General features: G+C 50.5%; 61 protein-coding genes and 1 pseudogene (2 of these 62 cut by a window edge). 48 read left to right on the forward strand and 14 right to left on the reverse strand.

Going from position 1 to position 56449, the window contains the following annotated elements:
* The 8 genes from prfA to ACZ5R2_RS06615 form a co-directional block, all read left to right on the forward strand.
* Positions 1–601 carry the 3' portion of a peptide chain release factor 1 gene (gene prfA / locus ACZ5R2_RS06580; RefSeq protein WP_438461260.1) on the forward strand. The gene continues 488 nt to the left of window position 1, outside the view, so only the last 601 of its 1089 coding nucleotides appear in the window; the start codon falls outside the window, past its left edge; its stop codon occupies positions 599–601.
* Positions 602–605: 4 nt separating this feature from the next.
* A complete protein-coding gene (prmC, locus tag ACZ5R2_RS06585; RefSeq protein ID WP_464901516.1) occupies positions 606–1463 on the forward strand; it encodes a peptide chain release factor N(5)-glutamine methyltransferase in 858 nt (285 codons plus the stop codon).
* Between the two features lie 8 nt (positions 1464–1471).
* Positions 1472–1855 (forward strand): SirB2 family protein, encoded by a 384-nt coding sequence (locus ACZ5R2_RS06590; protein WP_438461262.1) that lies wholly within the window; start codon positions 1472–1474, stop codon positions 1853–1855.
* A gap of 29 nt (positions 1856–1884) precedes the next feature.
* Positions 1885–2694 carry a SirB1 family protein gene (locus tag ACZ5R2_RS06595; protein WP_464901517.1) on the forward strand — a complete coding sequence of 270 codons (810 nt, stop codon included), beginning with the start codon at positions 1885–1887 and terminating at the stop codon, positions 2692–2694.
* A 36-nt stretch (positions 2695–2730) separates the two neighbouring features.
* A complete protein-coding gene (gene kdsA / locus ACZ5R2_RS06600; RefSeq protein WP_464901518.1) occupies positions 2731–3582 on the forward strand; it encodes a 3-deoxy-8-phosphooctulonate synthase in 852 nt (283 codons plus the stop codon).
* 207 nt (positions 3583–3789) lie between these two features.
* Complete coding sequence (ushA, locus tag ACZ5R2_RS06605) at positions 3790–5451, forward strand: bifunctional UDP-sugar hydrolase/5'-nucleotidase UshA (protein WP_464901519.1); 1662 nt, start codon at positions 3790–3792, stop codon at positions 5449–5451.
* Positions 5452–5504: 53 nt separating this feature from the next.
* On the forward strand, positions 5505–5981 hold the full coding sequence (ybaK, locus tag ACZ5R2_RS06610) for a Cys-tRNA(Pro) deacylase (protein WP_464901520.1): 477 nt from the start codon (positions 5505–5507) through the stop codon (positions 5979–5981).
* A 116-nt stretch (positions 5982–6097) separates the two neighbouring features.
* Positions 6098–7156, forward strand: a complete 1059-nt coding sequence (locus ACZ5R2_RS06615; protein WP_464901521.1) for a DUF2066 domain-containing protein — start codon at positions 6098–6100, stop codon at positions 7154–7156.
* A gap of 49 nt (positions 7157–7205) precedes the next feature.
* Here ACZ5R2_RS06615 and ACZ5R2_RS06620 read toward each other — a convergent pair whose 3' ends face one another.
* Complete coding sequence (locus ACZ5R2_RS06620; RefSeq protein ID WP_464901522.1) at positions 7206–7634, reverse strand: DUF2069 domain-containing protein; 429 nt, start codon at positions 7632–7634, stop codon at positions 7206–7208.
* Positions 7635–7742: 108 nt separating this feature from the next.
* Positions 7743–8660, reverse strand: a complete 918-nt coding sequence (locus tag ACZ5R2_RS06625) for a LysR family transcriptional regulator (RefSeq protein ID WP_464901523.1) — start codon at positions 8658–8660, stop codon at positions 7743–7745.
* Positions 8661–8755: 95 nt separating this feature from the next.
* Between ACZ5R2_RS06625 and ACZ5R2_RS06630 the strand changes: the two genes are divergently transcribed.
* Together ACZ5R2_RS06630 and ACZ5R2_RS06635 are read left to right on the forward strand one after the other, a co-directional pair.
* Positions 8756–8926, forward strand: coding sequence for a hypothetical protein (locus tag ACZ5R2_RS06630; RefSeq protein WP_464901524.1), 171 nt, complete (start codon positions 8756–8758; stop codon positions 8924–8926).
* An 11-nt stretch (positions 8927–8937) separates the two neighbouring features.
* A complete protein-coding gene (locus ACZ5R2_RS06635) occupies positions 8938–9837 on the forward strand; it encodes a DMT family transporter (protein WP_464901525.1) in 900 nt (299 codons plus the stop codon).
* Between the two features lie 10 nt (positions 9838–9847).
* On the opposite strand, the gene wrbA is transcribed toward ACZ5R2_RS06635, so the two are convergent.
* Genes wrbA through bepA form a run of 3 tightly spaced genes read right to left on the reverse strand, consistent with a single transcriptional unit; the run spans position 9848 to position 12254 of the window.
* Positions 9848–10411: an NAD(P)H:quinone oxidoreductase gene (wrbA, locus tag ACZ5R2_RS06640; RefSeq protein ID WP_464901526.1), complete on the reverse strand. Its 564-nt coding sequence runs from the start codon at positions 10409–10411 to the stop codon at positions 9848–9850.
* Positions 10411–10755: an arsenate reductase (glutaredoxin) gene (gene arsC, locus ACZ5R2_RS06645; protein ID WP_464901527.1), complete on the reverse strand. Its 345-nt coding sequence runs from the start codon at positions 10753–10755 to the stop codon at positions 10411–10413. The genes wrbA and arsC overlap by 1 nt, the downstream gene beginning before the upstream one ends.
* Before the next feature lie 38 nt (positions 10756–10793).
* Positions 10794–12254, reverse strand: coding sequence for a beta-barrel assembly-enhancing protease (gene bepA / locus ACZ5R2_RS06650; protein WP_464902322.1), 1461 nt, complete (start codon positions 12252–12254; stop codon positions 10794–10796).
* Positions 12255–12437: 183 nt separating this feature from the next.
* On the opposite strand from bepA, the gene ACZ5R2_RS06655 reads away from it, so the two are divergent.
* The 9 genes from ACZ5R2_RS06655 to ACZ5R2_RS06695 all read left to right on the forward strand — a co-directional run bounded on the left by ACZ5R2_RS06655 (position 12438) and on the right by ACZ5R2_RS06695 (position 22236).
* Positions 12438–12662, forward strand: a complete 225-nt coding sequence (locus ACZ5R2_RS06655; protein ID WP_464902323.1) for a sulfurtransferase TusA family protein — start codon at positions 12438–12440, stop codon at positions 12660–12662.
* A gap of 3 nt (positions 12663–12665) precedes the next feature.
* Complete coding sequence (locus ACZ5R2_RS06660) at positions 12666–13739, forward strand: AI-2E family transporter (protein WP_464901528.1); 1074 nt, start codon at positions 12666–12668, stop codon at positions 13737–13739.
* Between the two features lie 225 nt (positions 13740–13964).
* On the forward strand, positions 13965–15839 hold the full coding sequence (locus ACZ5R2_RS06665) for a methyl-accepting chemotaxis protein (RefSeq protein ID WP_464901529.1): 1875 nt from the start codon (positions 13965–13967) through the stop codon (positions 15837–15839).
* 169 nt (positions 15840–16008) lie between these two features.
* Positions 16009–16452 carry a HupE/UreJ family protein gene (locus ACZ5R2_RS06670; protein WP_464901530.1) on the forward strand — a complete coding sequence of 148 codons (444 nt, stop codon included), beginning with the start codon at positions 16009–16011 and terminating at the stop codon, positions 16450–16452.
* A gap of 130 nt (positions 16453–16582) precedes the next feature.
* The gene (locus ACZ5R2_RS06675) at positions 16583–18112 is read left to right on the forward strand and encodes an ABC transporter substrate-binding protein (RefSeq protein ID WP_464901531.1); all 1530 of its coding nucleotides are present in this window, start codon (positions 16583–16585) and stop codon (positions 18110–18112) included.
* On the forward strand, positions 18102–19049 hold the full coding sequence (locus tag ACZ5R2_RS06680) for an ABC transporter permease (protein ID WP_464901532.1): 948 nt from the start codon (positions 18102–18104) through the stop codon (positions 19047–19049). Before ACZ5R2_RS06675 ends, ACZ5R2_RS06680 begins: the two co-directional genes overlap by 11 nt.
* A complete protein-coding gene (locus ACZ5R2_RS06685) occupies positions 19046–19834 on the forward strand; it encodes an ABC transporter permease (protein ID WP_464901533.1) in 789 nt (262 codons plus the stop codon). The genes ACZ5R2_RS06680 and ACZ5R2_RS06685 overlap by 4 nt, the downstream gene beginning before the upstream one ends.
* Positions 19827–21284: an ABC transporter ATP-binding protein gene (locus tag ACZ5R2_RS06690; protein ID WP_464901534.1), complete on the forward strand. Its 1458-nt coding sequence runs from the start codon at positions 19827–19829 to the stop codon at positions 21282–21284. Before ACZ5R2_RS06685 ends, ACZ5R2_RS06690 begins: the two co-directional genes overlap by 8 nt.
* Positions 21285–21321: 37 nt before the next feature.
* The gene (locus ACZ5R2_RS06695) at positions 21322–22236 is read left to right on the forward strand and encodes a LysR substrate-binding domain-containing protein (RefSeq protein ID WP_464901535.1); all 915 of its coding nucleotides are present in this window, start codon (positions 21322–21324) and stop codon (positions 22234–22236) included.
* 46 nt (positions 22237–22282) lie between these two features.
* Here ACZ5R2_RS06695 and ACZ5R2_RS06700 read toward each other — a convergent pair.
* Positions 22283–22555 (reverse strand): annotated as a pseudogene (locus ACZ5R2_RS06700) (redoxin domain-containing protein); the annotation flags it as partial.
* A gap of 190 nt (positions 22556–22745) precedes the next feature.
* Between ACZ5R2_RS06700 and ACZ5R2_RS06705 the strand changes: the two are divergent.
* Positions 22746–23729 (forward strand): ABC transporter substrate-binding protein, encoded by a 984-nt coding sequence (locus ACZ5R2_RS06705; RefSeq protein ID WP_464901536.1) that lies wholly within the window; start codon positions 22746–22748, stop codon positions 23727–23729.
* Positions 23730–23861: 132 nt separating this feature from the next.
* On the opposite strand, the gene bcp is transcribed toward ACZ5R2_RS06705, so the two are convergent.
* Positions 23862–24329: a thioredoxin-dependent thiol peroxidase gene (bcp, locus tag ACZ5R2_RS06710; RefSeq protein ID WP_464901537.1), complete on the reverse strand. Its 468-nt coding sequence runs from the start codon at positions 24327–24329 to the stop codon at positions 23862–23864.
* A gap of 12 nt (positions 24330–24341) precedes the next feature.
* The gene (locus ACZ5R2_RS06715) at positions 24342–24884 is read right to left on the reverse strand and encodes a glycine cleavage system transcriptional repressor (RefSeq protein WP_464901538.1); all 543 of its coding nucleotides are present in this window, start codon (positions 24882–24884) and stop codon (positions 24342–24344) included.
* Positions 24885–25122: 238 nt separating this feature from the next.
* Between ACZ5R2_RS06715 and dapA the strand changes: the two genes are divergently transcribed.
* A complete protein-coding gene (gene dapA, locus ACZ5R2_RS06720) occupies positions 25123–26001 on the forward strand; it encodes a 4-hydroxy-tetrahydrodipicolinate synthase (protein WP_464901539.1) in 879 nt (292 codons plus the stop codon).
* A 65-nt stretch (positions 26002–26066) separates the two neighbouring features.
* Positions 26067–27089, forward strand: a complete 1023-nt coding sequence (gene bamC / locus ACZ5R2_RS06725) for an outer membrane protein assembly factor BamC (RefSeq protein WP_464901540.1) — start codon at positions 26067–26069, stop codon at positions 27087–27089.
* A 132-nt stretch (positions 27090–27221) separates the two neighbouring features.
* Here bamC and ACZ5R2_RS06730 read toward each other — a convergent pair whose 3' ends face one another.
* The 4 genes from ACZ5R2_RS06730 to ACZ5R2_RS06745 all read right to left on the reverse strand — a co-directional run bounded on the left by ACZ5R2_RS06730 (position 27222) and on the right by ACZ5R2_RS06745 (position 29640).
* Entirely contained in the window at positions 27222–27401 is a 180-nt protein-coding gene (locus tag ACZ5R2_RS06730; protein ID WP_464901541.1) for a DUF2897 family protein, read from the reverse strand.
* Positions 27385–28011 (reverse strand): M15 family metallopeptidase, encoded by a 627-nt coding sequence (locus tag ACZ5R2_RS06735; RefSeq protein ID WP_464919429.1) that lies wholly within the window; start codon positions 28009–28011, stop codon positions 27385–27387. The genes ACZ5R2_RS06730 and ACZ5R2_RS06735 overlap by 17 nt, the downstream gene beginning before the upstream one ends.
* Before the next feature lie 75 nt (positions 28012–28086).
* The gene (gene dapE, locus ACZ5R2_RS06740) at positions 28087–29223 is read right to left on the reverse strand and encodes a succinyl-diaminopimelate desuccinylase (RefSeq protein ID WP_464901543.1); all 1137 of its coding nucleotides are present in this window, start codon (positions 29221–29223) and stop codon (positions 28087–28089) included.
* Between the two features lie 60 nt (positions 29224–29283).
* Positions 29284–29640, reverse strand: a complete 357-nt coding sequence (locus tag ACZ5R2_RS06745) for an ArsC family reductase (RefSeq protein WP_464901544.1) — start codon at positions 29638–29640, stop codon at positions 29284–29286.
* Between the two features lie 132 nt (positions 29641–29772).
* Here ACZ5R2_RS06745 and ACZ5R2_RS06750 point away from each other — a divergent pair, with 132 nt between their 5' ends.
* A complete protein-coding gene (locus ACZ5R2_RS06750) occupies positions 29773–30546 on the forward strand; it encodes an ion transporter (protein ID WP_464901545.1) in 774 nt (257 codons plus the stop codon).
* A 167-nt stretch (positions 30547–30713) separates the two neighbouring features.
* On the forward strand, positions 30714–30995 hold the full coding sequence (locus tag ACZ5R2_RS06755) for a winged helix-turn-helix domain-containing protein (RefSeq protein ID WP_464901546.1): 282 nt from the start codon (positions 30714–30716) through the stop codon (positions 30993–30995).
* An 86-nt stretch (positions 30996–31081) separates the two neighbouring features.
* Here ACZ5R2_RS06755 and ACZ5R2_RS06760 read toward each other — a convergent pair whose 3' ends face one another.
* Both ACZ5R2_RS06760 and ACZ5R2_RS06765 read right to left on the reverse strand, forming a co-directional pair.
* Entirely contained in the window at positions 31082–31429 is a 348-nt protein-coding gene (locus tag ACZ5R2_RS06760; RefSeq protein ID WP_464901547.1) for a DUF4156 domain-containing protein, read from the reverse strand.
* Positions 31426–31773, reverse strand: a complete 348-nt coding sequence (locus ACZ5R2_RS06765) for a DUF2956 domain-containing protein (RefSeq protein ID WP_464901548.1) — start codon at positions 31771–31773, stop codon at positions 31426–31428. Before ACZ5R2_RS06765 ends, ACZ5R2_RS06760 begins: the two co-directional genes overlap by 4 nt.
* A gap of 99 nt (positions 31774–31872) precedes the next feature.
* Here ACZ5R2_RS06765 and ACZ5R2_RS06770 point away from each other — a divergent pair, with 99 nt between their 5' ends.
* The 24 genes from ACZ5R2_RS06770 to fliP all read left to right on the forward strand — a co-directional run.
* Positions 31873–32334 (forward strand): DUF2919 domain-containing protein, encoded by a 462-nt coding sequence (locus tag ACZ5R2_RS06770; protein WP_464901549.1) that lies wholly within the window; start codon positions 31873–31875, stop codon positions 32332–32334.
* Positions 32335–32472: 138 nt separating this feature from the next.
* Complete coding sequence (locus ACZ5R2_RS06775) at positions 32473–33375, forward strand: Dyp-type peroxidase (protein WP_464901550.1); 903 nt, start codon at positions 32473–32475, stop codon at positions 33373–33375.
* A 456-nt stretch (positions 33376–33831) separates the two neighbouring features.
* Entirely contained in the window at positions 33832–34968 is a 1137-nt protein-coding gene (locus tag ACZ5R2_RS06780) for a flagellin (protein ID WP_464901551.1), read from the forward strand.
* 248 nt (positions 34969–35216) lie between these two features.
* Positions 35217–36356 (forward strand): flagellin, encoded by a 1140-nt coding sequence (locus tag ACZ5R2_RS06785; RefSeq protein ID WP_464901552.1) that lies wholly within the window; start codon positions 35217–35219, stop codon positions 36354–36356.
* Between the two features lie 274 nt (positions 36357–36630).
* Positions 36631–37764 (forward strand): flagellin, encoded by a 1134-nt coding sequence (locus ACZ5R2_RS06790; RefSeq protein ID WP_464901553.1) that lies wholly within the window; start codon positions 36631–36633, stop codon positions 37762–37764.
* Positions 37765–37851: 87 nt separating this feature from the next.
* A complete protein-coding gene (locus ACZ5R2_RS06795; RefSeq protein ID WP_464901554.1) occupies positions 37852–38280 on the forward strand; it encodes a flagellar protein FlaG in 429 nt (142 codons plus the stop codon).
* Positions 38281–38297: 17 nt separating this feature from the next.
* Complete coding sequence (gene fliD / locus ACZ5R2_RS06800) at positions 38298–40286, forward strand: flagellar filament capping protein FliD (RefSeq protein ID WP_464901555.1); 1989 nt, start codon at positions 38298–38300, stop codon at positions 40284–40286.
* A 22-nt stretch (positions 40287–40308) separates the two neighbouring features.
* Positions 40309–40611, forward strand: a complete 303-nt coding sequence (locus ACZ5R2_RS06805) for a flagellar protein FliT (protein WP_464901556.1) — start codon at positions 40309–40311, stop codon at positions 40609–40611.
* Between the two features lie 13 nt (positions 40612–40624).
* Complete coding sequence (gene fliS, locus ACZ5R2_RS06810) at positions 40625–41038, forward strand: flagellar export chaperone FliS (RefSeq protein ID WP_464901557.1); 414 nt, start codon at positions 40625–40627, stop codon at positions 41036–41038.
* Positions 41039–41414: 376 nt separating this feature from the next.
* A complete protein-coding gene (locus ACZ5R2_RS06815) occupies positions 41415–42869 on the forward strand; it encodes a sigma-54 dependent transcriptional regulator (RefSeq protein WP_464901558.1) in 1455 nt (484 codons plus the stop codon).
* 79 nt (positions 42870–42948) lie between these two features.
* A complete protein-coding gene (locus tag ACZ5R2_RS06820) occupies positions 42949–44010 on the forward strand; it encodes a sensor histidine kinase (RefSeq protein WP_464901559.1) in 1062 nt (353 codons plus the stop codon).
* On the forward strand, positions 44010–45407 hold the full coding sequence (locus tag ACZ5R2_RS06825) for a sigma-54-dependent transcriptional regulator (protein ID WP_464901560.1): 1398 nt from the start codon (positions 44010–44012) through the stop codon (positions 45405–45407). Before ACZ5R2_RS06820 ends, ACZ5R2_RS06825 begins: the two co-directional genes overlap by 1 nt.
* 84 nt (positions 45408–45491) lie before the next feature.
* Positions 45492–45806 carry a flagellar hook-basal body complex protein FliE gene (fliE, locus tag ACZ5R2_RS06830; RefSeq protein WP_464902324.1) on the forward strand — a complete coding sequence of 105 codons (315 nt, stop codon included), beginning with the start codon at positions 45492–45494 and terminating at the stop codon, positions 45804–45806.
* 17 nt (positions 45807–45823) lie between these two features.
* Entirely contained in the window at positions 45824–47581 is a 1758-nt protein-coding gene (gene fliF / locus ACZ5R2_RS06835; protein ID WP_464901561.1) for a flagellar basal-body MS-ring/collar protein FliF, read from the forward strand.
* Positions 47574–48632, forward strand: coding sequence for a flagellar motor switch protein FliG (fliG, locus tag ACZ5R2_RS06840; protein ID WP_464901562.1), 1059 nt, complete (start codon positions 47574–47576; stop codon positions 48630–48632). Before fliF ends, fliG begins: the two co-directional genes overlap by 8 nt.
* 12 nt (positions 48633–48644) lie before the next feature.
* Positions 48645–49463 carry a flagellar assembly protein FliH gene (gene fliH / locus ACZ5R2_RS06845; RefSeq protein ID WP_464902325.1) on the forward strand — a complete coding sequence of 273 codons (819 nt, stop codon included), beginning with the start codon at positions 48645–48647 and terminating at the stop codon, positions 49461–49463.
* Positions 49463–50782: a flagellar protein export ATPase FliI gene (fliI, locus tag ACZ5R2_RS06850; RefSeq protein WP_464901563.1), complete on the forward strand. Its 1320-nt coding sequence runs from the start codon at positions 49463–49465 to the stop codon at positions 50780–50782. Before fliH ends, fliI begins: the two co-directional genes overlap by 1 nt.
* Before the next feature lie 14 nt (positions 50783–50796).
* Positions 50797–51240, forward strand: a complete 444-nt coding sequence (fliJ, locus tag ACZ5R2_RS06855; RefSeq protein WP_464901564.1) for a flagellar export protein FliJ — start codon at positions 50797–50799, stop codon at positions 51238–51240.
* Between the two features lie 82 nt (positions 51241–51322).
* Positions 51323–53461 carry a flagellar hook-length control protein FliK gene (locus tag ACZ5R2_RS06860; RefSeq protein ID WP_464901565.1) on the forward strand — a complete coding sequence of 713 codons (2139 nt, stop codon included), beginning with the start codon at positions 51323–51325 and terminating at the stop codon, positions 53459–53461.
* A gap of 49 nt (positions 53462–53510) precedes the next feature.
* Complete coding sequence (locus ACZ5R2_RS06865; RefSeq protein ID WP_464901566.1) at positions 53511–54008, forward strand: flagellar basal body-associated FliL family protein; 498 nt, start codon at positions 53511–53513, stop codon at positions 54006–54008.
* Between the two features lie 7 nt (positions 54009–54015).
* On the forward strand, positions 54016–55062 hold the full coding sequence (gene fliM, locus ACZ5R2_RS06870) for a flagellar motor switch protein FliM (RefSeq protein ID WP_438460642.1): 1047 nt from the start codon (positions 54016–54018) through the stop codon (positions 55060–55062).
* Between the two features lie 11 nt (positions 55063–55073).
* Positions 55074–55484: a flagellar motor switch protein FliN gene (gene fliN, locus ACZ5R2_RS06875; protein WP_464901567.1), complete on the forward strand. Its 411-nt coding sequence runs from the start codon at positions 55074–55076 to the stop codon at positions 55482–55484.
* Positions 55484–55897, forward strand: a complete 414-nt coding sequence (gene fliO / locus ACZ5R2_RS06880; RefSeq protein WP_464901568.1) for a flagellar biosynthetic protein FliO — start codon at positions 55484–55486, stop codon at positions 55895–55897. The genes fliN and fliO overlap by 1 nt, the downstream gene beginning before the upstream one ends.
* Positions 55890–56449, forward strand: the 5' portion of a protein-coding gene (fliP, locus tag ACZ5R2_RS06885) for a flagellar type III secretion system pore protein FliP (RefSeq protein WP_464901569.1). 298 nt of this gene lie beyond the right edge of the window; only the first 560 of its 858 coding nucleotides appear in the window; it begins with the start codon at positions 55890–55892; the stop codon falls past the right edge of the window. The genes fliO and fliP overlap by 8 nt, the downstream gene beginning before the upstream one ends.

A 56449-nucleotide genomic window follows, 5' to 3' on the forward strand; every position in this document is an offset into this window, starting at 1 on the left:
GATGATCGCTAAAGTGAGCGGCGACGGTGTTTACGGCACCATGAAGTTCGAGTCGGGTGGTCACCGTGTTCAGCGTGTGCCAGAGACCGAATCGCAAGGTCGCGTGCATACCTCGGCATGTACGGTTGCGATCATGCCTGAGATCCCAGAGGCAGACCTGCCTGAGATCAAGGCTGCTGACCTGAAAATCGATACCTTCCGTGCATCAGGCGCGGGTGGTCAGCACGTTAACACCACGGACTCAGCGATTCGTATTACCCACTTGCCAACCGGCACAGTAGTAGAGTGTCAGGACGAGCGTTCACAGCACAAAAACAAAGCTAAGGCGATGTCTGTGCTGGCAGCACGTATTGTTCAGGCTGAAGAAGCACGCCGTGCAGCTGAGGTCTCTGATACCCGTCGTAACCTACTTGGTTCGGGTGATCGTAGCGACCGTATCCGCACTTACAACTACCCACAAGGTCGCGTTTCAGACCACCGTATCAACCTAACAATCTACCGCCTCAATGAAGTGCTTGAGGGCGACCTGCAAACCCTGATTGACCCAGTGGTTCAAGAGCACCAAGCCGATCAGTTGGCTGCTTTGGCTGACAACAGCTAAGCGCATGTCATTGCAACGAATAGACCAAATCCAGCGAGCGGTGACCGCTCGCTTGACCGACAGCGGCAGTGAAACTGCATCGCTAGACGCTGCCTTGTTGTTGTGTCACGTGCTCGATAAACCGCGCAGCTACCTGTTGACTTGGCCTGAGAAGACACTCAGCGGCGAACAACAAGCTCAGCTAGAGACGCTGACTGTGCGTCGAGAGCAGGGTGAGCCGATGGCATACATCCTTGGGTATCGCGAATTTTGGTCGTTAGAGCTCAAAGTGGCCACCTCAACCCTGATCCCGCGTCCTGATACTGAGCGCTTGGTCGAACTGGCCTTAGATAAGGTGCAGGGTATCGAGGGTGATGTGCTTGATCTTGGTACGGGTACGGGCGCGATTGCTTTGGCGTTAGCCTCTGAGCTGCTTCAGCGCCGAGTGATCGGTATCGATTTTCAATCAAGCGCTTATCAGCTGGCTTGCGAAAACCGTGATCGCCTTGGCCTGAGCAATGCAGAGTTTTTGCACGGCAGTTGGTATCAGCCACTTGAGAGCGGTGCAAAGTTTGCCGTGATCACCTCAAACCCACCCTACATCGATGCCGAGGATCCGCACCTAGAGCAGGGTGATGTGCGTTTTGAGCCGAAAACAGCGTTGGTGGCAGATAACCATGGTCTGGCGGATATTCGCTACATCACCGAGCACGCACGGGCGTACTTGCTCCAAGGTGGCTGGCTGCTGCTTGAGCATGGCTATGATCAGGGTGAGGCTGTACGCGCTATTTTGCATGAGTTTGGTTTTAACTCGGTGGTGACTGAAAAAGACTTTGGTAATAACGACCGAGTGACCCTTGGTCAGTGGACGACTATTTCATAGGTGAGATTATGTACGAAGGCATAAAACAACTTCATCTGTTGACCATCGCACTCAGCGCAGCGCTTTTGACTGTGCGTTATGCAATGATGATGGCTAACTCTGGCTTAACTCAAGCCAAATTTTTTCGCGTCTTTCCCCATGTGAACGATAGCTTACTCTTGCTCACCGGTTTGATTTTGATGTTTATGACCGGCTTTACGCCACTGGCTCCGGGCGGTTTATGGTTGAGCGAGAAATTCACCTGCGTGATTGCTTATATTGCGCTGGGCTTTTTTTCACTCAAAATGGCGCGCAATAACCTGCTGAGAACATTCGCTTTCTTTGGCGCGCTGGGCTGGCTTGCGATGGCGGGTAAAGTCGCGGTGAGTAAAGTACCCATGCTTTTGGGTTGAGCCTGACTTAACGTAGTTTTAGGAACAAAATGCAACAACTGTTTGACGAAGATTTTGACGCGATTGAACTGGTCGAGGGAGCTTTGATCCTTAACCAAGCGATCAATCCAGACACCCAGTTACATTGGGCTCATGAGGAACTCAACCGGCTGCTTAGAGAAGCAGAGTTGACGCTGGTCAATGAGCGTCACGAGCAGAGTCGTTTCGAGTCTCTACTGCGTCTGTTTTACTCCGAATGGGGGTTTAAGGGTGACCACGACAGCTACTTCCACTCGAGCAATGGTTTTGTTGATCAGGTACTCGAGCGTCGACGTGGCATTCCGGTCAGCCTTGGCGCGATCCTGTTGTACTTCGGTCGCAAGCTAGGCTTTCGCATGCAAGGCATTGCGTTTCCTACTCAGTTTGTCGTGCGTATCGACTGGCAGAACGGGGAGTCGCAATACCTCAACCCATTCAATGGTGAGTATGTTACGACCCATACACTGCGTGCATGGTTAGTTGGACATGATGGCCCACTTGCGGCGATCAAGCCTGAGGATCTTGAGGTGACGGACCATGCGACGGTGATTGGCCGCTGGTTAGCACTGCTGAAAAGCGCCTTGCTACGGGAAGAAAACTACACACTGGCTCTGCGCTGCACTGACCTCGCGTTAACCTTTGTCCCCGATGATCCTTATGAAATCCGTGACCGTGGTTTTATTTATCAACAGCTAGAGTGTCACCAGATCGCTCTGACTGATTATCAATATTTTATCGACCAATGTCCTGAAGACCCAGCGGCTGAGTTACTCAAAACGCAAGTGAATATAATGGGTCGCAAGGAAGTTGTTCTACACTAATCGCGGTGCTAATGCCGCTTACAATAGAGAAATAACATGGAACAAAAAGTAGTTCATGTTGGTGATATTCCAGTAGCCAACGATAAGCCATTTACGCTGTTTGCCGGTATGAACGTACTTGAGTCGCGTGACCTTGCGATGCAGATCTGTGAACACTACGTGAAGGTAACAGAGAAGTTAGGTATCCCTTACGTTTTCAAAGCATCGTTCGACAAAGCCAACCGCAGCTCAGTGCATTCATACCGCGGGCCAGGGCTTGAAGAAGGGATGAAGATCTTCCAAGAGCTAAAGGATACCTTTGGCGTGAAGATCATCACTGACGTGCATACCGAAGCGCAAGCCCAGCCTGTGGCCGATGTGGTCGACGTGATCCAGCTACCAGCGTTTCTTGCCCGCCAGACTGATCTCGTTGAGGCAATGGCGAAAACCGGCGCGGTGATTAATGTGAAAAAACCGCAATTTATGAGCCCAGGTCAGGTGGGAAATATCGTTGAAAAATTTGCCGAGTGTGGCAACGAGAACGTGATCCTGTGTGAGCGTGGTGCTTGCCATGGCTACGATAACCTAGTCGTTGATATGCTTGGCTTTGGCGTGATGAAGAAGGCGTCAAACGGCAGCCCTATCATCTTTGACGTGACCCACTCACTGCAGATGCGCGATCCATCGGGCGCAGCCTCTGGTGGTCGTCGTGAGCAAACGGTAGAGCTGGCTAAAGCGGGCTTGGCAACTGGTATCGCGGGTCTGTTTATCGAGGCGCACCCAAATCCAGAACAGGCAATGTGTGACGGACCATCGGCACTACCACTGGATAAGCTTGAGCCTTTCCTTGCACAGATGAAAGCGCTTGATGACCTCATCAAAGGCTTTGAGCACATCGATATTCGATAACTGCATATAAATTAATTAAAAAAGCGAGCTTCGGCTCGCTTTTTGTGTTTTATATTTAAAGCACAAAGAGTTCTAGGGGCGGGTTCGGGAACGGGTGCTGCCCTACGAGGAGTGGGGCGTTTAGTGGGCGTGATAGGTTATGTATCCCCGGGATGAAATGTTCTCCGACTATTATTTAGTGAAATATGGAAAGCAAAGGGAAAATTGATGAGAAAACGATCGTTAGTAAAAATTGGTTTGCTGGGTATTTGCGCTCTGGTGTTTTTGGGCTGTGCAAGTGAACCGGCTCAGACATGGCAAGCGGATACTACCTATCGACTGACTATTTTACACACCAATGATCATCATGGGCGTTTTTGGCCAAATCGTTACGGTGAGTATGGGATGGCTGCGCGGAAAACCTTAATTGATCAGCTGCGTGCAGAGATTGAGCAGCAAGGAGGGAGTGTACTCTTGCTCTCTGGTGGGGATATCAATACCGGTGTGCCTGAGTCGGACTTGCAAGATGCAGAGCCTGACTTTAAAGGGATGAGCTTGATTGGCTATGATGCGATGGCGCTGGGTAATCACGAGTTTGATAACCCCCTGGAAGTATTGGAAAAGCAGATCGAGTGGGCCAATTTTCCCGTGCTGTCGGCGAATATTTATGACAAGCAAACTGGGAAGCGCAAGTATCAAGCCTACCAAATATTTGAAAAGCAGGGGCTGCGCATTGCCGTGATCGGGTTGACGACCGAAGACACCGCCAAGATAGCGAACCCAGAGTTTATCGGTGGGATTGAGTTTCGTGATCCCAAGGCTGAGGCTAAGGCATTGATTGCTGAGTTGCAGAAGACCGAGCAACCGGACCTGATTTTTGCCGTGACACACATGGGACACTACGCCGACGGTAATCGAGGCGTCAATGCGCCTGGCGATGTTGCCTTGGCACGCTTTCTCGAACCAGGCATGCTCGATATGATAGTGGGTGGTCACTCACAAGAGCCGGTGTGTATGGAAGGCCCTAATATGTATCAGCGCAGTTTTAAGCCTGGGGATGCCTGTCAGCCGGATGTGCAAAATGGCACTTACATTGTTCAAGCCCATGAGTGGGGCAAATACGTAGGGCGCGCGGACTTTGAGTTTGAAAATGGCCAGCTTGCGATGGTGAGTTATGATCTTATCCCGGTCAATCTCAAGCAAAAAGTTGAGCTAAATGGCGAGTTGCAGCGCGTCTTTGTGCGCAGTGAAATTGCACCTGACCCAGAATTGGAGGCTTTTCTGCTGCCTTATCAGCAAGTGGGTGAGGCGCAACTTGGTGAAACCATAGCAATCACTAATGGCAAGTTAGTTGGCGATCGCAATGTAGTGCGCTTTGAGCAAACCAATCTCGGATATTTGATTGCTCTGGCTCATATGCAGCGCGCGAAAGCCGATTTTGGTGTGATGAACTCGGGCGGCGTGCGTGATTCAATAGAAGCCGGTGAGGTGACCTACAAGGATGTGCTGACTGTGCAGCCGTTTGGCAATATGGTTAGCTATACCGATATGTCCGGCGAGGAAGTGCGGGCGTATCTTAATCAAGTCGCAACCAAACCGGTCGATTCTGGTGCCTATGCCCAGTTTGCTGGCATCAGCATGGTGGTGGCCAATGGCGAGGTGAGTCAGGTTGAAATTGGTGGAGAGCCACTTGATCCTGAACGAACCTATCGTTTTACCGTGCCGAGCTTTAACGCAGCGGGTGGGGATGGTTACCCAGTTCTTACTGACCACCCCGGTTACGTGAACACAGGATTTGTTGATGCCGAGGTGCTGAAAGAGTATCTTGAAACCAATAGCCCAATTGATGTCGAACGCCTTGCACCAGGCAAGCGCATCATTTACCACTAATTTAACTCACAGGGAGTGTGCCCATTTGCTCGGATGCAAATGGGCGGTTGACCATGACACCAGCAATCAAACTACTTGAAAAGCGCGCTACACTACACAAGGTATTGCAGTATGAACATGACCCTAGGGTCGAGAGCTATGGCCTAGAGGCGGCAGAGGTGCTTGGCCTGCCGGCAGAGCAAGTGTTTAAAACCTTACTGGTGGCATTGGATGGTCAGGTGAAAAACCTAGCGGTAGCGATCATTCCCGTTGATCGCAAACTGAGCCTTAAACTGGTGGCCAAAGCATTGGGTGCCAAAAAAGCCGTGATGGCCGATCCCATCGTCGCGCAGTCTGTTACTGGATACGTTGTCGGTGGGATAAGTCCACTGGGTCAAAAGAAGCGCTTGCCAACCGTCATCGAGCAATCAGCTCAGCCTCAGGCGCAGATCTGCGTCAGTGCAGGCAAGCGTGGTTTGGATATTCAACTGTGTCCTAAAGCGCTTGCTGGGCTAATTAGTGCTAAGTTTGCGCCAATTAGCGCCGAGTGAGCTTGCTGATGGGCAGAGACTTGCTTATCATCGTCCTCAGTCGCTCTGACATCATAGCCAGTTACAGGTCTTATGGCCGTAGCGAGGGCAATATCGACAGCAACATTAGGATCAGTATGCGTAAAATTGCATTGTTTATTATTAGCCTGCTCAGCTTGCCCGTTTTGGCTATGAGTCAGGTGAATCTTTATCAATCGTCGGTTGTCATTGACCCGGCGGCAGCCAATGGCGATCAGCAGGCACGCGCAAAGGGGCTTGAGCAGGTCATTGTGCGAGCCTCAGGTGATGCCGATGCTGCGAGTAACCCGGTGATCCGTAAAGCACTTGGGCAGACGTCGCGCTATGTGAGACAGATAAGCTATGCCTCTCGAGACGAGGACCAAGTCATTCGCCTCGTGTTCAGTGAGCCAGCGATACGCGAGCTGCTTGTTCAGGCAGAGCTCCCTTACTGGCCTGCAAGACGTCAGACCGTCTTGGTATGGTTGGCAGAAGACAGTCCAGAGCAGAGAGCGATCAGCTGGGAATACGCAGATACCGAGTTTATGCGTGAGCTGAAACAGCAAGCGCGATTACGTGGCGTACCATTGACTTTCCCTCTAGGGGATTTTGAAGACATGACCAGTATCGAGGTGTCGGATATTTGGGGTAACTTCACCGCAACGGTTGAGGCGTCGAGTCAGCGCTACCCGGTTGATGGGGTGCTGGTGGTGCGTCGTGATGCACGCAATACACGCTGGAACCACTATGCGCAGCAGCCAAGTGATGGCCTGCGTAACACGCAGCGTGATAGCGCCTCAAGCATTGAGGCGGCTGAGCAGATCATTGACCAGCTTGCGACCTACTATTCACAGCACAACGCATTGCAAAGCAATGTACAAAGCGCTGGTCAAACAGTTGTGACGTTTGAGAATGTCGTCAAGGCCTCACAGCTATTTAAACTGGAGCGTGGTCTAGAGGCCCTGAGCAGTGTGGCGAGTGCCAGTGTAGTACAAGTCCAAGCGGATAGGGTGACATTTGAGGTCGAGCTGCTTTCGTCACGCGGGGTATTCGAGCAATCAGTGCAAGAGGCGCTGGGAAATATCGTGGCTGAGGACAGCGCAGCTGAAGTGCCACAGCCTGCTGTGCAAGTGCCAGAGCCTGATTTGGAATCTGAACCGTTAACCTTTGCACTTTAATTTTGTGATACGAGGACTCAACCGAGTCCTCGTTGCTATGCCTTGAAATCTACTCCTTTACATCATACTTCTGCTTTTCAATTCGCTCCAATTCAGAGATCTTTTTTAGTCTTTGCCCAAGCTCTCTACCTCGCATTCGAGCATACAGGGTATTGGCAATAAAGGCGGCAGAGACAATCACGAGCTCGATAATCGCCAGCCAACGCTCACCCTCATCAAGATAAATGATTGTCAGGCTGTGAAGAAAGTACAGCATCAGGATAAAGTTGGTCCAGGCGTGAGTATAGGGTTTGCCAGCCAGCATCCCAGGTAAGGGCAGTAATAGTGGCGTCGCCCATAGCAAGGTTAAGGCGATTGGGCTTATCTGTGGGTGGGGAGATAGGGTCGATTGCCACACAACCACCCAGGTCAGTAATGCCAAGTGGGCGCAGAGGGCAAAATAACGAACCCGGCGTGTGGTTGTGGTGAGGTTATCCATGTCGATATCAGCCTTTCTACTTATGATAAAACAAGATGTTACTTGAATGTAACAGCATAACATACCCCAACATGCGCCGTCTTTAGCCGCTAGCAGTGATGAGACGGATTAAAAAGACTGCGGCAATCGCTGCTCAACGTAATCAATGAAGGCCTTTATCTGGGTTGGCACAAACTTAGATTGAGCGTACTGGGCGACGATATCACCCTGATAGTTACCACTCACGTGCCAATCAGGGAGTACAGCAACCACCTGCCCGCGCTTGATATAGGGCTGGATTGTGAACTCAGGGAAGACTGATATACCGATTCCTCGAAGCACAGACTCAAGACGGATCTCAGAGTGATTGCAGACAAAGGACCCAGTGACATTGACGATGTGCTTTTGCCTGCCGTTGCTCATTTCCCACAGGCAGTCACGCGGGTTCTCTCCCAAGCGGATACAGTTGTGCACCTCCAACTGCTCTGGATGGACAGGGGCGCCATTTTCGTTGAGGTAAGACTGCGCAGCCACCATCAGCAGTTGACAATGCCCAAGCGTGCGTGAAATTAGGCCTTCGGTTGGGGAGTGAGTGATTTGGATCAAAATATCCACTTCGTCACCAATTGGGTCGATGTAGTGGTCGGCCACCTTGAGTTGCAGTTTCACTCTGGGATACTCGTTGATGAAGTCCATCACGATAGGCATCAGAGCTTGCCTTGAGAGCGCCTTTGGCGCTGCCACCCGCAAGGTACCTGAGACCTCGGAGCGATCGGATTGGGCAGCGCGGACTGCAAGTTTTGCTGCATCAAGCATATCTTTACACAGGACGAATACCTCTTGTCCGATTGGGGTGAGGCGCATTTTACGCGTAGTGCGTTCAAGTAACTTTTCCGTCAGGGCCGCTTCCAAGCGCAACACTGTGCGAGATACTGATGAAGGAGCAACTCCAAGGTGATGAGCTGCTTTGGAAAAGCTCTCTAGCTCAACCACTTTGACAAACACGGCCATCTCCGGCAGTAAGGGAATAAGCTTATTTGTGTCCATAGCGCAATTATCCTGTGCAATTTTGCAATATTGTTACTCTGAGGTTATGTATCAATACTTATGTGGTCAAGAATGTATCAATTGAAGGGGTGGCAATGAAGCTCATTTCTCGCCAAGACTTTGACCGTCACAATGCTCAGCAGCTAAGAGAGCAACATTATCAGTGGATCGATAGCGATTCGACGCTCAATCGGCTGAATGTCTCTGCGTGTGTCAACACGCCAATAGGTATGCGTGATGTGTTGGTTATCGCATTTACCAAGTAGGGAGGCTAACCATGTCCACTCTAGTTGATACCTTAAACCGAGGAGCACGCTTTCCTTTTACCGAGCTACTGCTACTCGCTGTGGCGATTGTCTGGGGATCAAGTTACGGCTTAACCAAATCAGCCTTGGTGTTTACATCAGTACTCGGCTTTATTGCCGTGCGCTTTAGCTTAACGAGCTTACTACTGATGCCATTCGTGGTGCGAGACTTTCAACATGGTCACAATCGAGATTGGCTGGTCGCACTGCCTACTGGAGGAGTACTTGCGGCGATCTTTTTCTGTGAGGTTTATGGTGTTTTTCACACCGGCGCGTCGAATGCCGCTTTTTTGATCAGCCTATCGGTGATCTTTACGACTGTGGCAGAGCGTTTGATTAACCGAAAGGCCGTGGGGCAGGGGATAGTGCTACTGGCTTTTTTAAGCGTGATTGGCGTATTTTTGCTCACTTATCAAAGTGAGCGCAGCTGGTCGTTGAATCGGGGGGATTATTTCATTCTCGGTGCCGCGCTGCTTCGAGCCTTAATGGTGACATGTACCAAGCAATTGACCGAGGGGAAACAGGTTACTACGGTAACCTTGACGGCATTGCAATCGACAACCGTAGCTGCCAGCGCATTGTTGGTTATGGCGTTGAGTGGTGATTCACTCACACTGCCTAACAGTGGGGCTTATTGGCTGATCACCGCGTACCTAGTGGTGTTTTGCACCTTGTTTGCTTTTGCAGTACAAAACTACGCCGTGCGTCGCACCTCGCCGACCCGAGTTTCCTTGTTAATGGGCAGTGAACCCTTGTGGGGCGCACTATTTGCTATCTTTTGGCTTGAGGAGAGTCTGACTTGGGTACAGGGCGTCGGCGCCGCCTTGATCCTTGTCTGTGTGGTGGCGGCGTCACTGCGCCAAGAACGATGAGAGATGAAAGCTAGACGTCTTTGAGCCTGCAGGCTGCCTTAGCAAGACGGACGCCCAAACTTTGCGCCAGTTCGCTCTCATGTGAGCTGAGCGAGTGTTCGTCGCCAACCGCGGTGGCACCGTAAGGGGTTCCCCCTGATTGAGTGGTATGCAGCGCAGGCTCACTATAGGGAATGCCCATAACCAGCATGCCATGATGAAATAGGGGCAGCATCATGCTTTGTAAGTTGGTTTCTTGGCCGCCATGTAGGCTGCTTGATGAGGTAAACACGCAGGCCGGCTTATCGATGAGCGCACCACTAACCCACAACTGGGTAGTTTGATCCCAAAAGTGCTTGAGAGGGGCGGCCATATTGCCAAACCAGACTGGGCTGCCGAGGGCGAGGCCATCACAATCGGCTAAGTCGGCCAAGTCCGCGACAGGATCTTGCGCCGCTTGAGTACTCTCCAACTCACTGACGGTCATGAGCAATGCCTCACAGCCCTTAACGGACTCAACACCGCGTGCGATATGACGCGCGAGCAGGCGCGTCTTACCGTGTCGGCTGTAATAAAGGACCAGAATCCTAGCCATTAAACAATCTCAAGTACTTGCTCAGGTGGACGACCCAATCGAGCTTGGTCATTATTAACCACAATCGGACGCTCAATCAGTTTTGGGTGCTCGGCCATCGCGGCAAACAGCTGATCGTCGTCGGCGAGTTTCAGCTCAAGTTGCTTGTAGATGTCCTCTTTGACGCGCATCATCGCGCGCACATCATCAAGGCCAAGTTTAGTAAAAAGTTGGCGCAGTTCCGCTTGCTCTGGCGGGGTCTCAAGGTATTTGATCACCTGTGGGTCTATACCTTGCTCTTGCAAAAGAGTCAGGGTTTGTCGGCTCTTTGAGCAGCGTGGGTTATGATAAATGATGACTGACATAGTGATTCCTTTGGTTATTGTTGTTGGTTCTAGCGCGGCTATCTCAGATTGAGAAAGCGGTCGCGCTGCTCCATTAGTTGGTCAATTCTGGCGTCATAGCGCGCCTGTTTTAAACTACCTAGCTCGGCAATCTGACCGGCTTGGGCGTAGAGTTGGATAGCACGATTCCAGTTGGCTTTGAGCGCTAGAATTTCTGCGCGCGCCGCCAGCTCTTCATCGCGATTGCCCAGCGCGTCACTGACTTCTGATAGCAGATGCCAGCCGTTGACATCTTCTGGGTTGTCGTGGGTATAGCGTTGCAAAATTCGTGCAGCGTCAGTGTATTGCTGGTCCTTGAGCAGCACGTTGGCGTAGTTGATCGTCAGTACGTCGTTGCGAGGGGTTTGCTTAAGTGCTCGTTGTAACTTATCAATCGCTACTTTTGGCTCACCTTTCTCAATATAGAGATCAGCAGCCGCATCCAGATAAAACAGGTTGTTCGGGTCGCCAGCGAGCAACTTAGTCAAAATTGGTTCGGCTTGGTCAAGCTTCTTGCTATCAAGATACACTAAGGCACGGCCGTATTCGAACGCATCAGCGAGCTTGGCGTCGCTTCGACGTTGGGCACGTTCCATCCAGTCGAGAGCAGCATCACTATTAATCCCGGCGTAGCGCGCCACTATCCGACTGCGAGCAAGGTGGTAATCGAGCGAGGGCATGATACGCAATGGCGGGTATTGTTGCGCACGCTCGCGTGAATCTGTGACACGATCTTCTGGGAGTGGGTGAGTGAGTAGCATGGGTGGTGGCTTACTCGCATAGCGGTACTCATCAGCAAGGCGACTGAAAAATCTCGGCATCGCGTTAGCCTCAAAGCCCGCCTTCGCCATGGTAGCGAGACCGAATCGGTCCGCTTCTTTCTCGTTGCTGCGCGTGTAATTGATCTGGCTTTGCATACTGCCAGCAGCGGTAGCAGTGATCGCCGCGATACCGGCCTCAGGCGCGGCGATAGCAAGGAGTAAGGAGCCTGCAAGGGCAGCGATAGTCGCAGGGCTACGGCGAGCTTGGTCTTCCATCGAGCGAGCGAGGTGCCGTTGGGTGACGTGCGCAATCTCATGCGCGACGACAGAGGCCAGCTCACTCTCCGTTTTGGCATGCAGAAACAAGCCAGTATGCAGGGCGACATACCCGCCGAAAAAAGCGAACGCGTTGATATTGCGATCACTAATCATAAAGAAGGTAAACGGGGTTTTGACGTCGTTGGCGTTGGCGACTAAGCGATGACCAAGGCTGTCAATGTATTGATTTAGCACAGGGTCGTTGACGATCGGGTAGCTATTTCGCAACATGCGCATATAGGCCTCACCATACACCGACTCCTGTGCAATACTCAGAGTGCCTCCAGCCGCTGTGCCTATGTTCGGCAATTCGATGGTGTCAGCGTTCACGCTGGTTGGAAAAGTCAATGCAGCACTCAAGGTGAGCGCGAGCAACGAGCGTGGACGGAAAAACGTGTTGATAGCGGTTACTCCATAACATCGGGACTGTACCCTTTGGATCTTCTACTACATTGACAACACAAATGCCAACGAGTTTCAACCGAGGGAGTGTATCATTTCTATACATTTCTTTGTACGCCAATCGCTTTTGACGTTGATAAAAAGCAGATACAATGTTCAGACAATAATCTTTGTAACTTGCTGATGCCTGACAACTACCTAGACCTAACAGAACAACGTTGCCCGCAAGCTTTGCTACTCTTCAAGCGCTTCTGGCTCAAAATGCCGAAAGGCTCCGTGGCGAATGTATGCTTACAAGATCGGGCTTCTTATCGCGACATAGAACGCTATATGATTGCTCAGTCAATTTCTTATACTCTCCATCAGTCAGGTGATGAGATTAATATCAGTCTAAAAAAGGATAAGTAATTAATGTTTGAAATGGTGCGGCGCTGGTATCGAAGACGCTTTTCTGACCCAGATGCAGTGAGCTTGGTGGCAATACTGATCTTTGGGTTTATTACTATCTACTTTTTTGGTGGGCTGATCGCCCCCTTGCTGGTGGCCATTGTGTTTGCTTACCTGCTTGAGTGGCCAGTCGGTCAACTGACTCGAATCGGCATGCCCCGAACACTGAGCGTCATTCTCGTCGTGACGTCATTCTGTGGCTTGATGCTATTGGCTGTCTTTGGTCTCGTCCCAACGGTATGGCAGCAGGTGGCCAACCTAGTCAACGATCTTCCAAAGATGTACACCGACCTGCAGGTGTTTGTTGGCGATCTCCCCAAACGTTACCCGGAATTAGCCAATCTGCAGATTGTTGAAACCATCATCGATAATGGTAAAAACCAGGTGTTGGCTTTTGGTGAAACGGTGGTTAAGGGCTCACTGGCTTCGCTGGTTAGCCTTGCAACACTAGCGGTTTACCTGGTGCTAGTACCGCTTCTAGTGTTCTTTTTGCTCAAAGATAAGCAAGAGATGTTGGTGATGCTGACTGGTATCTTACCCAATAACCGTCGATTGGCGACGAAGGTATGGGTGGAGATGAACGAACAAATCTCAAACTACATTCGCGGTAAGGTGCTGGAGATCTTAATTGTTGGCGGTATCAGCTATATCACTTTTGCCCTGATGGATCTGCGTTACTCGATTCTTCTTGCGGTGGCGGTTGGCTGTTCGGTACTGATCCCATACATTGGCGCGGCGGTGGTGACGGTGCCAGTGGCGATCGTTGGTCTGTTCCAGTGGGGGTTGAGCAGTGAGTTTTATTGGCTGCTGCTTGCCTATGGAGTGATCCAAGCCCTGGATGGGAATGTGTTGGTGCCGGTTCTATTCTCTGAGGCCGTTAACCTCCACCCAGTTGCGATCATTATCGCTGTACTGGTATTTGGCGGTATGTGGGGGTTCTGGGGTGTGTTTTTTGCTATTCCACTGGCAACCTTGGTTAAGGCGGTATGGAATGCCATACCTGTCAATGATGAGCGACTTGAACCCACCAAGTCATAACGGGTGCAAAATACGCGTATCGAAAAAGCAGCTCCAGTGAGAGCTGCTTTTTTATTACTAACAACCTTATTGCTAACAACATGGCGAATAAACTAAAATTTTGCCTCTTTTTTTAATCTCGGCGGGCGACATGGCGCCGTCAAAGAGTCAACGGATCACACAGAGTACTGGCACCATTTAAGTCAATTTGTCACTTAATTGAGATGGTGTTACTAGAGGAAGTCAATGAAATTTAGCCATAAAATAGTTATTGCATCATCGCTTTTGATGCTAATGACCGTCAGTGTTTTGTCTTTTCAGCAAGTAACCACCGTGCGTAGTGAAGTACAAGCATTAGTAGGGAGTAGCTTGAATGAGATGCTTAATGGCGCGCGCAATACGGTGGCGACAGCGATTGAGCACAAACGCTCGCTTGCTAAAACGACGACTGAGTCTATGGAGATCAATCCCAACGACACGAGCTTCATACGTGACCTTATTGAGCGCAATGAGGTAAAGAGTGGGTTTATGGCTGCGGGGCTTGGTTATCAGAGCGATGGTCTGTTTATCGAAAACGATGATAACTGGACAGCAGATGCCAGCTTCGACCCGCGTCAGCGCCCTTGGTATATCGATGCGCAAAATTCTGGTAATGACCAGGTGGTGACTGAGCCTTATATTGATGATTCGACTGATACCGTGATTATCTCTATTGCTAATGCCGTATATGACCAGGGGCAGTTGGTTGGCGTGGGATTTTTTGACGTCGACTTAGGTATTTTGGCGGAGATTACCAACAGTACCAACTTGATGAATGCAGGGTACCTGTTTGTGGTGACAGAAACGGGTACGGTTATTGCCCACCCTGATAGTGCGATGAACGGTCAGTCGATAGACCGATTCCTGCCGGGTGTGGCTATCGCAGAACGCTTGGTTGAGCATGAGATTGACGGGCATCAGTATCTGGTCAATTTCGCCCAAATTGCCGGTGAGCCTTGGTATGTTGGTGCGATTATCGATGAGAAGGTGGCATTTGCTGCCGTGGATAATTTACGCAATAACGCGGTGGTGATGGGGCTGATAGCCGTTTTGATCAGTATTGCCGCTTTGGGGCTCTTGATTAAGGTGTTGATGCGCCCACTGGTTGAACTTAATCAGGCCCTTAAAAATGTCGCGTCGGGACAAGGTGATCTGACCAAACGCTTAGATACCAATACTGATGCAGAATTTGCCGAACTGGCCCAGAGCTTTAACGCCTTTAATGCGAGTTTACAGGCACAGATCATCGACTCTAAAGCCATTTCGGACCAAATCAAGCAAGGTTCCGAGCTGACAGTGGCTAACTCTGAGCAAGCATCAGTGGCGATGCAGGCACAACAGCTAGAATTGGAGCAGTTGGCCACGGCGATGAATGAGATGGCCGCAACGGCGAATGAAGTGGCGAACAATGCCCAGGGTGCAGCTAGCGCAGCCCAGCAGGCGGATACTGCCACAAGTGAAGGCTCGGTTGTCGTTGAACACACCACGGTGGCGATTGACACCCTATCGGCACGTATCGAGCAGGCTGTGGAGCAAGTGCGTGGGCTCGAGAGTGCGACGGGCAATATTGAGACGATCCTTAAGGTGATCAACGATATCGCCGACCAAACTAACCTGCTGGCCTTAAACGCGGCGATTGAAGCGGCACGTGCGGGTGAGTCTGGGCGAGGATTTGCCGTGGTAGCAGATGAGGTGCGAACCTTGGCACAAAGAACTCAGCAGTCAACTACAGAGATCCGCACCATGATTGAGCAATTGCAAGTGGGTACTCGCTCAGTGTCGATGACCATGTTGGAAAGCCGTGCACAAGCTAATGAAACGGTCGCAAGTGCACAAGGGACCAGCCAGGCTCTACAGCGTATTCGTCAGTCGATTGAGCTTATTTCAGACATGAATTTGCAAATTGCCTCAGCGGCAGAAGAGCAGAGCTTAGTGGCCGAGGAAATCAATAACAATACAATAAAAATTAAAGATCTATCAACTCAAGTTGTCGACGCGGCGACCGATGCCAATCAAGCCATGATTGAGCAAATGAATGGTGTTGAGCGTCAACAGCAGTCTTTAAACCAGTTTGTGGTGTAAGTCAATTTGATGTTTAGATAAAGGCATCGCCAGCGAATACTGGCGGTGCCTTTATTGTTTTCAACACTCGCAGAAAATGCATATTAGGGTTATTTAGGCCTATTCCAGCTGAAATAAAATCACAACATAGATGCTTTAACGTGTGCGACAAACATGCTGAGGTAATCTGATGAAGTTGTTATTGATTGTTTTGCTGCTATTTCCCGCCGTTGCGTTCGCCCACAGCGCTGAATCCACAGCGGGCTTTCTAAGCGGTGTCGTGCATCCAATGACGGGCTGGGATCACCTGTTAGCCATGATTGCAGTGGGTGTCTTAAGCAGTCGATATGGCGGAGCGACGATTTGGCAGGTTCCGGCGGCATTTATCGCTTCAATTTTGGTGGGATTGTATTTGGGTGAGAGTGGCCATAGCCTCAGCCATTACGAGCCAGCCATCGCTTTCTCATTAGTTCTCTTTGGTGCCTTGATCGTCTATCGCGCAACGCCGCCCTTACTGGTTATGTTAACCATTGTGCTGTTTTTTGGTGTTTTCCACGGCTACGCGCATGGGATGGAGATCAGTGGACTTATCAACCCAACCGGTTTTCGTAAAGGCTTTTTATGGGATCGGTGATCATTCACGTGATGGGTGTGATGCTCGGAATGGTGCCACAGCAATACCGTCGTTATCACTATGGTGTTATGGTTAGCGGTTACGGTTTTATTATTACCGGTTGTATAAGTTTGATTTACGGATAAGTAAGATGTTGAAACATGGAATATTTGCTGTCGCCTTTGGTCTGATAGTCTGGCTATTGCTGGACTATCAAGCGGTGGACAAAGACACTACCTTGACGATTGGGGGACCATTTGAGTTTACCAGCCAAGATTTGGCCAAAGATGGCTATATCTACACGCGTTTGCAAGTGGCGGAGTCACTCGTCGAGGTTCAGCCCAATGGCGAGTTAGCGCCAAAGTTGGCGCGCTCCTGGCATGTCAGTGAGGATGGCTTAACTTGGCAGTTTAAGCTGCGCGAGGATGTTGTGTTTCATGACGGTCAGCCACTTGACGCGGCGAGTGTACTCAACTCTTTTGAGCAGGCGCTAAAAAAACCAGGCGTGCTACAGCAACTTCCACTTAAGCGTATGACCAGCTCGGGCCAAAGCATCAATATCGAATTAGAACAACCATTTCGCCCACTTCTGTCAATATTGGCGCATTTTTCAGCCGCGATCTTGTCACCAAAATCGTTCGATCTTAAAGGGAATGTGGTTGATATCAAGGGGACTGGACCGTATCAGGTGGCGGTTTTAGCACCTCCGCATAAGCTCAACGTTGCTCGTTTTGAACACTACTATGGCGAGCGACCAAAGATAGAAGAGCTGCACTACCTTACTGGTCACCGTGCTGAAAGCCGTGCTCTGCAGGCACAAAGTGGGCAGGCGGATCTTATCTACACACTCGACCCAGCAAGCCTGGATATGCTGAAACGCTCGGAGGTGGTCGATGTTGTCAGTGAGTCGATTCCAAGAACCGTGGTGATCAAGCTCAACAATGAGCATCGTTTCCTCAACCACGAAAATGTGCGCCAAGCATTGAGTTTGGCACTCGATCGCGAAGGTATCGCATCGCATATCGTTCGCGTACCAGACTCACAGGCGTATCAACTTTTTCCACCAGCACTTAGCCATTGGCACATCGAGGGAGTTGAGAATCAAAGTCGTAATCTTAACCTTGCTAAATCCTTATTGGCGGAGCAAGGGTGGCAGCTTAATAGCGATGGCAACCTAGTACGTGATGGCGAGTCCTTTGCGCTGAATTTGGTTACTTACGCGGATCGACCTGAGTTAACCGTGATTGCGACTGCCATTCAAGCGCAATTGAGGGAGCTAGGTATTGATATCGATATTACAGTCGATAACTCGAGCGCTATCCCAAGAAGGCATCATGATGGGACATTGGAGCTGGCCTTGGTTGCACGCAACTTTGGCACTCTTTCTGACCCTCTGGCGCTGTTGCTCGATGATACCGCTAGCCACCATGGCAGCGACTGGGGACATATGAATTGGTCTTCTGCTGAGCTCAATCAGATCTTTAGTCAAATGATGTCAGCACCAGAGAGTGAATACTCACGATTAAGCCAGCAAGCTGCCACGATTCTTGCGACGGAGATGCCATTGATCCCCGTAACTTTCTATACCCAGCAAGTCGCAGTTAATAAGCGTATTCAAAACTTTGTCTTTGATCCGTTTGAAAATAATTATCGCGCCTCGGAGATGTATTTTGCTAAGTAAAATTCTGCTGCGTCGGGCAGGTCAGGCGGGCTTGGTCGCTTGGGCGGTGGGCACGCTCACTTTTGTGCTGATGCGGCTGTTGCCCGGCGATTTTGCCTATCGCATAGCGGCCGGACGCTATGGTTATGACTATGTCAATCAAGCTGCGGCTGAGGCGGTGAGCGCTGAGCTTGGTCTAGACCGTCCAGCCCTAGTTCAATATCTTGAGTGGTTACTCAATCTACTTCAGTTCAACCTTGGTGATTCGCTGGTCAGCGGTAATCCCGTAGCGCAAGAGTTGTATCACCAATTGGGCCACTCGTTGCAATTGGCGTTGTTTGCAACCTTTTTCTCATTGCTGATTGCCATCCCTCTGGGGGTATATGCGGGGCGTCATGCAGGCTCTAAAGGAGATAAGATCTCGCTGGTCTTTTCAATTATAGTCCGCGCGCAGCCGGTATTTGTTGTCGGTTTGATCTTGGTTCTGCTTTTTGCGCTTAAGTGGCGTTTATTGCCAGTCGCTGGATTTGGTAGCAGTGAATTTGTGATTTTGCCTGCGTTATCACTGGCTTTAGCCATGGCTGCGTTATCCAGTCGGATGATCCGAAATGCCACTTATGATGTGGTCAACGCGCCGTATTATCGTTTTGCACGATATAAGGGGCTGAGTGAGGCGCAGGCATTTACCCATCACGCCCAGCCAAACATCACCTTGCCCGTGCTCGCTTTCGTCGGTATTCAAGCGGTGGGGTTGATTGAGGGGATAGTGATGATTGAGTCGCTGTTTTCTTGGCCTGGTATTGGGCATGCACTTGCCCATGCAATCTTTGGTCGTGATGTGCCTATGATCCAGGGCGCGGCACTGATGATGGGGCTTATCTTTGTTGTCCTCAACACCCTGGTAGATTTAATTGCATATGCCTTAGACCCGAGACAAAGAGAGGGTGCTCTAGCATGAGAAAATTAGCTTTATCACAGCGAGTTGGGCTGATGATGCTCTTGAGTGTCTTGGCCTTCATCGTCCTTGAGGCGGTATTTTGGGGCAGTGATCCTGCTAAGCAAAACCTAGATAAGGTGTTTGCACTGCCTGACTTTGCCCACCCACTAGGCACTGATCAGTTTGGGCGCAGCAACCTGGCAAGGCTATCGAGTGCCCTGCAGACCTCCTTGTTGATGGCACTTTTTTGTGTGGCGACCTCTGCAACCTTGGGTGTTGTCCTCGGGGTGCTTGCGGGTTGGTGTCGTGGTTGGGTGGATGCGGGGCTCTCTTTCTTGGTCAATATTTTACTCGCGCTCCCCGGTCTTATTCTGGTACTTCTGTTTGGCGCCTTGGTGCCAGGATCTTTCTTCATCTTGTATGTAGCGATATCCATGGTCCTGTGGGTTGAGTATTTTCGGGTTATTCGTGCCCGAACCATGGCTTTGGTACAGTCGCCAGAAATCGAGGCCGCGAAGCTGTATGGTTTTGGTCCAAGATACATCTTCGTTAATCACCTATGGCCGAATTTTCGAAAAGACGTGTTCACGCTAGCCTGTTTTGGTGCGGGGAACTCCATCTTGGCCCTGGCTTCGATTGGATTTGTCTATGTAGGACTTAAGCCACCTCACGCCGAACTGGGCTTGATGATGGTGGAGCTGTTCCCTTATTACAGTGATGCTGCTTGGGTGCTGCTTCAGCCGATGTGTGCTGTGGTGGTATTGGTATTGAGTTTTCATCTAATCGCGAGGGCTGAGCGTGTCTGATTTGATTGTTGAGATTGAATCTTTAACCATTCAATCATCGAGCGCCAAAATTGTTGATGACCTCTCTTTGTCACTGTACTTGGGGCGTCCGGTGACGATTTTAGGTGAGACAGGCTCGGGGAAGAGTATCCTAGCCCAAGCGATTATGGGCGCGCTCCCAAAAGGGCTCACCTGTCAGGGCTCCGTTAAGGTTTTCGGTCGTGATGTCCAAGATCGCGATTATATTGAATCCCTGTGGGGCAAGAAGGTGACCATGTTGCCTCAAGAGCCTTGGCTCTCTCTGGACCCTGTTATGCCAATCGAAAAACAGATTGGTTTGGTTGAGACACTGGTGTGTCAACGTGATAAGGCGTCGGCTTATCAAAGGGTGAAAAAGCGACTCGGCCATCTGGGTATCGGCAAAGATGGACATAAAGTGCCGAGCCAGCTTTCCGGCGGCATGGCTCAGCGCGCGGCTTATCTGTGTGCGACGGCTGCTGGTGGCGAGATCTTGATCGCTGATGAGCCAACCAAGGGGCTGGATCAGTCACGTGCCAAGCAGATCACTGAGTTGTTGCAGCAACACAGTCAACATAAAGCCCTGCTGACGATTACCCATGATATCGATGTCGCACGAGCGCTCAAAGGCGAGGTCATTGTGATGCGCCACGGTGTTATCGTCGAACGAGGTGACAGTGAACAGGTACTAAATGCACCGCAGTCGATTTATGCAAAGCAGCTCATTACCGCACATCAGGCGGATTACTCGCCGTTTCGAACGCCACCTAGCTCACAGCCAGTTCTGCTTTCGGCGAATAAGCTAACCAAGCAGCGAGGCGGAAAGACACTCTTTCGCGACCTAAGCCTTTCGATTCGTGAAGGGGAAATTATTGGTATTAGCGGGGATAGTGGTGCAGGCAAGTCAACCCTAGCCGATATTTTACTCGGATTAACCGGCGCTGACTCCGGAGAAGTAGTTCGGGATGATACGCTCGCCGTTGGTAAGGCGCTCAAGTTGTACCAAGACCCTCCGGCAGCGTTCGCCCAAACGTTGACCTTGGGCAAGCACCTAAATGATTTGTGTAAGCTACACCAGCTCGATAGTAGGCAAATCCCGCCTTTACTTGAGCAACTTAACCTCAATGAGGCCTTATTAACCCGTAAGCCCGGTCAGGTATCTGGCGGTGAGCTGCAGCGTTTTGCCATGCTGCGTGCACTCGTTATGCAGCCAAAGTTGATCGTCGCCGATGAGCCCACCTCAAGGCTGGATCCATTAGTTGGCTATCAAACTATGACCTTATTTCTTGAGCAGGTCACGCGACTGGGCTGTGCAACTTTGTTGATCAGCCACGATATCGCGATGCTGAAACAGGTATGCGATCGAGTTATTCATATCGATGATTCTCAGGCTTGTGCAGCGCCAGACGCTACACAAGCTGCCTCTTTGGCTCTTGCTGCGTCAAGCAACTGAGTCGTAAGTTAAGGCAAACGGTGGGAAAGAGCAAAAAATGAGCAGAGTCGATAACGGCGGGCAAGGGACATTACCGCCTTTTAACGCGCTACGAGCATTTGAATCCGCCGCGCGTCATTTGAGTGTTTCGCGCGCGGCACAAGAGCTGAATGTCAGTCGCGGTGCCGTATCGCAGCAGATCAAGGTATTAGAAACCTTCCTCAACCAAGAGCTATTTGTGCGCAAAGGCGCGCAGTTGGTATTAACAGAGTCCGCTCTGCTTTATCTTCCCCTGCTCACAGAGACCTTCCACAACTTGCAAGTTGGCACTCAAAACCTGTTTGGCAGCGAGGTTGAGCATGTATTGACGGTGCGTATCTCGCAGAGCTTTTGTTGTGCCTGGTTGATGGCAAGACTGGCGGATTTTCGCCGTAAGCATCCTAATATCAAGCTCAAGTTCTTTTCTACTGTTAATCTTTATCCGGATGCAAATGAAACAGTCGATATAGAGATCATCAACGGCTATGGTAACTGGCAAGGCCGTGACTCTGAGCGTATCACGAAAAGTGAGGAGTGGGTGCTGGTGGCAAGCCCCTCTTTTATGCGCCAATATGACTTTAGCCAGTCGATAGAGGTGATCGCGACTTATCCCAAGCTTTCCACCATGGGATACAGTGAGGGGTGGCGAGAGTGGTTCAATTTGCACAACGTCGGTATGCCGTTTACTCAGCCTGAGATTGAGTTTGATAACACGCTAACCTCAATGGAGGCTGCCTGTCAGGGATTGGGAATGCTTCTGGCGAAAACCATTTTGGTCGAGGATACGCTCAAAGCAGGGGACCTTGTCATTGCCGAGCCAACCAGACTCATCAGTCAAAGCCACCATTATGTGATTGTTAACCATCTGCGCGAGCATCAGTATAAGGTGACCAAGTTTAAGCAGTGGTTAAAGTCTGCGTTTCAAAGCGAATAAAAAACACCAGTCAATGACTGGCGTACTACATCTTTAATATTGGTCGTTATTTTGAAAAGAGGTAATCCAGTACCACTTCATGGTGGGTTTTAGTCTTAAACTTATTAGACATCAGCTCAATCGTACCCTTCTCATCGACAAGGAAGCTCAAGCGGTGCAGATTGTCGTAGACCTTGCCCATAAACTTCTTTTCGGCCCATACGCCGAAGCTATCTGCAAACGCATGCTCCTCATCTGAAAGTAGGGTGAAGTTCAATTCACCACGCTCGGTAAACTTGGTCAGACGCTTGACGGGATCGATGCTGATCCCTAGCACCAAATTGATCCACCTTAACTGATAAGAACTTAAATGCTTTGAGCTCTAATTAGTTTATGAAATAACAAAATACCGCCAATGACTGACTTTTGGGCTATCCCAATCAACTAGTCATAACCAAAATGCTTTGAGTTCTAATTATTGCGGTGTATATTGATTTTCTCTAATTCCCTTTAACGCATAAGGATATGCCGTGAAATTTATCTACCTATTTGCATCGTTACTTGTTTGTTTTGGCGCTAAAGCAAGTGATTGTGGGCCTATTACTCTCGCCGATATGAGCTATGCCTCTGGAAGTATCTTCGCAAATATTGATCGCTTTATTTTGGAACATGCCTACGAGTGCAATGCGGAACTTGTTCCAGGCGATACAATGCCGACGACTGCCTCCATGGTTGAAAAAGGAAAGCCAGATATCGCTTCTGAGCTTTGGACTAACTCGATAGCAGACCTAATTGAGGCGAATGTGGAGAATGGGGTACTAGTGGTCGCTGGTGACTCGTTGTTTGATGGAGGTGAGGAAGGGCTTTGGGTACCTTCATATTTAGTCGAAGACTACCCTGAGATAGCCACGATGGAAGGCGTGATCAAGCATAGTTACTTGTTTACACACCCTGAGGATAATCAAAAAAGCGCTATCTATGGGTGCCCTTCGGGTTGGAAGTGTCAGATCATTGTGGGTAATTTGTATCATGCCTTCGATTTAGAAACGCAGGGCTTCGAGTTAGTTGACCCAGGCTCAAGTGCGGGTCTGGCAGGTTCTATCGTTAAGGCCTATGAACGCAAAGAAGCGTGGTTGGGTTATTATTGGGCGCCAACGGCAATACTAGGCAAGTACGATATGGTAAAGGTTGACTTTCAGAAAGAGTTTGATGAGCAGCATTGGAATACTTGCATTATTCAAGAAGACTGTGATCAGCCCAAAGTGTCCCCTTTTCCCGCTTCCCCAGTCAGAACTGTCGTAACGGCGAACTTTAACCAACGCTATCCACAGTTGATGGAATACTTTAATACTCGTGGTATCGGCAATGATGTTATGAATAAGCTATTGGCTTGGAAAGACGCTGAGCAGGCGGATACAGAAGAGACGATGTACCATTTTCTTGAGCAGTACTCCCACATCTGGAAGCAATGGCTTAGCAATGAACGCTCACAGAAAGTCGAAGCAGCACTTTAGCAATTAATATTGAAATAGTTAGACAGTAACAACTTTTTGGTATTGTCGTGAGCATCAGTTTAAGTATGCCTGCGTCTCAAAGTGATAAAAACGCCGGCCAGGGACCGGCGCTTTAAATCGCTATGTTAGTGGCTATTCCGAGCGGAGATAATCCAGTACCACCTCATGGTGGGTTTTAGTCTTAAACTTATTAAACACGTGCTCAATCGTACCATTCTCATCGACAAGGAAGCTCAAGCGGTGCAGACCGTCGTAGACCTTGCCCATAAACTTCTTTTCGCCCCATACACCGAAACTATCCGCAACCGCATGATCCTCATCCGAAAGTAGGGTGAAGTTCAATTCATCACGCTCGGTAAACTTGGTCAGGCGCTTGACCGGATCGATGCTGATCCCTAGCACCACAACGTTTAACTCGTCCAGCTGCGCTTTGATGTCACGCAGGCCTTGTGCTTGGACGGTACAGCCCGGTGTCATTGCCTTAGGGTAAAAGTAGACAAGGACTTTTTTGCCCTTAAAGTCACCAAGTGACACGGTATTGTCATTCTGGTCTTGCAGTGAAAAAGCTGGTGCGGCGGCGCCTGCTTGAAGCGTGTTCATAGGAGTTCCTTTTTATTGACTGCTTTTTATAAAATTCAGAGAGCCCTTTATACCAAACTGACTGCAGAAGTGATCAAACTGCTCCTGCAGCTCCATCAGATTGTAGGCTTCACCCACTGAGGCGGTAATGGCTATATGGAATTGATCAGCGTCTGCGTCCGATTCACGATGAGATATGGTACGGGCGCTCAGGGCATCAAGGCCAATGTTACGCTCAGCAAAGAACTGGGTAACATGCTCGGTGAGACCAATCCGATCCTCTGATTCGATCACCACGTCCAGCTTATAGTCGGTATTGGTTTCAGTATGCTCAGAGGTGCGCTTCATCAAGGTGATCAGGTCCAGATCTTGACCTAGTAGTGGAAGGGTAGTCTCAACTCGTGTAATCGACGGAGAGGGACCTGAGATCAGCATGATCAGGGTGAACTCATTGCCAAACGGGGCAATGCGGCTATCAATGATGTTGCATCCCGCTGCAGTCACATGGTGAATCAGTTGGTTACACACCCCAGGTCGGTCGGTGCCGACGGCGGTGATAACGAGGTGTTGGTTCATACTGTAATGCCATTTACTGGGTTCCTTTATGTATCGAATGGTAGCACATTCATTGTTTGGAACCATCCCGCAAGTTCAAGAGTGGTTAATTTACCGACATAAATTGCGATAAGCGGCAAACAATTAGCCGACAACAACAATCTATCGGCGAAATTGTGAAACTATTGACTCAACTTCGCTTGTGTTTACGCTTGAAGCTACAGTAACATGCCAAGATAAACTTATTAGGGAGATAGTCATGTTTTCAGGAAGTATCGTCGCGTTAATTACCCCTTTCAATCACGATGGTGAAGTGGATTACGTTGGCTTGAAAAAGTTGGTTGAGTACCACGTAGCGGCGGGCACGAAAGGCATCGTTGCAGTAGGGACAACAGGCGAGTCTGCAACACTGACTGTCGACGAACACGTCAAAGTAGTGATGAAAACGGTTGAATTTGCCGATGGACGTTTGCCGATTATTGCTGGGACTGGCGCAAATGCCACGCACGAGGCAGTGACCTTTAGCCGCCTACTGAATAATTCAGGTATTGCGGGCTGCTTGAGTGTTACCCCTTACTACAACAAGCCGACCCAAGAGGGGCTTTATCAGCATTACAAAGCGATTGCTGAAGCGACCGACGTGCCGCAAATTCTGTACAACGTACCGGGCCGCACGGCAGTGGACCTATTACCAGAGACCGTTGGTCGCTTGGCAGAGATAGAAAATATCGTTGCTCTTAAAGATGCCACTGGAGATTTGTCACGAATTGCAACTCACCGTGAACTTTGTGGCCAAGATTTTATCTTACTCAGTGGTGATGATGCCACAGGCTTGGATTTTGTCCGCCAAGGCGGTGATGGGGTCATCTCAGTCACCAACAATATTGCTGCTGCCGATATGGCAAAAATGTTTGATTTGGCAAAAGATGGTTTGTATGAAGAAGCCGAGGCGATTAATCAGCGCTTGATGGCACTACATCAGAAACTGTTTATTGAGTCGAGCCCGATTCCAGTCAAGTGGGCGGCACATCAGCTGGGCTTGATAGAGCGTGGCGATCTTCGTTTGCCTTTGACATCATTGACCGAATCCTCTAAGCCGACCGTGACCGAGGCGATGAAACAAGCCGGTCTTGTGTAACGAAGCAGTACAATCATAGTCTATTGATAGTTGCCGACGCGCGTCGGCACACTCTAGGAGCGAAAATGAAATTGTCTTCTCAGCTAGTAGTTGGATCTCTAGCTGTTTTTGTTTTAGCGGCTTGCTCTAGCAGCCCGGCCCAGCGTCGTCAGGCTAAAGACGACTTTGAATACCTCAAGACTCCTGAGTTGAGTCAATGGCAGGTACCTGAAGGTGTTGAGACCGAGGTATACCCAAACTACCGAATCCCTCAGGGGGAATTTCAAGGTGAGATCGGGCGTCAGGTCGATATTCGCCCACCTCAACAGATCTTAGAGTTGATCCCTGGTGCGCGTATCGAGCGCGGTGAGAGCGGTGAGGCGACATTGTGGCTGATGCGAGCTGATGAGATGGAGCGTGTGTGGCAAACGGCGCAGACGATGTTGCTCGAGCGTGAAATTACGCTTGTCAGTCAGACCGACCAACGCATCGAGACCGATTGGGTGAGCTGGATCTCGGAGGATGAAGATGTTGAGCTTGGTAGCCGCTACGAGATCAGTCGTTTTGAAGCCAACAATCGTTTTGGCTTTAAGGTGTCACTCATCGACTGGCGTGAGGATGGGAAAGAGCTTCCTGTCTCGGCCACCAATCGTGAGCGTTACAACGTGCTGATGACCAACCAAGTGACTGGACGTTACGACCAAGACTTGCGTGAAGAAGCTGAGCGCAAAGCTCAGGAGTTGGTTAAGCAAATCCCAATCTCTATGGGAACTGACCGCAGTGGCTTCCCGGTGATCATCGCACGTTCGCCATATAATGTGTTGTGGCAGCGCCTGCCAACCATACTTCCAGAGATGGGCTTTGAGATAGAAGAGCGTAACCAGTCGCAAGGACAGTTAGAAGCACGCTATGCTGCGCCGGATGATGAGTTCTGGACCGAAATCGGTGTCAAACCAATGAATCTGGACTTGGGTGTCTACACTTTCTTGTTTGGTGATTTGGGTAACCGCACCTCAATAAACGTTACCGACTCGAAAGGCAAGCCAGTCACAGAGCAGTTGCTTAAAGATATGGCCCCAGTGCTCGCCGCACTAGCCAACCAAGAATAAAAAAATCCCCTCTTTTGAGGGGATTTTTTTAGGGGCGAGGAGCGAGCTACACTGCGTTCCGGGGCGCGAGGAATATGTCACTTGCACAAAATTCCTCGCACCTCGTAGGGCAAAGCCCGTCCTCGCACCTCGTTACTTTTCTTTAAGTCTTTGTTCGTTTTTTTCATCGAGCTCGGCGAGCTTTTCTAAGTCAGAAATGGTTTTTGACTTTCGCATCTGTACCTTAGAGACATGTCTTAACGCCAGAAGATTACCGGCGATAAATGCCATCGCAAGCAGGCTGATCACCCAAGGGTTAGTCAAAAATGCCATCTAGATCCCCTTCATTAACCGCCAACACATAGTCAGTATAGATCCGGTCAAACTCATTTGCGATCGACTTGAAGCCGAGCACCGATTGTTGGTTGATTAGCTGGTAGAGCGATTGAGGCGTAAGCTGAGCTTTGATCTTGTGCCAGGTGGCTAGATGGCTGATGTGCCAAGGTTCAAATTGATAACCGCTATGCGTGCCATCAAATGGAAAGAAAAAACCAAAGCGTGGCGCTTGTGTGCGCAGCCAGCTAAAAAAGACGTGCTGGTCGCCGCTAAGGTATTCTTGCTGGGTAAGCTGCAGTGGCTGCTCAGCGCTGGTGGCGTTGGCGTCATACAGGTCAAAGTCACTGCCCCAGTGGTGGCGGCTGGTGCCCGGCAATGCTGACCAGAGCAAAACGGTGGCGATTTTATCGCGTTCACTGAGCGTCGCAAGGTCGACAGGTTGGCCATGGATATCCAAACTCTCGCGCTGGCCGGACATTTTGCTATTCCAGATCAGCTGCTGACGCTCGAAGCTTCGAAAGCCTGAGGCAATACAGAGATTCATCCCAGCCTGCTCTGCGGCGGCTTTAAGCGCTAAAAGATCGCGTGAGACCTGTGGATGGAGCATAAAAGCTCTTTGTCCAACAGTGCACTGGATAAGGTGCGAGTCATCGAGACCAACGAGCTGGCTGGGGGTTAACATCTATTTAACCAACAGGTTATCGAGTGTTTTCTGGTACATATCAGTCAATTTCTCCAAATCAGGCACGCTGACGCACTCATTAACCTTATGGATGGTCGCATTCACCGGACCAAGCTCGACAACCTGAGCACCCATGCGCGCAATAAAGCGTGCATCTGATGTGCCACCAGTGGTCAAAAGCTCTGGCGTTTGATGATTCACTTTCTCAACCGCATCCACTACTGCGCTAAGTAACTCACCATGATCGGTTAAGAATGGATGACCACTTAGAGTCCATTGTAGGCCGTAGTCAAGGCCATGCGCATCGAGCGTTGAGTGAACTCGACGCTTGATCTCGACATCAGTCAGCTCAGTACTAAAGCGGAAATTGAATTGAACGGAGAACTCTCCGGGGATGACATTCGATGCCCCAGTACCTGCAGCAAGGTTCGGGATTTGGAAGCTGGTGGGTGGGAAGTAGGCATTGCCTTCATCCCACTTAGTTGCCGCCAGTTCAGCCAGTGCAGGCAATGCTTGGTGAACCGGGTTGTTGGCCAGATGAGGGTAGGCCACGTGACCCTGTGTTCCCTTTACGGTCAAATCGCCGGTAATCGAGCCTCGACGTCCGTTCTTAATCACATCGCCAACGTGACGTGTGCTCGATGGCTCACCAACGATACACATATCGATTGGCTCGTTGCGCTCCATCAGGGTGTCAACCACGCGAGTGGTACCGTTAATGAATGGACCTTCTTCATCTGAGGTGATTAGAAAACCAATCGAGCCATGATGATCTGGGTGCTGCTCAATAAACCGCTCGACCGCGACAATCATACAGGCGAGTGAGCTTTTCATATCGGCCGCGCCACGTCCATGAAGGTGATCATCGATGATAGTCGGGGTAAAAGGAGGGGTATGCCACAGCTCTTCAGGACCGGATGGGACCACGTCGGTATGACCGGCAAAAGCAAACAAAGGTGCCTCAGTACCGCGGCGGGCCCAGAAGTTGGTGGTGTCCTCAAACACCATGACTTCCACTTCAAAGCCCAGCGCTTTAAGGCGTTCTATCATGACCGGTTGGCAGCCTGCATCTTCAGGGGTCACGGAGCGGCGACTAATTAGGTCTTTAGCCAGGCTAATTACGGGGCTATCTGACATTGGGGTTTTCCTTAACGATTGGGCATCTTGTGTGCCCGGGTTGATACTAATATGGGGAGTCTAGTCTTGTACTGAGAACAGTGCTTGGTACTGTTCGACTTTGAAGCCAAGGTGCAGTGTGCCGTTTATCTCCAAGATCGGGCGTTTGATCATCGCTGGTGAGTCGACCAACAACTGACCGACCGTCTCTGGTGAGAGGGTGTTTTTTTGCTCATCGGTTAACTGACGGTACGTGGTGCCACGTTTGTTGATCACCGTTTGCCAATCTAGCTGGCTACAAAAACGTTCAATCATCGCAAGATCAACGCCTTGCTTGCGGTAGTCGTGGAATTCGAAGGCGACGTTGTTTTGTTCTAGCCAGCGTTTGGCTTTTTTTATTGTGTCGCAATTTGGGATACCATACATGGTAATCGACATAATGCTTCCTACGGTTTTGAAAACTGAAGCACAGAATGTATCAATCCCAACCTTGGTGTGTCTATAGGCGCTCGTTATTTGCGTGTGTATTGCACACGATTTGACTAACGAGTAAGGCGAGAGGCGTCAACAATGCAACATCAGAGCTTTGACCAACAGATTGAGCAGATTGGACCATTCCAGATTTTTACCCTGATACTATCCATTTATGTATTGCTCGCCTTGCTGTTTGGCCACATATTTAACCCTGAAGAGGATGTGCGGCGGGTGCTGCGTGTGGCTGATTTTGTAGTGTGTCTATTCTTTTTGGCTGACTTTGTGCTGCGTTTTGCCAAGGCACCTGATAAGTGGGCTTATATGAAGTGGGGGTGGATCGACCTGTTATCGAGTATTCCACTATTGGACAACCTTCGCTATGGGCGTTTGATCAGCGTGGTGCGCATCTTGCGCATCTTGCGCATTATGCGGGTAATACGATCGGTCAAAATGCTATTGACCTTTGTTCTACGCTCGCGCATACAAGGCACCTTTTCTCTGGTGGCTGCCATGTCGATCATTTTGATTGTGTTTGGTGCGGTGGGCATTTTGGAGTTTGAGCGCGAGGTGGAAGGGGCGAACATTACCACTGCAATTGACGCGCTGTGGTGGGCGTTTGTGACCATGACCACGGTAGGCTATGGCGACTATTATCCCGTGACAACGGGAGGGCGGATGATTGCGACAATGTTGATGATTTCAGGGGTGGGACTGTTTGGCACGTTTACCGGATTTGTCGCGACTTGGTTTGTCGAGGACGAAGAGTTGCAGGGGCACACCGAGATGGCTGAAATGAAAACTGAGGTCAGTGCACTCAGGGTGCAAATTGCTCAATTACAAGCCGCAATAGAACAACAAGCTGACAAGTAAACTGATTGCTATTTATTATAAAGTGTTTCAAAACAATAAAAATGAAGCAATAAATACAACTAGTTGCATTAATTTTTTTGTAAGTTAAGTAGAATCTTGATCCGAAACAAGTAATTTAGAACAAGAACACTAATAATGTTCTAGACATTTTTAGGGAGGTATCTTCAATGGAACTGAGTCCTGTTTTCGCACGACGACTTTATATTGCTTTACTAGTGGATAGTGAGGAACGCCCAAACGTTCCAAAGCTAATTGAATTAACTGGGTGGCCACGCCGCACGATCCAAGATGTGCTTAAAGCACTACCGGGGATCGGGATTTCGCTAAATTTCGTCCAGGACGGCCGTCGTCATAATGATGGTTATTACCGTTTGTCTGACTGGGGTCCTTTCGATAGCCAGTGGGTGCTGTCGAAGAAAACAGACATTGTGACGAGCATTAACGCTTAATTGCACTGCATCGTCATTTGAATCGAAAAAGACCTGTCCCTCTGGACAGGTCTTTTTTATATCAGGTTTATGTGAGCCTCACACACCTATTGGCACTGATAAGCCACACCAAAGACGGTGAAGGAGGTGACAAAATCTTGTGGTGAGATCATGTAAACCGTGTCTGCCCCCAGAGCTTGGGCGTTGTTTCTGAGGTCGTTGAGTGCCCCTCTGACCATAGTGTCGTTAGGGAAAAACAAGTAGCTATACCAATGCCCCTCACTCCCCGTGATATCACCGAGCCATTGACACCCCTCGGGTGTAAAATGGCTATCTAGTCGGATCTCAATCTCCTCGGCATGTGGGTTGAGTTGAGCGAGCGGTGTGGTGCAACCTGTCACCGTAATCGCGATGAGGGCACCTAAAAGTACTTTGAGCTTTTTGCAATTGGTCATGCTCTCATCATCCATAAAAGAATAAATCCAAGCCAACTTATTGCCAATAATAACCATGGCAGCTTTGAAGAGGCCGTTGGTGTTGGGTGGACGTCGACCACAGGTTGTGTGTTGAGTGTTGTCGCTTTTGTTTGCGCCACTTTGGCTTTTTGCGCCTGTTTCTTGGCTTTATCTGCTTTGCGGTTGCGCTCTTTCTGTTGTTTCTTGTACTGAGCGATCCCCTTAGCAATGCCTTGTGCGATCAATTTGGTTTGCTCTTTGGTCTGACCGGGCTTTTGCGTTGCTCGGGCAATCTTGAGCGCATCATCTTGCGCCTGTTGAGAAGGGGTATCGTTTTTATTCATTAGAAATTTCAAAGCTCGCGAGTCGTTACACAATGATGTCATAATACCGTTCTCGTTTTATGAAACCAATGTTTATGGGAGAGGAATTTGCGCTACCCAATGGACCGCTATACCGACCACGGATATCTAAGAACACCCACCTTACTCTGGTTAGGCTGGCTGTTTCTCGCTAGAGCATGGCTGGTGTTTATCGTTGCAGGGGCCAGTTTTGATGAAGGGGGAAAGATCCTCGAATTTGTCTATCCAGACAGTCGTTTAATGATCATTGGTATGGTCATAGGGGTGCCTGCTCTAATATTTATGTGGTTAATTGCTTTGCGAAATCAGGAGCGGAAGGTGGTCAATGTGATTGTCTCCCATGCAAAACCGGTGACAATGGTAATGATTGCGTTGCAAGCTACGCAGACCTTTTACCATATTTACCTTGCTCGCGGGGCATTTAGTTGGTCACTGGGGCTAACGCTGGTTGGCTTGCTGTGGTTTGGTTTGTATCTCATAAAAAGTCAGACTGTAAGAGATTGCCTGCTGCGCAATGGCTTTGAAATTGAACGACATCAATAAATCTTCTCTCGCGCTCTATATACTGGAGGCGGTTGTTAGCGATAGCCCACAAAGTAATATCGTGCTTTGATCGCAGAAAAATTAGTCAATTTAAGTCAGACCGAAAAGGCGTTCTTGACTCAACATAAAGGAAACCCCATGTCCGAAGTTCAAACCGCGATCCTGCCTGAGGCAGGCCCTTTTGCACTTTACACTCAGCTCAAGGTTCGCTCTAACCCTGAAGAAGTACTCACACAGCTGCAAGCGCTACCCGCTTTCGTTGCAGAGCTTAATCAAAGCCAACCTGGTGCGCAGTTGACCCTTTCTATCGCCTTTACTCATCAGTTCTGGTCACAGCTAGACGCATCAATGCCAAAAGAGCTAGTGGCGTTTAAGCCTCTTGGAGAGGGTGAGATCACAGCGCCAGCGACAGATGTCGATGTGCTGATCCACTGTCACTCAGAGCGCCCAGACCTACACTTCTTTGTTTTGCGTAAGTTTATCTCTTTGGTGGAAGAGTCGGTTGAGATAGTTGATGAAACCAATGGTTTTCGCTACCTAGATTCACGTGACATGACCGATTTTGTCGACGGCACTGAGAACCCAGAGGGTGCTGCTCGCCAAGATGTGGCCATCATTCCTGAGGGCGAGTTTGTCGGTGGCAGTTATGTGATGGTTCAGCGTTTTATCCATAACCTTCCAGCTTGGAACCGCCTCAACATTTCTGCTCAAGAAAAAGTGGTTGGTCGCACCAAGCCAGACTCCATTGAGCTTGAGGATGTGCCCGAGCAGTCACACGTTGGCCGTGTAGACATCAAAGAAGAGGGCAAGGGCCTTAAGATTGTCCGTCATAGCTTGCCGTACGGCAGTGTCAGTGGCGATCATGGTCTACTGTTTATTGCTTACTGTAATACCGTGCACAACTTCCAAGCGATGCTCGATAGCATGTACGGTGTCACCGATGGCAAAACTGACCAACTGCTGCGTTTCACGCACGCGGTAACCGGCGCATACTTCTTTGCCCCATCAGCAACTATGCTTGCTGAATTGAAACTGAAATAACAACTTCAGTTTCAGAGGCGAGAGGCGAGATCGGGCGTTGCCCTGCGAGTACGCTGCGCTCGAGGTGGAGTAACACTTGACAGCGGAGGTAAAGGCTGGAAAATTTTCTCGCCTCTCGCCTCTCGCCTCTCGCCTCTCGCCTCTCGCCTCTCGCCTCTCGCCTCTCGCCTCTCGCCTCTCGCCTCTCGCCTCTCGCCTCTCGCCTCTCGCCTCTCGCCTCTCGCCTCTCGCCTCTCGCCTCTCGCCTCTCGCCTCTCGCCTCTCGCCTCTCGCCTCTCGCCTCTCGCCTCTCGCCTCTCGCCTCTCGCCTCTCGCCTCTCGCCTCTCGCCTCTCGCCTCTCGCCTCTCGCCTCTCGCCTCTCGCCTCTCGCCTCTCGCCTCTTAATAGTTCTAAAGATTCACCCACCGCCGCCGATAAAAGCCTGAGCATCTGTCTTTCATCTTTTATGGAATATTATGACCGTCACAGTGAACACTAATACGGCAGCGATGACCGCGCAGCGTCATTTGTCGAGCGCAACGAGTGCGCTGAACCAATCTCTGGAGCGTTTGTCTTCGGGGAGTCGGATCAACAGTGCTAAGGATGATGCGGCAGGGCTGCAGATCTCAAATCGCTTGGAGTCGCAAATGCGTGGACTGGATGTCGCGGTGCGTAATGCCAATGATGGCATCTCAATCATGCAGACGGCAGAAGGTGCGATGCAGGAGAGCACCCATATCATCCAGCGGATGCGTGACTTGTCTTTGCAAGCGGCCAATGGCTCTAACTCAGCGGCTGAGCGTATTGCTCTGCAAGAAGAGATGAGCCAGCTTAATGATGAGTTGAATCGGATTGCCGAGACGACATCCTTTGGCGGGCGTAAGTTACTCAACGGCCAGTTTGGCAGTGCGGCGTTTCAGATTGGCGCCGCGAGCGGTGAGGCGGTTGATGTCTCTCTAAAATCGATGCGCAGTGATGCCCTTGAGATGGGCGGGTTAGTGCATCGCGCGCGAGTAGCGAAAGACAGTGATTGGACGGTTAGCGCAGGGTATCAGGAGCTATCAATCGCCTACCTAGACCCTCACGGAGAGTGGCAACACTTTGTGATCGAGGCGAAAGAGGGCGATGACATAGAGCAGTTGGCCACCTATATCAATGGTCAGACTGATTCGCTGAGTGCCTCGGTGGACGAGGATGGCTTTCTTCAGGTGTATATCGCGGGTAAGGAGACATCGGGAACGATTAGCTTTGCTGGTGGTTTGGCGAGTGAGCTGCAGATGGTCGCCACAGGCTATCAGGCCGTCGATGATCTGGATATCCGCTCGGTCGGTGGTGCGCAGCAGGCGGTGGCGGTATTGGACACGGCACTGCAATATATCGATAGCCATCGCGCTGAACTTGGCGCGCTACAAAACCGCTTTGGTCATGCCATCAATAACCTCGACAATATCCACGAGAATCTCGCCGCATCTAACAGTCGCATCAAGGATACCGATTATGCCAAAGAGACGACTCAGATGGTTAAGCAGCAGATCCTGCAGCAAGTCAGTACGACGATATTGGCCCAGGCCAAACGCCAGCCAGATCTCGCGCTCACCTTGCTTAATGGTTAGCCCGAGCTTGTAAGGGCGAAAGATATCGACAGCGATTGACAGAACTTGAGTCAAAATTAGAGTAAAAATGGTATTTTGACGCTAAATGAGTGAATTTTATCCCAACGGGATATTTTTCTTAAAAAAGTAATTTTTTTTCTAAAGGATTTTCCACCGGCGCCGTTACTAGAAGTAACTTTGAGAGAACTACTTGGTTTTCCGAGACGTCGGAAACCGCAACAACCGGAAAATCAATTGGAGAAATCACCATGGCAGTAAATGTAAACACTAACGTCGCAGCAATGACCGCTCAACGTCACCTAAATAACGCCAACAATGCGCAGCACACATCGATGGAGCGTCTATCCTCAGGCTTCAAGATCAACAGTGCAAAAGATGACGCGGCAGGTCTGCAAATCTCAAACCGCTTGAACGTACAAAGTCGCGGTCTTGATGTAGCAGTACGCAATGCGAACGACGGTATCTCTATCGCACAAACTGCCGAAGGTGCGATGAACGAGACCACCAACATTCTACAGCGCATGCGCGACCTTTCTCTACAATCGGCAAATGGCTCAAACTCAAAAGCAGAGCGTATTGCGATTCAAGAAGAAGTAACGGCACTCAACAACGAGCTTAACCGTATTGCAGAAACCACATCGTTCGGTGGTCAAAAGCTGATTAACGGCACCTACGGCACTCAATCGTTCCAAATTGGTGCTGATGCGGGTGAAGCGGTCATCATGGAGCTGAAAGACCTTCGCTCTGACACGGCGCAAATGGGTGGCCTATCACACGTTGCCCGTAATGAGATGGATGCAAACTGGACAGTGTCTGGTGATAAAAACGAGCTTACCATTAGCTTTACTGACCTTGATGGCAACAAGCAAAAGCTTGAGATCAATGCCAAAGAGGGCGACGATGTTGAGCAGCTAGCAACTTACATCAACGGTCAAACCGATGCGGTTCAAGCATCTGTGAATGAAAACGGTGCATTGCAGCTATACGCAGGTTCGAACAATATTGATACCTCAGAGCGCATCCAATTTGGTGGCTCATTGGGTCGTGAGCTTCGCATGGACAGAGCTGAAGCGGTAACCGTAAATGATATCGACGTGACATCGGTAGGCGGCTCGCAAGAGTCAGTAGCGATTCTCGACTCAGCACTTAAATATGTGGATAGCCACCGCGCTGAGCTCGGTGCGATTCAAAACCGCTTTAATCACACTATCAACAACCTAGATAACATTAACGAAAATGTGAATGCGTCGAAGAGCCGCATTAAGGATACCGACTTTGCCCGTGAAACCACGGCGCTAACCAAGTCACAAATCCTATCACAAGCGTCAAGCACTATCTTGGCACAAGCTAAGCAAGCGCCAAACTCAGCGCTGAGCTTGCTAGGTTAATTAGTCAGCCAGTCACCTCAAGAAAAAATCCAGCTTCGGCTGGATTTTTTGCGTTTGTATTGAGTGGATTTAGCTTGCCCCTAACGGCATCAAACGTTGAATTTCACGTGCTAGTGACGGCATATTGCCCCAAATCCAAAAAACTTAAAAAAACCCGTTTTTTTTCCTAAAGCTATTGCTCTGTCCGCCGTTAAGAGATGGAGAGAAATGATATGCGTCCAAGTGAGGTGAGAGACACGAAGGCGCGTAAACCCAATGCCTAAGGAGATCGACTATGGCAATTAACGTAAATACTAACGTTGCAGCTATGACGGCTCAGCGTAACCTAAGCAATGCAGCAAACGACGTAAACCGATCAATGGAGCGCCTGTCATCTGGCTATAAAATCAATAGCGCAAAAGATGATGCAGCAGGCCTTCAGATCTCAAACCGTTTGACGTCACAAAGCCGTGGTCTGGATGTAGCAGTACGTAACGCGAATGATGGTATCTCGATTGCACAAACCGCAGAAGGCGCGATGCAAGAATCGACCAACATTCTTCAGCGTATGCGTGACCTGTCACTACAGTCGGCGAATGGTTCTAACTCTAAGGGCGAGCGTATCGCACTACAAGAGGAAGTGACGGCGCTGAACAATGAGCTTAACCGTATCGCAGAAACGACGTCATTTGGTGGCAACAAGCTACTGAACGGCACATACGGCCAACAATCTTTCCAAATCGGTGCCTCTTCAGGTGAAGCCGTGATCATGACCATGGGTAACATGCGTTCTGACACTGCAGAAATGGGTGGTGTTGAGATCAAGGGTAAAGATGTTGGTGCGGGTTGGACAGCGCAAGGCGGCGAGATGCTACGCATGGACTACACCGATGGTAACGGTGACGTGCAGCGCCTTGAGATCGAGATGAAAGTCGGTGATGACCTGGAGCAGGTGGCGACTTACATCAATGGTCACAGCCCTGATTTGAAAGCGTCTGTGGGTGAAGACAACAAACTGCAGCTTTTTGCCGCAGAGACCGTTGTGGATACTTCAACGCTGAAAATTGGTGGTAATCTTGCGTCAGACCTTGGTTTGAGCGCGAAGAACGCTGAGCACAAAACAGTCAATGATGTAGATATCACGACTGTGGCCGGCTCACAACAAGCCGTGGCGGTTATCGACGGTGCCCTTAAGGCCGTAGATAGTCAGCGTGCAGAGCTTGGCGCGATTCAGAACCGCTTTAACCACACAATCAATAACCTAGACAACATTAACGAGAACGTTAATGCGTCTCGTAGCCGCATCCAAGATACGGATTACGCTAAAGAGACCACAGCATTGACCAAGTCGCAGATCCTGCAGCAAGCAAGTACATCAGTACTGGCGCAAGCTAAGCAGACACCAAATGCGGCACTGAGCTTGCTGTAAGGTTATTCGATAGGTTTCGTTTGAAGCTTATTGAGAGCTCTAACGTAGGACGCGTTAGAGGGTAATGTACAGGACGGGAGAGGTGGTATGGAATATTACTCCGGCACATCAACTACCCATCCTTACGACTCTCAAAGTGGCATTAAACTTGCTTTAAAAAACCAAGAGCCGAAACAGGTTGCCGCTCACAATATGGGCAGCGACAAGATTGGGGTAACGGAATCACGCACTGATGGTGGGTCAAACGTCACGCAGACGAACTTGGCACAACATAAGCTCAATGAGCGAGAGCGTGAGAAAGTCGTCGAGCAATTGAATGAGTTTATCTCATCCATGAACAAAAGCCTGGCCTTCAAGAAAGACGAGGACTCGGGACGGGATGTGGTGTCAATTTTCGATGTGGATACAGGTGAGCTGATCCGTCAAATACCCGATGAAGAACTGTTAGAGGTACTCAGGCGACTTCGACAACAGTCCAATGGACAACGCAGCGGGTTGTTGAACGATAAAGTCTAGGTTTTTAAGGTGGTGACATGAGTTTAGGCCCAATGGGGATGAATACTGGCATGGACATTAATTCCATGGTCAGCAAGATGGTTGATGCAGAGCGAGTGCCAAAACAGCAACGCATCGACAATGAACGCGCTGACAATGAGACCAGTATTAGTGCTTATGGTCGGCTCAAAGAGTCGCTGGATACGATGAAGTATCTGATGGCGGATTTTCGTCAGGAGCGCGCTTACGCTGCTCGCGCAGTGGGAAGTACGGATGACGGCTTAGTGTCGGCAACCGCGACGACGGAAGCCATCGCAGGACGATACTCTGTTGATGTGTTGCAGCTTGCGCAAGGGCACAAACTTGCCTCGGGCGTGTTTGCCGAGGATGAAGAGTTTGGACCTGGCGAGCTGCAGATCAAACTGGGTCGTCGTAGCTTCACGTTAGACGTTAAAGAAAACAGTAAGCTCAGTGACATCGTTCGTGGCATTAATGATGAGAAGGCCAACCCAGGGGTGCGGGCTTCGGTCATTAACGATGTCGATGGGCCTCGCCTTATTCTTGCTTCCGACCAGACAGGTGAGAAGCATGCCATATCGATCGTAGTACAGTCGCAAGGGGCCGATAGTGGCCTTAAGCAGCTGGAATACAAAACCTTAGAGCAAAGGGTTCGAGATCTCGAACAGGCCCGTGCCGCCGCTCAAGAGCTAATTAGCCCATTAAGCCCAGAGCAAAAGCTTGCCGCCCAACAGGTTGCTGATACCTTGATTGATGCCGCCAAAACGGTGGATGCGCAAGTGGCTGAGGAAACAGCCGCGGCTCAGTCTGATCCATATGTTGCTCGTGATGGCGCTGCTCTTGATGATGTAGAGAGTGTGGCTGGCGTGCAAGCGGCAGAGCAGACAAGCGTGTATCAAAGGCCACAAGACCGTATCCCTGGCTGGAGCGAAACTGCCTCAGGCACCTTATTGGACTCCTATTACGAGCCCAAGCCGGAGCTGGATGCAAAAGCGCTGGCTAAGTCCAAGCAAGTGCCGGGTTGGAGCAATACAGCATCAGGCACGCTGACCGACTCTTATGTCACGCCTGCTGAGGCGCAAGACCAGCTCGATAAGCAATTAGCCGCCGAGAAGGCCGCGATTGCTGCTGCGCTTGCCAGTGGTGAGATCACTGAAGAGGAAGCGAAACAGGCCGAGCGGGCGAAGCTGTCTGAGGAGGAGCGCGCCCACCTTGAAGAGGTGGATAGAGTTAATGATGAGCTGCTCGCGGCGCAAAAGGCCTTTGATGCTTACAGTGGACTGACTCAAGTGGAAGCGGCGCAAGATGCCAAGGTGATGCTTGATGGCATTGCGCAGGTTAGCAGCAGCAATAATGTGATTGAGGATGCCATAGAAGGGGTCAATCTGACCCTACTCAATACCTCTGAGCCTGGCGAGCGCCCGGCCGAGGTGAGTGTGGATTATGATCGCGACCGTGTGCGCGATCAGATAGAGCAGTTTGTTCACGCTTACAATCAGTTTCATTTTGTCTCGAAAGACTTGGCCAGCGTTGACCCGGTCACAGGTCGAGCGGGGCCGCTAGCCGGGGATAGCTTGGTGCGCAGTGCAGAGAGCCGCTTGAAGGGCGTGTTTACCACACGCGTTGAGGGCACGCCAGCTGATATGGGGACCTTGAGCTCTTTTGGTATCACCACCACACGAGAGGGGCATCTGGATATCAATCACCAGACCCTGAATCGCCAGCTCGAGGGTAATTTCCATCAGTTGGAGAGTTTTTTTGGTGGCAATAATGGTTTTGCGCGCAAGATTGAGGATACAATCCATAGCCTGACCGGACCCACTGGCACAATTCGCTCGCGTGAGCATGGTATTGTCGAGCGCAACCATCGCCTGCGAGATGATCAGGCGGCGCTCGATCGGCGCATGGAAAGCTTGCAAAAGCGTACTCACGATCGCTTTGCTGCTATGCAGGATGCGACGAGCAATATGCAAGCTCAGCTGTCTGGCATGATGAATGTGTTGGGCTAGTGGATGAGGTTGACCTAGAGCGATGAGTCGTTACCAGCAAATACATGAACTCGATCAAACAATTGCCCACGAGCTAGGCAATGAGCAATATTCGACTGAAGAAATCCAGTTACTGGTCGATAAAAGAGAAACGATGCTCAAGAGTGCACTCGCTGAGATAAGGCAGCAGCCTCACCTAGCATCGAGCCATGACTGGCAGGCTCTGGTGCAAAGCACCGAAACGCTGGTTAGACAGATGGAACAGGTAACGCGTCAGGCAGGGCTTGCCTTACACCGTCACCGTCAGGGTTTGAAATCAGTTCAACAATACAAAAAGTTTTTATAGCAAGAGGATAGCCATGCGCGGTTCGTTACAAGCATACAAAAAAGTTTCGGTAGACAGTCAGCTTAGCGCGGCGTCCCCCCACAAAGTCGTCCAGATGCTCATGGCGGGCGCGATTGAGCGCTTGATCCAAGGCAAAGCAGCGATGATGCAAGGCAATATTGCGATGAAGGGCGAGCGATTAGGCAAGGCGCTGGATATCATTATCAGTCTGCGTTCTTGCTTGTCGATGGAAGACGGTGGCGATATTGCGCGTAACTTGGATCAGCTGTATGAGTTTATGATCAGTCAGATTTCTTCGGCGAACATCGCTAATGATCCGCAACCTTTGGACGATGTTGTCGAGATCTTGCGTGAAATCAAATCTGCATGGGATCAGATCCCGCTTCAGTACCATAATTTGACCGCGGCTGACATTGGTATGTCATAAATTTAAGACAGCGCGATCGGGCAAACAGTTTTGCCCGCCGCCTCGCGATAGAATTATCGATAAAACTGGTTTGTTTTGAAGCAAATACCAGTAAATTCCTCCGAAGAGGTCACATCCCGTGACCACTTGGTTGCCTTCTTTGCCAAATCCAATAAAATACCTCCCATTCACGCCTTTTCGTTAGAATTTGGTGCAATTTTGATGGGCTGCATCGCGGCGTCACTACTTTGACTCGTGTCACCATCGTCAACTGACACAACACGATCAAGAGCTAGATATCGGCTCGCTGAGGCTGAGTTCCTTATCGGCAGGGGAATCGGTTCATAATAATTACACTTGTGTCAGTCAACTAGTTTTAAAGGCAATCGATTTATCCATGCTAGGTTTGTTAAAAGTACTCGTGATTGAGGATGATGCGCAGCTGCGCACCAACCTGAGTAATATTTTTGAGTTTGTCGGTGAGCAATGTCACGCCATTGACTCCAGTGAGATTGAGAGTATTGATTGGACTTTGCCTTGGTCCGGTTGCGTGATCGGCTCTCTTCAAAATAGCCAGGTACCAGTGAGTTTGAATCAGCACCTCACTATGGCTACCCATATTCCATTGCTTGTAGTAGGCTCTCACCCATACTCGTTTGAGCACAAGGCGCAGTATGTAGGGGAGCTGGAGTACCCACTTAACTATCCCCAATTAGCAGAAGCATTACGCCATTGTAAGGAGCTTGCTCAGCGAGCTCACCCCCAGCCAGGTGTCTCTCAAGACAACGCTTTATTTCGCAGTCTAGTTGGACAAAGTCAGGGGATACAGCAAGTCAGACATATGATAGGTCAGGTCGCGAGCACAGAAGCGAGCGTACTAATATTAGGCGAATCAGGGACCGGTAAAGAGGTTGTGGCGCGTAGTATTCATTATCATTCGTCGCGGCGAAATGGTTTGTTTGTGCCGATCAATTGCGGTGCTATCCCTGCTGACTTGCTTGAAAGCGAGTTGTTTGGCCATGAAAAAGGTGCATTTACCGGTGCACTGACGACCCGCAAAGGGCGCTTTGAGCTGGCCGATGGCGGGACGATTTTTCTTGATGAGATCGGTGATATGCCGATGTCGATGCAGGTCAAACTGCTGCGCGTACTCCAAGAGCGCAGCTTTGAGCGAGTTGGGGGAAATACCACTATTCAGGCCAATGTGCGCGTTGTCGCGGCGACTCACCGCAACCTTGAGGCGATGATCGAGGCTGGCACTTTCCGCGAAGACTTGTATTACAGGCTCAACGTATTCCCAATTGAGATGCCACCCTTGCGTGAGCGCCATGTCGATATTCCATTGTTGTTGCGTGAGCTAATGGCACGAATGGAAGCACAGGGCTCTGCTGCTATTTGTTTCACACCACGTGCAATCAGTTCACTGACGCAGCATCAATGGCCGGGTAACGTGCGAGAGTTGGCAAACTTGATTGAGCGAATGGTGATTCTCTACCCCAATAGCTTGGTTGATGTTAATCACCTGCCTAAAAATTATCGTTATGGGGATACGCCTCAGTTTGAGCCTGACGTTGCTGAAGAGCAGACCCCTGAAGAGCAAGAGCGTGATGCATTGGCGGATATCTTCGCCCAAGATTTTAGCTTTGAGGAGTCCGAACCTAGCATGACGCTGTTGGAATCGCTGCCGGACGAAGGGATTAATTTAAAACAGGTGTTGGTTGAGATAGAAACCAACATGATCAGCCAAGCCTTGGATGCACAAGGGGGCGTGGTGGCAAGAGCGGCGGATATGCTGACGATGCGTCGCACCACCTTAGTGGAGAAAATGCGCAAGTACAATATACAGCGTTAGTCAGTTAACAATAATGCACCGATAACAGCCTGAAACTTCTTTGATTTGGGCTTTTTTCTTTTTTACGGCGGCCATCATCATGCAATCGTCAGATTCATCACAACACCAGTCTCACCTTGATACCCTCGAGTCTCAGGTTGAACGATACAAGCAAGTACTTGATGTTATGCCGGCAGGCGTCATCCTACTTGATACCCATGGGGTGGTCCGTGAGGCCAACCCAGAGACACTACGTCTACTCGAGGTTCCTTTGGTTGGCGAGCGTTGGTTTGATGTGATCCAATCAGCCTTCGCTCCTCGCGAGGATGATGGGCATGAGATATCGCTACGCAATGGCCGTAAAGTACGCTTAGCAATATCGGCCTCCAATACCGGTCAGTTAATCCTAATCACCGATTTGACCGAGACCCGACTGCTACAGTCGCGGGTGAGTGATCTGCAAAGGCTATCGTCTTTAGGTAAAATGGTGGCTTCCCTAGCTCATCAGGTCCGCACCCCCTTGTCGAGCGCCATGCTCTACGCGTCAAACCTTTCGGCACCCAACCTACCGCCGGCAACCAAAGAGCGCTTTCAAACCAAACTGGTCGACCGGCTGCATGATCTTGAAAAGCAGGTCAACGATATGTTGTTGTTTGCCAAAGGTGGAGACAACAAGGTCATTCACCCCTTTACCGTTCAAGCGCTGGCGGATGAACTACACCCTATGGTTGAGGCGGCAGTCAAAGGCAATCTGATTGATTATCACGTTGAGATAGAGGATGCGGCAACCACACTGCTTGGTAATGTCAACTCGGTCGCCTCAGCGCTGAGTAACCTGGTCATGAATGCGATCCAAAATAGCGGTAAACAGAGCCAAGTTGATGTGTATTTTCGCACGGTTAATGATGAGGTGCGCATTTCGGTTCAGGATAATGGGCCAGGGATAGAGAAAGAGCTACAAGGCAAGATTATGGAGCCTTTCTTCACTACACGCTCACAAGGGACAGGCCTTGGATTGGCGGTAGTACAGATGGTCTGCCGCGCCCACAAGGGGCGTTTAGAGTTAATTTCAGAACGAGGAGATGGGGCCTGTTTTACCCTCTGCTTACCGTGCCAAACCACGGACAATCAGTCACAACACGCCAATGATGGAGAGAAGTAATGGCACAGAGTAAAGTCCTGATCGTTGAAGATGACGAAGGCTTGAGAGAGGCACTGGTCGACACATTGGCGTTGGCAGGGTATGAGTGGCTGGAAGCCGACAGTGCTGAGGATGCACTGGTCAAGCTGAAAGTAAATCCAGTCGATATCGTTGTCTCTGACGTTCAGATGGCGGGGATGGGCGGCCTAGCATTGCTAAAAAACATTAAGCAGCACTGGCCGAATCTGCCTGTGCTACTGATGACGGCTTACGCGAATATTGAAGACGCGGTGTCTGCGATGAAAGATGGCGCGATTGACTATATGGCAAAGCCGTTTGCTCCCGAAGTGCTGCTCAATATGGTCAGCCGCTATGCCCCAGTGAAATCGGAACACGATGGCGACGCTGTGGTTGCGGACCCCAAAAGTCTCAAATTGCTGGCACTTGCCGACAGAGTCGCTAAGACGGACGCTAACGTGATGGTGCTTGGTCCAAGTGGCTCGGGTAAAGAGGTCATGTCGCGTTACATTCACAACGCATCAAATCGCAAGTCGGGTCCCTTTGTGGCGATAAATTGTGCGGCGATCCCGGATAATATGCTGGAAGCTACCTTGTTTGGCTACGAAAAAGGCGCCTTCACTGGGGCAGTTCAAGCCTGCCCAGGTAAGTTTGAACAGGCACAAGGGGGCACTATTTTGCTCGACGAGATCAGCGAGATGGATTTGAGCCTTCAGGCTAAGCTGCTGCGCGTGTTGCAAGAGCGTGAAGTGGAGAGGCTTGGCAGTCGTAAGAGTATCAAGCTTGATGTGCGTGTATTAGCAACCAGTAATCGCGACCTGAAGCAATACGTCCAAGAAGGCAATTTCCGCGAAGACCTTTACTATCGCCTCAATGTGTTCCCAATTGCCTGGCCCGCGCTGGCGGAGCGCAGGGGAGATATCACCCCACTAACTCAGCACTTGATAGAACGCCACTGTCAAAAATTGGGCATGGCATTGCCTAGGGTGACGACTACAGCACTGGATAAGTTACAAGCCTACCACTGGCCAGGTAACGTGCGCGAGCTGGACAATGTCGTACAGCGCGCCTTAATTTTGGCGGATAACGGACAAATTGATGCTGGGCACATTTTGTTAGAGGGGATTGATTGGCAAGATGCTGATAGTCTACAGAGCGTGGTGGAAACTGGGCAACCAGAGCCTAATTTGACGCTGGCTACTGAGGTTGCAACGCCGTCGTCGGCATCATCAAGCCTGGGCGGTGAGCTGCGCGATCAAGAGTTTTCTATCATTCTCCAGACTATGCAAGAGTGTGATGGCCGGCGTAAAGAGATGGCAGAAAAACTGGGTATTAGCCCACGTACATTGCGCTACAAGCTAGCAAAAATGCGTGATGCGGGTATTGATATACCTAACTAATTACTTAAGTATAAGTATGGTACACTAGTTGCTTGTTTGAGGAATAAGCAATTAAACGTCAAAGAATTGGCATTCGAGGTGAAAATGCAGGTTGATAGCTTACTGAGTGAAATGAGCGTGATGCGAGCACAAGCTGGCGGCGCGACCACAGCGGTAAAGAGTGGACAGCAAGTGGGTGCTGACTTTGGTCAGATGCTGAGTAGAGCGATCAACAATGTCAATCATTTGCAGCAGTCATCAAGTGACCTGCAGACCCGTTTTGATCGTGGGGATGAGAGCGTTTCTCTTTCTGATGTGATGATCGCGCGCAACAAATCAAGTGTTGCGTTTGATGCCACTATTCAAGTACGCAACAAACTCGTTGAATCGTACAAAGAACTTATGAATATGCCGGTTTAATGCATTAGGAAGACGTTGTGGCCGACCCAAATCAATCAACAGATCTTGCTGTAAGCGAGCCAAATTCTGCCGCTCTTGTTGCGACAGGCGCGACAGGTGAAGACGCAGTAGACCTACAAAACCCCGACATTGACGAGAAGGCCTCGTCAAAATTTGACCTAGCGATCGGTGACCTCGACTTGATCCGCCAAGTCGTGCTGGTGCTTTCCATTTCTATCTGTGTTGCGCTTATCGTAATGGTGTTCTTCTGGGTGAAAGAGCCAGAGATGCGCCCATTGGCCACATACGAAACCGATGAACTAATCCCAGTACTGGACTATCTTGATCAGCAAAAACAAAGCTATCGACTTGAAGGTAACACCATCCTAGTCCCTAGCTCAGACTTTAACAGTCTCAAGCTAAATATGGTGCGTGCGGGTTTGAACAATCAGAGTCACGCTGGTGATGAGATACTCATGCAGGATATGGGATTTGGTGTTTCTCAGCGTCTGGAGCAGGAGCGACTTAAGCTCAGTCGTGAGCGCCAGCTGGCGTTGGCAATAGAAGCCATGAATCAGATCCGCCGCGCAAGGGTGCTGCTGGCGCTGCCAAAGCAGAGTGTTTTTGTCCGTCATAGTCAAGAGGCCTCGGCCTCGGTATTTCTGACTTTGCGCACCGGAGCGAACCTAAAGCAAGAAGAAGTAGATTCGATTGTTGATATGGTCGCGAGTGCCGTACCGGGTATGCGACCCAATCGCATCACGGTCACGGACCAGCATGGGCGGCTGCTCAGCTCAGGTTCACAAGACCCAGCCTCAGCGGCAAGGCGGAAAGAGCACGAGCTCGAGCGCAAACAAGAACAAGCGCTGCGCGAGAAAATTGACTCTGTACTGATCCCTATCCTTGGCCTTGGCAACTATACCGCTCAGGTTGATGTCGAGCTCGACTTCAGTGCTGTGGAGCAAACACGCAAGCGATTTGATCCCAATACACCCGCGACGCGCAGTGAGTTTACCCTTGAAGATTACAATAATGGCAATGTGGTGGCCGGTGTCCCTGGTGCACTGAGCAACCAACCACCCGCTGATGCCTCAATCCCGCAAGATGTTGCGCAAATGCGAGATGGCTCCGTGTTGGGCCAGGGCTCCGTGCATCGCGAAGCAACGCGTAACTTTGAACTAGATACCACCATCAGTCACGAGCGCCGCCAAACTGGCGTGTTAAACCGCCAAACTGTTGCGGTTGCCATCAATCATCGCGCCGCACTCGACCCAACCACTGGTGAGTTGGTTCAGGTACCGCTGACCGACAGTGAACTGCAGTCGATCCGACAGGTTTTGATTGGTGCGATTGGTTATAGTGAGGCGCGTGGTGACTTACTCAACGTGCTGAGTATGCAGTTTGCCGCGCAAGATCTTGAGCCGCTATCCGATGCGCCAATCTGGGAGCACCCCAACTTCAACGAGTGGGTACGTTGGCTTGCTAGTGCACTGGTGATCATCGTCATCGTTATGGTGTTGATCCGTCCAGCGATGACCAAACTGCTTAACCCAGTGGCCGACGAAGAGGAAGACAAGCTATATGGGCCTGATGGCTTACCGATTGGGGCCGATGGAGAAACCAGTCTGATTAGTAGTGATATCGATAATCAAGACCTATTTGAGTTTGGTTCATCGATTGAGCTGCCAAACCTAAATAAAGATGAAGACGTACTGAAAGCGGTCCGTGCGCTGGTGGCGAATGAGCCAGAGCTCGCAGCGCAGGTCGTGAAGAATTGGATGCAGCACAATGGCTAATGAACTAGTAGTACCGCCTGGCGGCGAAATCGCCGATCCAAACGCGGGCTTTGATATCTCAAGCATGAGTGGTGAAGAGAAAGCCGCGATTTTGCTGCTGAGCCTCAATGAAGAAGATGCCGCCGGGATCATTCGTCACCTTGAGCCTAAGCAGGTTCAGCACGTAAGTAGCGCGATGGCGCGTGCTCGTGATTTAAGCCAGGCGAAGGTCAGCGCCGTGCATCGTGAATTCCTGCAAGATATTCAGAAGTACACCAATATCGGCATGGGCAGCGAAGAGTTTATGCGTAACGCCTTAGTGGCTGCATTGGGTGAAGACAAAGCCAATAACCTGGTTGATCAGATCTTGCTCGGCGCAGGGTCTAAAGGCCTAGATTCACTCAAATGGATGGACCCGCGCCAAGTGGCCAGCATTATTGTTAACGAGCACCCACAGATCCAAACCATTGTGTTGTCTTACTTGGAGCCGGATCAATCGGCGGAAATCTTGTCTCAGTTTGCTGAGCGCGATCGCCTCGACTTGATGATGCGAATCGCTAACCTCGAGGAAGTGCAACCGTCAGCACTGGCTGAGCTGAACGAAATCATGGAGAAACAGTTTGCCGGTCAAGCGGGCGCTCAAGCGGCTAAGATTGGTGGCCTGAAGGCTGCTGCCGAGATCATGAACTACCTCGACAACAATGTTGAAGGGGTGCTGATGGATCAGATCCGTGACCAAGATGAAGATATGGCCACCCAGATCCAAGATTTGATGTTTGTGTTTGAGAACCTGATTGAGGTCGATGACCAAGGTATTCAGAAACTGCTACGTGATGTGCCACAAGATGTTCTCCAGCGTGCACTTAAAGGCGCTGACGACGGACTGAAAGAGAAGATCTTCAACAATATGTCCAAGCGTGCTGCGAATATGATGCGCGAGGATCTCGAGGCCATGGCACCGGTTAAGGTCTCGGATGTTGAAGCGTCACAGAAAGAGATCCTTGCCATTGCTCGCCGCATGGCCGACAGCGGCGAACTGCTGCTGACCGGCGGTGCGGACGAGTTCCTGTAATCGGAGAGCATGATGGCAGGAGAAAGAAAGCGCGGATTTTTGCGTCTTGATACGACGCAGCAAGAACAAGCCAGACCCACCAAGTGGGGGTTGCCAGATTACAGCTCCGAACCCACAGGTCAAGCGAGACAAACCGCACTCAACTACGACCCAGGTTGGGCCCCAGATTTTTCGTCAGAGCCAGAAGAGGAGCTGCTGCCGCCAACTCAAGAAGAGCTTGAGCAGATCCGTCAAGCTGCCTATCAAGAGGGTATGCTTCATGGGCAAGAGGCAGGTTTTAAGCAGGGCTATGACAAGGGCAAAGAGCAAGGCTTTGAGGCAGGCCATAGTGAGGGCCTACAAGCTGGACAAGCTGAAGGGGTTACGGCAGGCCAAGAGTACATTCAGCAGAATGTTCAACACCTAATGGCGCTGGCAAATCAGTTTGCTCAGCCACTTGAGCTGATGAATGCGCAGGTCGAGAAACAACTGGTGGACATGGTGTTGTCGATTGCCCGTGAAGTGGTGCACGTTGAGGTTGCCACCAACCCTCAGGTGATCTTGGATACGATCAAAGAATCGGTTGAGGCACTGCCTATCCTTGGTCATGCGATCACGCTTAAATTTCATCCAGAAGATGTCGCGATCATCCAAGTGGCTTACGGCCAAGAGCAACTCGACATTCGCAATTGGACATTGGTTCCAGAGCCCGCCCTGAATCGTGGGGATGTGCAGATCGAGGCCGGTGAATCGAGCGTGAATTATCGGATGGATGAGCGCGTGCGCAGCGCGATGCAAAAATTCTGCGCCGTCAACCGTCACCAAGTGGGTGACGTGCAAGGCGGCCAGTAGTGCAGCCGCTATTAGAGCGACTGCAGCGCTACCAGACTACCGGGGTATCGAGTCGCCCCGTTGCCTCTGGCAAACTGGTGCGTGTGGTAGGATTGACCCTTGAGGCCACCGGTTGTCGCGCCCCGATTGGCAGTCTGTGTCGCGTGGAAACCATGCAAGGGGAGATGGAGGCCGAGGTGGTGGGTTTTTCTGGCGATCGACTGCTGCTGATGCCAAGCGAACAGATCACGGGTATCCTGCCTGGTGCCAAAGTAACGCCACTCACCGCTGAGGGAGGCCTGCCGGTTGGTATGGGACTCCTCGGTCGCGTGATTGATGGTGTGGGTAATCCTATTGATGGTCTTGGCCCTATTTACAGTGACAGTCGCGCTTCGTTTAATGCTCAACCTATTAACCCCCTGGCGCGCAAACCAATCTCTGAGCCGTTGGATGTCGGTATTAAAGCGATCAATGGCCTATTGACGGTTGGCAAAGGCCAGCGTATTGGTCTGTTTGCCGGCTCTGGTGTTGGTAAGTCGGTGACACTTGGTATGATGACGCGCGGTACCAGCGCCCAGGTGGTGGTGGTTGGCCTTATTGGTGAGCGTGGACGTGAGGTTAAGGAGTTTATTGACGAGATCCTCGGTGTTGAAGGGCGCCAGAGAGCCGTCGTAGTGGCAGCGCCAGCCGACGCTTCGCCTTTAATGCGCCTCAAAGGTTGCCAAACCGCGTTGACGGTTGCGGAGTATTTTCGTGACCAAGGCCTCGATGTGCTTTTATTGATGGACTCCTTGACGCGTTTTGCCCAAGCCCAGCGTGAAATCGCTCTATCAGTTGGTGAGCCGCCAGCGACCAAAGGCTACCCACCTTCGGTGTTTGCCAAGTTGCCCGCTTTGGTTGAGCGCGCTGGTAATGGTGACGAGAATCAAGGCTCAATCACGGCGTTCTTCACGGTGTTAACCGAGGGAGACGATTTGCAAGATCCCATCGCGGATGCTTCACGCGCAATATTGGATGGCCATATTGTACTCTCTCGTGAGATGGCAGATGCAGGTCACTACCCAGCCATTGATGTTGAGAAATCGGTCAGTCGTGTGATGCCTCAGATCACCACTGATGAGCATCTGTTGATGTCTAAGGCGGTTCGTCAAGTGCTGGCCATTTGTCGCAAGAATCAGGATCTGGTTTCGATTGGTGCCTATAAACCAGGCACGGATCAAGCGATTGACAGCGCCTTTACCCTCAAGCCACGGATTGACCAATATCTCCAACAGGCGATGAAAGAGAGTGTTCCTTACCCGATGTGCGTCAATATGCTCAGTTCAATTCTTAACAACTGATTTAGGGAGTTTAGATGGATAATGCGCTGGACTTCCTGCTTGAGCAAGCGAGTGATCAAGAGCAACAAGCCGTGTTGGCCCTGAATAAGGCCCGCGCTGAGCTTGAGGATTACTACCGCCAAGTAGAGCAAATCGAGAAGTATCGTTTAGATTACTGTCAGCAGCTGATTGATCGCGGCCAAGCGGGCCTGACGGCCAGCCAGTATGGCCACCTCAATCGATTTTTAACCCAGCTAGACGAAACCCTGGCTAAACAGAAACAAGCCGAGTCGCATTTTAAAGGCCAGGTGGAAGGTTGCGAGCAACACTGGCTGGACGTGCGCAAGCAGCGGCGTTCTTATGAGTGGATGCTAGACAAAAAGCGCGAGCAATGCGAGCGGTTGGAGGCTCAGAAAGAGCAGCGGATGATGGATGAGTTTTCGACCCTGTTGTACAGTCGAAAACCCCGTCAAACTTAGCTTGGAATGAATATTGCATTATTTGACGATATAGCACCCTAATGATGTGCCATTTGTTTAATTATCTGAGTATGCCGAATTGATGAAGATTGATCTTGCGACCTCCAGCGAAGCGATAAAGCCGCTTGCTTCCGACAGTCAGCCGATGAGCAGTGAGTCGGTCGACGAGAGTGCGGCCGGTTTTTTTGATCACTTGAGCTCGTTGATGTCCGCGGATGAGACCGAAGCTGAGGTTGATATCACTAATGAGCCAGCGTCTGAAACCCTCAAAAATGGTGATAAGTCGTTGGTAGTACAGAGTGAAGACCTTACTCCTGCTGGCGATAGAGATCCATCAAATCAAGGGAATGAAAGTTCTGGTGTTGATAAGCAATCGCAGATAGGTGAGGTAAGGGCCGTTACTAATACTTCCAAAACGCTGAGCTTGGAGACTCCTGACTATCAAGATCATCGAGTGCAAGAGGTTAAGGCTGCGGTGACAGAAAGTGGTGAACTGCTTGAGCGACTCAATGAATCGAGTCGAGCTCTGCAGTCAGACAGCGAGAAAGTGTCGTCACAATCAGAGCAGGCCAAAGATGCCACTGGTGTGGCAGAGCAAGGCGGCAAAGTGTTGCCTCTTGGCGATGTGGATGCCATGGCTTTTGAGTCTGAGGCAAACCAACTTGTGGCCTCTGGCGCTGAGCAAACACGCACAAAGTCGGCAGGTTTAAACAACTGGGATGGTACGCACACGGATGGTACGCATGCGGATAGTGCTGGCTTGCAGTCAACGAGAATTGATTCAGATATTGTGCCTGCGGATGAGTTCTACTCAGCACAGGCACTATCCTCACAACCCATTGCCAGTAACAGCCAATCAACGATGGCTGACTCGAGTGAAGAAACATTCAGTCAGTCCGAACAGGACTTGGCACCAGCACAGCGGGCGATTGATCAAGGGTTAGAACAAGACTTTGCCACTAAAGAGTTTGCATACTCAGACAAAGTAATGGCCACGGCAATCAACGCCGATGAATCAGCTCAAATCAAACCATTAAGCGGTGTTTCTCACTCATCGCCAGAGCATCAAGCAGTTGAATGGAGCGAGGTGTCCACACTGGACTCGAGTCCAGAGACATTTGATCCGCCGCTAGCGGATATCAAAGGCAGTGGCGGCCAGCATGGGATGGATGTTGCTTCGGATGAGATTGAGCCGCGAGCGACTCACTCTCAGGCTCAGAACATTATGCAGCAGTCACCCACTGAGCGAAGTGTCGCTGACAATAACCTCAGTGAGATACCGCCCGTATCAGAGCAGAATAGTCTAGCCACCGCGATCCCTTGGAATCGTGCTGCCCATGGCGAAGGTGTTGCGCCACAGGTGCATCCTGTGGCTGATCAGGTACCCTCAACGCCGGCTTCAGTGGCGGCCAATAAAGTCGCCGATACGACGGCATTGCTCAATGCTCAAATGGTACCAGCTCAGTCAGTACCTGGCGTTGTGGCACCATCAGTTGGCACACCTCCGGGTGGGGCTCAGTCTGTTGCTGAACAAGAGAGCATATTGCCAAGCTTTCAGGCGCTGGGTAATCAAGAGCTAAGTGGCGCTGTCAGCGCAGCGGCGCAAAACCCAGAATTGCTGGCATCGCTGGGGACGATAAATGGTTCAGTGATGACGGATAGCACCTCGGCCTCGACGACTGCAACGAGTCAGGCGGCAGAGTCCGCTGTAGCGGCGGCTATGGCGACGAGTGGCGCGCCAGGCACTGCTCGCGCTGAGGTCAGTACGATGCAAGGGAATATGGTCATCTCCCAAGCGATGAATTCTCAGGAAATGGCCGACAAGGTGAACGATCAAGTGCAACTGATGTTGTCTAAGAATTTAAAGAACATCGATATACGTCTTGATCCACCCGAGTTGGGGCGGATGCAGATTCGCATGAATATGAATGGTGATAGTACTTCGGTACACTTCACGGTGGCGAACGCTCAAGCCCGTGAGGTGCTTGACCAATCCATGCCACGCTTGCGCGAGATGTTTGCTCAGCAAGGTATTCAATTAGCCGATACCTCCGTTTCACAGCAGAGCAGCCAGCAACAAGGGCGCTCTGCTGGTCAAGGCGAAGCAGGTGATACCCAGCAGTCTAACCCAAATGGATTGGGTGACGAAGACAATGATGCTGGTCAAAGCATCAATTTGAACGTTACTACACAGCAAGATGGCATTAGTTACTATGCCTAAAATGACGGCTTAAACTAACGGCTGAAACGACAACCATAAAGAGTACTCAATGGCTGAAGAACAATCGATTGAATTACGCCACAACAAACGCCGGCTAGTGATCATTATTGGTGTGGCGGCAGCCCTGCTGATTGGCTCGGCGGCGGCCGCGTTTTTCATGTTTGGCACCGATAGCACAGGGCTGGATGTGCGAAGTAACCCGCGACAGGCAGCGGCTACAACCCTTGAACCCGTAGCTTATGTGAACATTCCTGAGCCATTTGTGTTTAACCTGCGCAGTGAGCCACGTGATCGTATGGTGCAGATCAAAGCGCACTTGATGGTGCGAGGGCGAGAAAACGAACGCCTCGCTCGTTACCATTCTCCTTTGATTGAGAGCTCGATTATTAATACCTTTACCTCTTCGACTGAGCAGCAACTGCGCTCACAGACCGGTCGCGCTGAGCTGCGCGATCGAGCAACCGATGATGTACAGGCGATTTTGTCTCAGACGGTCGGCACGCCCGTGGTTGAGCGTGTGCTGTTTACCGATTTTGTAATCCAGTAGGTGAAAAGTGACCGATTTATTAAGCCAAGATGAGATCGACGCACTCCTGCATGGCGTTGATGATGTTGATGACGAGGTCGATGAGCAGATTGAGATAGAGGGTGATGCCGTCAGCTTCGACTTCTCATCGCAAGATCGCATTGTTCGCGGTCGAATGCCGACCTTGGAGCTGATTAATGAGCGCTTTGCGCGCCATATGCGCATCAGCTTGTTCAATATGCTGCGTAAGTCTGCAGAGGTGTCGATTAATGGCGTGCAGATGATGAAGTTTGGAGAGTATCAGAATACCCTGTACGTGCCGACCAGTCTTAATATGGTTCGCTTTAGACCACTTAAGGGCACTGCGCTGATCACCATGGAAGCGCGATTGGTGTTCATCATGGTTGAAAACTTCTTTGGCGGTGATGGGCGCTATCAAGCGCGTATCGAGGGGCGCGAGTTTACTCCAACCGAGCGACGCATTGTCCAGTTGCTGCTTAAAATCATCTTTGAAGATTACAAAGAGGCTTGGTCACCGGTGATGGGGGTTGAGTTTGAGTATCTTGACGCCGAGGTAAACCCGGCGATGGCCAACATCGTCAGCCCAACCGAGGTGGTGGTGGTCAGCTCATTCCATATCGAAGTGGACGGTGGCGGAGGTGACTTTCATGTTGTGATGCCGTACTCAATGGTTGAGCCGATCCGAGAGCTACTAGATGCCGGTGTTCAGTCGGACAAGATGGAGACAGATATCCGCTGGAGCAGCGCACTGCGCGATGAGATCATGGACGTTCCGGTCAACTTCCGGGTTAACCTGCTCGAGCAAGACATCTCTTTGCGTGACTTGATGGAGTTGCAAGCCGGCGATATCATTCCGATCAGTATGCCAGAGCACGCGATCATGTTCGTCGAAGAGCTGCCGACCTACCGGGTAAAAATGGGCCGCTCGAATGAGAAAATGGCCGTACAAATTTCAGAAAAGATCAAACGCCCAGATGCGGTTAAGACCGACTTGGCGTTTTTGGGTAAGAATGTCATGTCCGAGCTCGATGATGAGTTCGGTGACGATGAATAAGGTAGTAAACAATGGAACCGACTGACGATCAAAAACTGGCCGACGAATGGGCGGCAGCCTTGGGTGAAGACCCTAAGGCAGCCGCTGTCGATACAGACGATGTATTGGCAGCCCCGCTAGATGAGCTACAAGATACCGCATCGCCAATCTCGGATGACGAGCGTCGTAAGCTCGACACGATCCTCGATATTCCGGTGACCATCTCCATGGAGGTCGGGCGCTCGCAGATCAGCATTCGCAACTTATTGCAGCTTAACCAAGGCTCAGTGGTTGAGCTTGAGCGGGTTGCCGGTGAATCGCTCGATGTGTTGGTTAATGGCACCTTGATCGCCCATGGTGAGGTTGTGGTGGTGAACGATAAGTTTGGTATTCGCCTCACTGATGTGATCAGTCAAACCGAACGAATTAAGAAGCTGCGTTAATGTCGTTACATCGAATTTTCCTGACGCGATGTTTTGGCCTGTCAGGGGCCCTGTTTGCGCCCAGAGTTCTTGCGGCGCGGGAAGCACCAACTCACTATGATCTGGCCACCACCGTAGGTTCGTTGATGCTGGTACTGTTGGTTATTGTTGCCTTGATGGTGGCACTGAAGAAGATGCGTGTGCCGTCTTTGATGGGGCATAAGGATCTGTCGGTGGTGCGCCAGATCCCAGTGGGTACCAAAGAGCGGGTGGCGATCATTCAAGCGGGTGAGGAGCAATATCTGGTTGGTATCACGGCGCAAAATATTAATCTATTGTCCAAGCTTGAGCAGCCCATCATTGAGGAGAACGCACCGGACAGCAAGTTCAGCTCACAACTCTCCAAGCTGCTAAATAAGAATCACCATGCCTAGAGTCTTGTCCTCGTCACTTTTACTGCTACTCTTGCTCATAGTAAGCCCCTTGGGTCTTGCTGAGCAAGAGGTCAGCATCGATCCGAGTATTGCACCAGCCAGTCAGGTCACCGTGTCAGTGATGGAAAACGAGCAAGGGGCAGCCTCACTCACCAGTAGCTCGACGCGAACGGGTGTGGGTATCCCTGCCTTCACCATGACCACTAACCCAGATGGTAGTGAAGACTACTCGATTAATTTGCAGATCCTCGCCCTAATGACCTTGCTTGGCTTCTTGCCAGCAATGGTTATCTTGATGACCTCATTTACCCGCATCGTGGTGGTGATGTCTATCCTGCGCCAAGCCATGGGCCTGCAGCAAACGCCATCCAATCAGGTTATTATCGGCATCTCGCTGTTCTTGACCTTTTTCGTCATGTCACCGGTGTTAAGTCAGATCAACGACCGAGCGATCGAGCCATATTTGAACGAGCAAGTTGATGCGCGTCAGGCGTTTGACGAGGCGCAGCAGCCACTGCGAGCCTTTATGCTCAAGCAAACCCGGATTAAGGA

This window comes from Vibrio sabulosilitoris, assembly GCF_055391395.1.

What these genes read in the sequence shown, in the direction of transcription:
- prmC (WP_464901516.1), top strand. Translation starts at nt 606, where the DNA reads ATGTCATTGCAACGAATAGACCAAATCCAGCGAGCGGTGACCGCTCGC.
- ACZ5R2_RS06590 (WP_438461262.1), top strand. Translation starts at nt 1,472, where the DNA reads ATGTACGAAGGCATAAAACAACTTCATCTGTTGACCATCGCACTCAGC.
- ACZ5R2_RS06595 (WP_464901517.1), top strand. Translation starts at nt 1,885, where the DNA reads ATGCAACAACTGTTTGACGAAGATTTTGACGCGATTGAACTGGTCGAG.
- kdsA (WP_464901518.1), top strand. Translation starts at nt 2,731, where the DNA reads ATGGAACAAAAAGTAGTTCATGTTGGTGATATTCCAGTAGCCAACGAT.
- ushA (WP_464901519.1), top strand. Translation starts at nt 3,790, where the DNA reads ATGAGAAAACGATCGTTAGTAAAAATTGGTTTGCTGGGTATTTGCGCT.
- ybaK (WP_464901520.1), top strand. Translation starts at nt 5,505, where the DNA reads ATGACACCAGCAATCAAACTACTTGAAAAGCGCGCTACACTACACAAG.
- ACZ5R2_RS06615 (WP_464901521.1), top strand. Translation starts at nt 6,098, where the DNA reads ATGCGTAAAATTGCATTGTTTATTATTAGCCTGCTCAGCTTGCCCGTT.
- ACZ5R2_RS06620 (WP_464901522.1), bottom strand. Translation starts at nt 7,634, where the DNA reads ATGGATAACCTCACCACAACCACACGCCGGGTTCGTTATTTTGCCCTC.
- ACZ5R2_RS06625 (WP_464901523.1), bottom strand. Translation starts at nt 8,660, where the DNA reads ATGGACACAAATAAGCTTATTCCCTTACTGCCGGAGATGGCCGTGTTT.
- ACZ5R2_RS06630 (WP_464901524.1), top strand. Translation starts at nt 8,756, where the DNA reads ATGAAGCTCATTTCTCGCCAAGACTTTGACCGTCACAATGCTCAGCAG.
- ACZ5R2_RS06635 (WP_464901525.1), top strand. Translation starts at nt 8,938, where the DNA reads ATGTCCACTCTAGTTGATACCTTAAACCGAGGAGCACGCTTTCCTTTT.
- wrbA (WP_464901526.1), bottom strand. Translation starts at nt 10,411, where the DNA reads ATGGCTAGGATTCTGGTCCTTTATTACAGCCGACACGGTAAGACGCGC.
- arsC (WP_464901527.1), bottom strand. Translation starts at nt 10,755, where the DNA reads ATGTCAGTCATCATTTATCATAACCCACGCTGCTCAAAGAGCCGACAA.
- ACZ5R2_RS06655 (WP_464902323.1), top strand. Translation starts at nt 12,438, where the DNA reads ATGCCTGACAACTACCTAGACCTAACAGAACAACGTTGCCCGCAAGCT.
- ACZ5R2_RS06660 (WP_464901528.1), top strand. Translation starts at nt 12,666, where the DNA reads ATGTTTGAAATGGTGCGGCGCTGGTATCGAAGACGCTTTTCTGACCCA.
- ACZ5R2_RS06665 (WP_464901529.1), top strand. Translation starts at nt 13,965, where the DNA reads ATGAAATTTAGCCATAAAATAGTTATTGCATCATCGCTTTTGATGCTA.
- ACZ5R2_RS06670 (WP_464901530.1), top strand. Translation starts at nt 16,009, where the DNA reads ATGAAGTTGTTATTGATTGTTTTGCTGCTATTTCCCGCCGTTGCGTTC.
- ACZ5R2_RS06675 (WP_464901531.1), top strand. Translation starts at nt 16,583, where the DNA reads ATGTTGAAACATGGAATATTTGCTGTCGCCTTTGGTCTGATAGTCTGG.
- ACZ5R2_RS06685 (WP_464901533.1), top strand. Translation starts at nt 19,046, where the DNA reads ATGAGAAAATTAGCTTTATCACAGCGAGTTGGGCTGATGATGCTCTTG.
- ACZ5R2_RS06695 (WP_464901535.1), top strand. Translation starts at nt 21,322, where the DNA reads ATGAGCAGAGTCGATAACGGCGGGCAAGGGACATTACCGCCTTTTAAC.
- bcp (WP_464901537.1), bottom strand. Translation starts at nt 24,329, where the DNA reads ATGAACACGCTTCAAGCAGGCGCCGCCGCACCAGCTTTTTCACTGCAA.
- ACZ5R2_RS06715 (WP_464901538.1), bottom strand. Translation starts at nt 24,884, where the DNA reads ATGAACCAACACCTCGTTATCACCGCCGTCGGCACCGACCGACCTGGG.
- dapA (WP_464901539.1), top strand. Translation starts at nt 25,123, where the DNA reads ATGTTTTCAGGAAGTATCGTCGCGTTAATTACCCCTTTCAATCACGAT.
- bamC (WP_464901540.1), top strand. Translation starts at nt 26,067, where the DNA reads ATGAAATTGTCTTCTCAGCTAGTAGTTGGATCTCTAGCTGTTTTTGTT.
- ACZ5R2_RS06730 (WP_464901541.1), bottom strand. Translation starts at nt 27,401, where the DNA reads ATGGCATTTTTGACTAACCCTTGGGTGATCAGCCTGCTTGCGATGGCA.
- ACZ5R2_RS06735 (WP_464919429.1), bottom strand. Translation starts at nt 28,011, where the DNA reads ATGCTCCATCCACAGGTCTCACGCGATCTTTTAGCGCTTAAAGCCGCC.
- dapE (WP_464901543.1), bottom strand. Translation starts at nt 29,223, where the DNA reads ATGTCAGATAGCCCCGTAATTAGCCTGGCTAAAGACCTAATTAGTCGC.
- ACZ5R2_RS06745 (WP_464901544.1), bottom strand. Translation starts at nt 29,640, where the DNA reads ATGTCGATTACCATGTATGGTATCCCAAATTGCGACACAATAAAAAAA.
- ACZ5R2_RS06750 (WP_464901545.1), top strand. Translation starts at nt 29,773, where the DNA reads ATGCAACATCAGAGCTTTGACCAACAGATTGAGCAGATTGGACCATTC.
- ACZ5R2_RS06755 (WP_464901546.1), top strand. Translation starts at nt 30,714, where the DNA reads ATGGAACTGAGTCCTGTTTTCGCACGACGACTTTATATTGCTTTACTA.
- ACZ5R2_RS06760 (WP_464901547.1), bottom strand. Translation starts at nt 31,429, where the DNA reads ATGACCAATTGCAAAAAGCTCAAAGTACTTTTAGGTGCCCTCATCGCG.
- ACZ5R2_RS06765 (WP_464901548.1), bottom strand. Translation starts at nt 31,773, where the DNA reads ATGAATAAAAACGATACCCCTTCTCAACAGGCGCAAGATGATGCGCTC.
- ACZ5R2_RS06770 (WP_464901549.1), top strand. Translation starts at nt 31,873, where the DNA reads ATGGACCGCTATACCGACCACGGATATCTAAGAACACCCACCTTACTC.
- ACZ5R2_RS06775 (WP_464901550.1), top strand. Translation starts at nt 32,473, where the DNA reads ATGTCCGAAGTTCAAACCGCGATCCTGCCTGAGGCAGGCCCTTTTGCA.
- ACZ5R2_RS06780 (WP_464901551.1), top strand. Translation starts at nt 33,832, where the DNA reads ATGACCGTCACAGTGAACACTAATACGGCAGCGATGACCGCGCAGCGT.
- ACZ5R2_RS06785 (WP_464901552.1), top strand. Translation starts at nt 35,217, where the DNA reads ATGGCAGTAAATGTAAACACTAACGTCGCAGCAATGACCGCTCAACGT.
- ACZ5R2_RS06790 (WP_464901553.1), top strand. Translation starts at nt 36,631, where the DNA reads ATGGCAATTAACGTAAATACTAACGTTGCAGCTATGACGGCTCAGCGT.
- ACZ5R2_RS06795 (WP_464901554.1), top strand. Translation starts at nt 37,852, where the DNA reads ATGGAATATTACTCCGGCACATCAACTACCCATCCTTACGACTCTCAA.
- fliD (WP_464901555.1), top strand. Translation starts at nt 38,298, where the DNA reads ATGAGTTTAGGCCCAATGGGGATGAATACTGGCATGGACATTAATTCC.
- ACZ5R2_RS06805 (WP_464901556.1), top strand. Translation starts at nt 40,309, where the DNA reads ATGAGTCGTTACCAGCAAATACATGAACTCGATCAAACAATTGCCCAC.
- fliS (WP_464901557.1), top strand. Translation starts at nt 40,625, where the DNA reads ATGCGCGGTTCGTTACAAGCATACAAAAAAGTTTCGGTAGACAGTCAG.
- ACZ5R2_RS06815 (WP_464901558.1), top strand. Translation starts at nt 41,415, where the DNA reads ATGCTAGGTTTGTTAAAAGTACTCGTGATTGAGGATGATGCGCAGCTG.
- ACZ5R2_RS06820 (WP_464901559.1), top strand. Translation starts at nt 42,949, where the DNA reads ATGCAATCGTCAGATTCATCACAACACCAGTCTCACCTTGATACCCTC.
- ACZ5R2_RS06825 (WP_464901560.1), top strand. Translation starts at nt 44,010, where the DNA reads ATGGCACAGAGTAAAGTCCTGATCGTTGAAGATGACGAAGGCTTGAGA.
- fliE (WP_464902324.1), top strand. Translation starts at nt 45,492, where the DNA reads ATGCAGGTTGATAGCTTACTGAGTGAAATGAGCGTGATGCGAGCACAA.
- fliG (WP_464901562.1), top strand. Translation starts at nt 47,574, where the DNA reads ATGGCTAATGAACTAGTAGTACCGCCTGGCGGCGAAATCGCCGATCCA.
- fliH (WP_464902325.1), top strand. Translation starts at nt 48,645, where the DNA reads ATGGCAGGAGAAAGAAAGCGCGGATTTTTGCGTCTTGATACGACGCAG.
- fliJ (WP_464901564.1), top strand. Translation starts at nt 50,797, where the DNA reads ATGGATAATGCGCTGGACTTCCTGCTTGAGCAAGCGAGTGATCAAGAG.
- ACZ5R2_RS06860 (WP_464901565.1), top strand. Translation starts at nt 51,323, where the DNA reads ATGAAGATTGATCTTGCGACCTCCAGCGAAGCGATAAAGCCGCTTGCT.
- ACZ5R2_RS06865 (WP_464901566.1), top strand. Translation starts at nt 53,511, where the DNA reads ATGGCTGAAGAACAATCGATTGAATTACGCCACAACAAACGCCGGCTA.
- fliN (WP_464901567.1), top strand. Translation starts at nt 55,074, where the DNA reads ATGGAACCGACTGACGATCAAAAACTGGCCGACGAATGGGCGGCAGCC.
- fliO (WP_464901568.1), top strand. Translation starts at nt 55,484, where the DNA reads ATGTCGTTACATCGAATTTTCCTGACGCGATGTTTTGGCCTGTCAGGG.